The following is a 47,760-nucleotide window of genomic DNA, read 5'->3' as shown; positions in this document are numbered from 1 at the left end:
GATATCAATGGAAATTAAATAAGATGACCCCTGTACAATACAGAGATCATCTTAATCAAGCAGCCTAAGCGTCCTTTTTTATAAATGTCCTTTACAAAGGGTACATTTCATCTATTCGGACAGCCCCTTCTCACCAATAATTTCTGCCGTATCGTTTATTATGGCAGCTTTGGCACATCGTGAATTGATAATCCCATTTCAGCTCACGACCGCAATATTTGCATTCTTTCTTATACTTTTTAATTTCCTTTTTCAACAGGCCATGCACTTCTTCACTTATTTCATCACGCATCCGTTCCCAAATGAATGCTTCTGTTCTCCTATCCAACTTGTATAAAAACAGCAGGTGAAGACCAATCGATTTATAAGAAAGCTCCAAAGCATCGAGTGAACCTTTTAGGATAACCGGTTCATGCAGCTCTTCATTATTGATGATTGCCCGCATATTGTCCTTCCACTGATCTCTCAGCGTGCTTTCGTAAGATGAAAAAGGCAAATGCAAGAAGCTGTACAAATCAGCGACAGATAGCTTCATCTCAATGTCTGTTCCTCTAATTTCCTCATACAATTCCTTTTCTTCCGTCAGCGGCGCTTTCACCGTTCCAGGAGGGTTTTCATATTCATCCCAAAGGCGGAAAAACTCCTGCAAATCCTTGCCGAAATAACGGAATCGGTTAAAAATATTTTGCGTAGGCGATATCGCAAACGTCTCGATTTCAAAATCGTTTCTTTCAAGCAAACTTTTCATCTTTTGGACGTCATAAGAGAAAGCGACAAAACCTTCGTCATACTTGCCTTTCCGGCCCGCTCTTCCGGCAATTTGCTTAATTTCCTGAGACGTCAATGTCCGTACTCTTGTGCCGTCGAACTTTTGATTCTCCAAGAAAACAACCCGTCTGATCGGCAAATTCAGCCCCATTCCGATCGCATCTGTGGCAACTACCACTTCCGTTTCGCCTTTATGGAACTGTTCGATTTGCTTTTGCCTTGTTTCCGGCGGCATACCGCCATAGACGATACTCACCTTATGCCCGTCATTCTCAAGCTTAGCTGCGACCTGCAGCACTTTCTTTCTTGAAAAGACAATCAGCGCATCTCCTCTAGTCACTTTGGAAATTCGGAAATTTTTCTTCTGCACGATTAATGGCAGTTCACGCTTGTATTTGCGCACTTCGACATCATAACCGTCCAGCAAATTCATCAGCATACTGCCGACATTATTGCTTCCGATAATATGAACCGTATCTGCTTGAACTGAAGTAATCGCCTTATACCAGGAGAAACCTCGGTCTCTGTCAGCAATCATTTGCGCCTCATCGATGACCACACATTCGTAGCGCTCTTCTGAGGAAAACATCTCGACAGTCGCTGCAATATGAGTAGCACCCTGCAAATTTTTCTCTTCCTCACCCGTTTTCAATCCGCAAGCGACACCATGACTTGCCAGCGTTTCAAACACTTCAAGCGCCAATAAACGAAGCGGACCTAAATAAAGTCCGGTTGCCGCTTGTCTCATTTCCGTCAAAGCCGTGTGCGTTTTGCCGGTGTTTGTTTCGCCGATATGCAAAATATACTTTGTATGCGGCGACATATTCGCCTCATACTCTCTGCCAATCATTTGCAAAATCATTTCTTCTTCGCGTTTCGCTCTTTCACGCTGCTCAGCTTTTTCTTGTTCAAAACGAAGATACGCTTTCCGTTTAAACGCATTGATTTTCTTCTTTCGGTCCTCCAGTTGACGGACATACAGTTCTCTATGGGCAGCCTCCATGAAAGGCACTTCTGCCAGCTCCTGCAGATCAACAATCAACTCATCTGTTATGCGGTATAGGAAATCTTCAAGCAAATCAGCCAATTCATCAGACAACAGCTCAGATACTTTTTCGCTCAACGCATCTGTTTTCTGCATTTCAGCAGGCAATAATTCTATAATCATCGCCAATACGTCACGATACACATACTCCTGAATAAATGCTTCATAGCGGTCTTCGTATATCTCCCACGCGATTTCATGCCCATAAAAAATTTCTTCGCCTGTCAGCTCCGATAAGAAATCTTCCAGTTTCAAGTACGTATCCGCATCAAACTGACCGCATTCAAAAATTCCATCTTCGTCATCGAAATCATATCGCGTATTATGCAAGTCTTCCGCTAAGTCCCGAGCCGCTTTGTAACGGAGCGGCAAATAGAATCGGATATTATTCGAAGCAAAGATTGTTTTTACTTTCTCTTCCAAATCAGCTAAAATGACTTTTTCCCGCTGATTGATGATAGCCTGTTCTTTCCACTCTTCCCATTCCCCGGGATTCTCCAAGAAATAATGACGGAGCCAATGTTTGTAATCAAGATTTATGTTTTCAAGAAGCCGCTCTCTCACAAGCGTATTAATAACTTTAGTGCGCAAAGCATCAATTTCGACTCCTTCTGCTTTTAAAAATTGCTTCCGCTTGACTAAACTAATGCCGTTCAAAATATTGCCTTTCAATTCTGCTTCTAACAGCTGCTCAAGATGTTTTTCGTTTTCAGCGATAAAATCTTCAGCAGTTGCTTCACCGTGCAATTCGATATATTTCATAGCTTCAGCCTGCAAAACGAGCTGAAACCGTTGTTTAATCAATTCAATATTATTTTGTAGTATTTGCTCCATTAGTTTTACCTTTCTGTGCTTGCGGTTGTTTATGTTTATCTTTCAACCAATATCCGTTCATTATAATTGATTTTTCGTTGTCCTACACCTAGTTTTGAAAATTATATCATTTTTGTAGGTCTTTTTTTGAAGCACTTTAGCCGGCAGAATCACTCTTTGCCTTATCGTTTTTTTACAAAACGCTTCCTCGATTAAATCGATACCCTCATTTACATATAAAAAACGGATATGCGCAAGTAACTATAGTTGCTCTCGCATATCCGCTCATCTTAGAGACAAATACCATCATTCTCTGTTTCTTTAACGATATAAACAGGTCTTTTCTTCGTTTCTAAATATGTTTTTGATAAGTATATTCCCATTATCCCTATGCAAAACAATTGCATACCGCTGACGAAAAATAAAATGCAGGCAAGCGAAGGCCAGCCGCTTACCGGATCGTGCCATACTAATGTTTTGATAATAATAGCGAAAATCAACACAAATGCCATGAGGCAGAAAATTAGTCCGAAAACCGCTGAAATGATTAGAGGCGTTGTCGAAAAGGCGACAATACCTTCAACCGCATAGACAAACAGCTTCCACAGACTCCATGTCGTTGTACCTGCAACCCGCTCCTGGTTTTCATATTCAATCCATTTCGTATTATAACCGACAAAACTGAACAGTCCTTTCGAATAACGGTTATATTCTTCCATTTCCAAAATCGAATTAACCATTTGACGCGTCATCAGACGGAAATCTCTTGCTCCATCCACCATTTCAATTTCTGACAGCTTATTAATAATTTTATAAAACCATTTTGTTAAAGTTTTTTTTACGTAGCCGTAGCCATTTCGGCTCGTGCTCCGAGTAGCACAACAGTCGTATTCGCCTTGCTCAAGAACATCATACATCTCTTTCAATAAATAAGGAGGATCTTGCAAATCAACGTCCATTGTCGTGATATAATCGCCAGTTGCATTCTTCAAACCGGCGTACATTGCCGCTTCTTTACCGAAGTTTCTGGAAAAAGACAGATATCTGACACGATCATCTTTATACGATAACTCCTGTAGTATATTTAAGGTGCGGTCTTTTGATCCATCGTTAATAAATATGTATTCTACTTTAACATCCATTGAATTGATTACTTCGTTTACTTCATTATAAAAAATCGGTAAAGCTTGTTCCTCGTTATAACAAGGAACAATAATTGATATAATTTTCATACTGTATTTCCTTTCTTGGTGAACACAACCCATTTACTCAGTACATAATTAGAGGCAATGACAATAGCTTGCACTAGAAATTTCATCACTTTATCGTTCAATCCCAGACATGAAACAAAAATGAACATCAGCAGCATTTCTAGTAACAAGACAAATATTCTGCTACCGAAAAACTTGTACATCTCTTGCAAAATATTCGTTTTCTTGCTTCCAAACACATACTTTCGATTCGTTATATATGCAAATATTACGGCGCCAATCCAGGCAAGCACGTTTGCTATTTGAAGCTCAATACTTTTTTCCGGATTTAAAAACGTTAATACGCACGCAAAATAAATAATAAAATTTATAATAGTCGTCAATACGCCGAATACAACATATAAAACCAGCTCTTTATGCTTGTTATACATTGGTATCGTCATGCCCCCCTCTTGCGTTCAAATGCAATTATGAAAATAAAAAGCAGAAGACCGATGGCACTTGCTATCGCTCCCTCCTTCAGCAGTGGCGAATGATAGACAATCTTCACTTCATGCTCGCCTTCGCTCAACTTAAAACCTAAGAAGGCTGTATTGACTTTCTCTACTTCAATCTCTTTCCCGTCCGCATAGACTGTGAATCCTTTATCAAAAGGATAGCTGGTAGCGACATAACCGGCGCTAGACATGGTGATTGTGCCTTTAATAGTACTTTTCCCATGATTTAACTCCGTGATTTTAAACTCATCCAACTCATCTATACTCTTCTGCAAATCAATCTCCATTGTATATATTTTCAGATTTGTTATTCTATAGCGGCCTTTTGTCACAGTTATTTTCAGGTCTTCAATTGACTCCTCACCGGAAAGGACATATTCAAATGAATTATTTTGATTGTGATAGCGCCATTTTTGGGCTGTCAGCTTATTTTTCATGCCGTTAATTGTTATTGAAGTATCAATCCTGTTCACAGCTTCATTGTCAAATTGAATAAGCAATAATTGCCCATTAACCGGTTCATCCAATTCAATTTTATAAGTAGTCGTTTCTTCCGCTTCAAATTCATATACATCTTTCAGTTTGTCAGATTCATAAACTTTCAGATTTTTCGTGCTGACGTCAGCAGTTTGAACATCATCATCGACAATAATCGTATTCAGCAAATAATTGAGCGTATCCGGATAGCTCATCCTGTCAAAATCACTCTCGTTCGTCAGTTTGCTCGAACCGTAAATCATCGGAAAAGCATTCTCATTAACAAACAAATTGACATCGCCTTCACTTGCTATTTTTTCATATAAAAAACCTATGTCATCTTTCTTGCTGACGATATATTTCACACCCATATAAGAGTGAAACAATGTATTATCAGTTCCTGCATTCATTAAGATATTTCGATAGTTTAAATTATTGCCGAATGTATGTTTATAAAAATCACTATAATACGTATTGCCGACTGATGAATAAATGGAAGTTCCATAATACGAAGTTCCATACACCTGATTGGCGACAGCAAGCTTATTAATAGCATTCGAAAATCTGTAATAGCCGTTATCTTCTTCTATAGTTTCCGCAATCAAGCTTTCTGCCTGTTCATTACGGGCTTCTTTATAGTCATCAACAGAAACGTAGCTTTCTTCCTCGTTTACAGCAAACAATTGCATGCCTGCCAGCAGTAAAATCGGTACAAACAATACAGCTAAACGATTGATTCGTTTATAAACAAGCACTGCCGCAACGGCAATTAAGCTATCAATATAAAAGATCATTTCCGTATAGCCTGTAAGATAAATAAACCCATTCATGACGGCAAAGCTAATAGCTAAAGTTAAACTATTCAGCTCTTTCTTTTGCAGTTTATCGATAAAAATTCCGAGAATTAAACAAAAAATCGGTGCCAGCGGAATTAGTGCCTTTCCTCGAATATACATGCCCCCATTTAAAATCAGCATAATGAACGGACTTGTACTTCCAATCAGTATAACCGCCGCTAAAAATTTATTATAAAAATCCTTTTGCCTGTTAAAAAGAAGAGCTGTTATCGCCAATAAAAAAACAGCCGTTATCCCGACGCTAAACGGCTTATAAAGCAGCTCATCAAAGCGCGGAATGAGCAACTCTTCCCATGTGTAGCTGCTTTTGCTACCTGAGCGATTCAGCTTAATCGCATAATAAGTAGGCAATAATAACACCGCACTCATAAAAATGCTGATAATCATCGGCTGAATAATTTTCCAAATACCAAGGACACTTATTCGGCGATACTCTTTTATGTATTTGTACAAGTAATAAATGCCGATTGCGATAATAGCACAAACACTATAATAATAGCTTGTCATTATTATTAAGAACGTACTCAGCACCAATAACCAGCATTGATTATGTTTGATTAGCCAATCTACTCCTATAAATGCCAATATTAAAAAAGGGAGATAAGATACAAACATAATATGATGATGGCTATGATATAAAATCGGTGCTAGCATCATTAGCATCAATGATAAAAACAGCGAGAGCAATTCATGAAATGACTGCGCTCTGAACCACCAATAGCTCATTAAACCTGTCAACAAATAAAGAGTAATACTGATAAACCCTATGTAATAAGCCATTTCCACAAACGGAAAGCAATATGACAATAATATAAAAGGATTCAACAAGCCATAATAGGAAAAATTAAAAACATTTTGGCCGCCCCCGATATGAGAAGCAAAATTCGGTATAAAATTGCCTGTTTCATAAAATAGTTGGCGGAAGTAATCCGGAAACACAACATGCTGCGTCAGCCAATCAATCTGTGAACCAAATAAATGATTTTTTCCTAGTATTGTTGCAACAAACAATAGCCCGACAACTATAATGATAGATAGATTAACTTTATCCTTATCATTCATAAAGCACCTCCTATAATATAGTTTATATGAGTAAATTCACTTTCTGTCCCCCACCACTATACCTTTAACGAAAACGTCACCTTTATTTCTTTTTATTTTCAAAAAAAAAAAAACACTTCGTTGCCATAAAAGCATGACTCGAAGTGCTCCTTGATATTATTTTATTAATATACTTTGTAACTGTTTTACACTCTTTGCTATATAAGTCGGCTGAAATGACTGAAGTTCGTTGAGTGAACCATAGCCGTATGTCACACCGACTGAATCGATGCCGCACTGATTGGCGCCGATGATGTCATGCTTGCGGTCACCGATCATAATGAAATCCGATAGTCGCTGTCCGCTGTAATGATTGATTATGTATTGAATAATCTCTGCTTTTGCCGACCTCGTCCCATCAAGATTGCTTCCGACTATCTTTTCAAAGAAGCGGTCAATTTGGAAGTGCTTCAAAATCTCCTCCGCGTATACCGTTGGCTTTGAGGTTGCAACTACCAATATATAGCCCTGCTCTTTCAAGGAAGTTAAAAGCAAAGGAATCTCTTCATATAGCACATTTTCAAACATCCCCTTCTCCGTGAATCTCTCCCTGTAAAAGCCAATTGCCTTCTCCGCCTTTTCTTCATCGAAATGATAATAGTCCGAAAAAGATACTTTAAGCGGCGGTCCGATAAAACATTCCAATTTATCTAAATCTGGTTCATCCACACCGAACTTTCGCAAAGCATATTGCACCGATTTCGTAATACCCTCTTTCGGGTCGGAAAGCGTACCATCTAAATCAAATAAAATAATTTTATAATTTCCCATTGACTATTCCCTTTCTGCATTTCATTCATATACTTGACTTCGTATACTCAATCAGCCAACAATCACGATATTCCCCTTCATGCCATTCGTGTTTCGGAAGGATACGAACCTTCTTAAATCCGCATTTTTCATAGCATCTTAAAGCGCGAGTATTGGAAACATGCGGATCCATAATGATCCTTCCTGCTTGCTTTTGCTCCATCAAATAATCCACCATTGATGAAATAAGCATAGTGCCGATACCCTTATTCCAATAGTCAGTCTCCCCGATAAACTGGTCAATTCCATACACGTTTTCCTCTTCACTATAATCTGTTATTTCACTCGTTACCGAATTCACTTTGTAAAACTGTATGTACCCTATTTTCTTCCCTTCAAACTCTACTAAACATTTTACGACACCCTTTTCCTGATAGTAGAAACTCCTCTCCACCTTCTGCAAATTAAACGGATTATCTCTGCCTTCATAGTATTGCAGCACTTTCGGGTCGGATAGCCACTTAACAAGCAAGTGCTGATCTTCAGGCAACAAAGATCGCACCTTCATCCTGTCTGTTTCATAAAGCAAGTCAGTCACCCCTTAATTCTTTTCTATATTTTAACATCCTCTCCGCTTAGTTTATAGGCAAGTTGAATAGGGAAAATGCTACTAAATGCTTAACCATCAGGATAAAGGGAGGTCTTCAGAATGAATTGTGCTGTTATACTTCCTTTGAATCAAGTAACAGATTGGACACTTGAGTATATTAATAATTTGTTAAATAAAAAGTTTTATCTTTTTCTATTGTTGCAAAATGCATCTCAAATAGATGAAAGGCTCAAAGGTATCGCACTTAAAAACAAAAGGTGCACGCTTTGTTTCAATAAAAATCAAGAGAGTTACTTTAGTGCTACGAAAAATATAATGAATACTTTGCGGACTCAATATCCTGAAATTAATGGTGTTATTACATTAAGCCATCTGCTTGGCGATGAGGATATCGAACGGGCAGCAAATGCGTTATCAGCGCATAAGCATAGCATCATCCTTGGAGTGAGAACAGAAAAATCGAATAGTACTTTCAAGCGTAGCCTCAAAAGCAGATACGCCGCTTTATTATTCAATGTCCTATACGGAACGAGATTAAAAGATATACATTCGGGGCTGGTTGCGATTCCTTTGCAGGAATATCATGAAATCAGCGATAACAAAATAGCCTTTTGGGACTTTGAGGTGTACGCGTTAATCAAAGCTAAGCAACTGCAAAAGGAAATGGTGGAAGTCCCGATTTATGATTGGAATCAACCTGAACCGATGAAGCACCGTTCTTTTCAAGACAGTCTGCGTACATACTTAACGATCTTTTCCGGATTTATCGGCTATTCTTTTTCGACTATTGTTGCAGCCATTGTTGATATATCACTATTCACGATTTTTAGCAGCTTTGTATTTTTGCATTTTCCATTAAAAGCGCAAATATTCCTATCCAATGCGATTGCCCGGGTCGTCTCATCATTTTGTGACTTTTCACTTGATAGAAGGTACGTTTTCGGTAAAAAAAATAATACGATGGCAAAATCGATGTTCAAGTACTATATTCTTTGGCTCGCCTTACTCTCTGCATCTTCCATGCTAGTTTATTTAAGCAAGAGCTATTTGGGTTCCAATTTGGTACTCGCAAAAATAGCGGCGGATTTATTTTTAGGAGTCATCAGCTATCAAGTCCAGCTCAGATGGGTGTTTAATAACAAGAAAAACCGGCACCGGTCCTTTTGGTAAGGCACTTACTCAAAAATTGCAGTCATCTTTCGGATGATTACCATCTTAGTATATGTTGCGAATCAAAAGGAGCCATGCGGGAGGACTAGGACAAACCGCCCAAGATATCTGGTTTTGGTTTCTTGGGTGGGGTGGCTTAGGCCCGAGCATGGCAGGTGTAAGGTTAGACAACAAGAAAAACCGACACCGGTCCTTTTGGTAAGGCACATACTCAAAAATTGCAGTCATCTTTCGGATGATTACCATCTTAGTATATGTTGCGAATCAAAAGGAGCCATGCGGGAGGACTAGGACAAACCGCCCAAGATATCTGATTTTGGTTTCTTGGGTGGGGTGGCTTAGGCCCGAGCATGGCAGGTGTAAGGTTAGACAACAAGAAAAACCGGCACCGGTCCTTTTGGTAATTCAAAAATGTACTTTTCTAAGAAATGGCTATGTAAAATGATATTGTTGATTTCCGCTACGGACGGACGCTTTCGTGCTAAGGCAAGGCGCCAAGCCACCTCATCGCTTTTCGCTCTTGCGGTGTCTCGGCCTGCCTGCTTCATCTGAGCAGGAGTCGCCGCCCGCAGCGAGGATCAACGTAATCTGTCAAAATCGACAATGAACTATAACAGAGCCTAAGAAATAAATAAGCAGCGAGGTGTACAAATATGCCAGACAACTTTTACGGAAAATCATATCGTATATTTCGGACAATCACGCGACTTTTCTATCCGAGGTATCAGCCGGAAAATGCGGACCAAGAAGCCCATTCTATCGTCTATGTCTCACATCATGAACGCTTTCGCGGACCCCTGTCGATTATGCTATGGACTAAAAAACCGATTCATATTTGGGCGCTTTCCGTCTTCTGCGAACAGCAGACGTGCTGCCGACAAATCATTCAATATCCTTTTGTTCAACGTTTCGGCTGGAATAAAAAAGCGGCACTTATCATTTGCCTGCCGCTTTCTTATATTATTTCGGCACTCGTCCGGTCTGCGAATGCGATTCCGGTTTACCGGGGATCGCGCGAGATTGTAAAAACGTTCCGGCAAAGTGTCGATGCGCTAGTCAAGGGCGACAATGTTTTAATTTTCCCGGATGTTCATTATGACAATCGCTCAGCCTTAATTGGGGAAATTGATCCCGGTTTCTTGCATCTCGAAAAATATTACTATAAGAAAACAAAAAAGCATCTTGTTTTTGTGCCTGTATTTGCAAGCAAATCCCAACAAAAAATTGTGCATGGAAATCCGGTTACATTTCAAGATGGCGTCGATTTTAAAATCGAACAAGAACGAGTGAAAGAGGCATTGCGAAGCAGCTTAACACAATTAGCATATAAGTGCGGGGATGGATTAACTTCAAATTGCAGGAAGGATGTTGCCAAATGAGAATTTTAATTATGACTATTAAGCTCGGCGGCGGACATTATTCCGCTTCTTTATCGTTGAAAGAGCAAATTCAGTCGCAGTTTTCAGATGCCATCATTCAAATTAACGATATTTGTGAATACATGCTGCCTGACTACTATAAAAAAATTTACCGTGCCTATGACCTATTCGTAAATAAAGGCAGCAAAATATATAACTTCCTTTATAATTACAGCGAAAAAAAAGAGGTTAATTTCAAGCCGCTTGTTCCTGAACGCTTTTTAACAAAAATGGATGTGCTAGTATCTGATTTTAAGCCGGATGTGATTATTTCGACCTGTTCAATCAGCTCTCAAATCGTATCAACCTATAAAGCGGCATATAATCATTCGATTCCTTTCATTACATGCATAACTGACATAACCGACCATCCTTCATGGATCAATCCTTATACGGACTACTATTTAGTCGCTACACCTTCTGTCAAAAAGGAACTTGTTGAAAAAGGAATTGATTCAAAAAGTATTTATATTAACGGAATTCCGGTCCGGGAAGAATTTACAGCCGACCATCTGCATCCCGATTCTTCCTGCAAGCATTTGCTTATTATGGGCGGCGGGCTCGGAATGCTTCCGAAAAGACAATCTTTTTATAGACATTTGAATGAACTGCCTAACGTTGAAACAACCATTCTTGCCGGCCATAACGAAAAACTTGTTCAGAAGTTGCAAGGAAAGTTCGAGCATATTCAAGTTATCGGCTATACCGACAAAGTTTATGATTATATGAAAAAAGCCGACTTAATTATATCCAAGCCCGGCGGAATAACATTATTTGAATCGATTTATTCCGAAGTTCCGATTCTGACATTTGAACCTTCATTAGCTCAGGAGATAAAAAATCAGCATTTCATTGTTGATCATCACATTGGTGAAGTACTCGACCAAAATCATGAAGAAAATCTTAAGCATATTGATAAGCTGCTGAATGATGAAAAAACATTGAATGCATTCCGTTCCAATATGCGCCATCTAAAAAAAGAATGGAACAACCAACAGATCGAAGATATTTTATTCAGCATTCAGCAATCACAATTAAAAGAAGTAACGAAATAAAACAGCACCCAATAATTTAAGGTGCTGTCTATTAATATCTAAAGTAGAACGGAGCGATATGAGAAAAAATAATGATTCTGCAGGTTTGATTATAGGTTTCTTCAATTTCACCCTCTTCAGTCTCAGAGAATTATATACAACGATAATGAGCTGGACCTATTCCTTTAGCGTCTATCTGCATATTAATTATACCGGTATGGTCATTTGGCTTATACTTGGACTGTTTATGCTATACTGGTGCATATATTTTTTCCAGAGAGCTGTTTCAACTTATAAAAAGTTCATGATACTTGAAACTGTATATACTCCAGTACATTCCCGAAAGGATCCTTGAAACTGATAAACTTGCCTGGAGGGCAATCGGTCGGCTCTTCAACGATAAATTTAACCTCATGTTCTTTTAGCAGATTCACAGTTTGAAAGATATTATCTGTTTTCAGAGCTAAAACAACACCGGCAGGCTTGCTCTCCGGATTGCATTCCGATGCGTGCGACTCTTCGAGAATTAACGGCAAATCACCATTATTTAGCATGACAATTTTTTCTCCATATCGCTTTTCAACTGTAAATCCCAATACATTTTCATAAAAATCGATTGCCCGAGCTATATCCGGCACATAAATACTAATGACGCATACTTGTCCCATTACTTCGACCTCCCTTATATATTCAATAGTTTATTATTTCTCCACTTTCTTACACTTACCTTTAATAAAAAGCTATTTATGCAAACGCACTGACACTTTCTTTACCCATAAAGTTTTTACACCGACATATTTACCATTCATCTTCCAATCAAAAAAACAGAGCACAGCAGGCAAATGCTCCGCTGTGCTCTATTGGATATTCTAAATACTTATACTGCAGTTGATTGAAGTTCCGGCTTGTAGCGCAGCTCATATCTTTCTAAGACTTTACTAAACAAGGAAGCTAACACTTGCTGAAATAGCATACCGAATACCACCGGCATCGCGACCTTCGCCGGAAAATATGTTGTGGCAACAATAACCCCGACGGCAATGTTGCGCATGCCCCCGACAAATACCAGCGTTGTTACAAGCTTGAAATCTTTCCAAATAAAATGACCAAGCACAAAGGCAATTAAATAGCCTGATGCTGCCAAAATAAATACAACAACAATGACAGCCGCCAGCTCCCATGTTATGTTTTGCAAATAAGGGGCAATTGCGCTGCTGTTGATCATCACAACCCCGAAAAGACACAGTTTAGAAAAAGGCGAAAGTTTTTTCCCGAGAGTCTGTTGTATCGTTCCTTTCGTCAGCTCGTTCAATACAACGCCCAGTACCGACGGCAGTACAACCATCCATACTAAGTTCAAAATCAATGAGGCTGTATCAATTGCAATCTTCTCTCCTGCAACAATATGCAGTAGAGCGGGCATTATTATTGGAGAAAGCAGTGTGTCAATCAAGACAATCGATAACCCGAGCGGCAAGTTGCCTTTACATATGCTGACCCATATAATACTGGTAACGCCTGTCGGTACAGCTACAGAAATAATATAGCCAATAATCAGTAAATGGTCGTCAAAAATGACAGTCGATAAAAAATACGCCCAAATAGGCATAATGATATGTAAAAAGGCGATACAGAACAATATTGTCCTCGGATATTTCGAAAAACTTTTCGCATCACTGAAATTCATGCCAAGGCTACTTGCAAACGTCATAAATGCAAATAACCAAGGAACTAAAAATAGAAGCTGATGGCCTACATCTTCAAGCATTACACCAATAATCAAGCTGGTTGGCGTTAAAATAGGCATCCATCTCTGCATCCACCCATTTACTCTGTTCAACACTTTTTATTCCTTCTTTCTGTTTCACTTATCTCCTTAAAACTATACACTTATCACAAGACAATTTCTATTTGTTAACAAGCATTTGACAATGCACTTGCCGATGTGCAAGGTGTCGTTCAATATTCCAAAGCATTTTCTGAGTAAGAGATTTTCAGCTGGCACAATATTGTTGCCGGCTAATTTTTACCACATATTGACCATATATATAGCGCGCTATATTATTAATATTAATGACTATAAAGCGAGGGATGAACATGGCTAATTCCCATAAAAATCCGATTGTGCTAACGCACTTAAAGATGATTGACCATCTTGCCAAACGGATTGGAGACGAACATTTGAAGCAGATTGATCTGACACCCAGTCAAGCAGATGTAATTATGCTGCTTTTGCACGAACCGGAAAAACTGTTCCACCAGCGCGATATTGAACGGGCATTAAATTATACAAACCCTACAGTTACAGGATTATTGAACCGTTTGGAAAAGAAGAATTTTATCGTTCGAAGTATCGATCCTGAAGATTCGAGAGCTCGTATCATTCAGTTGACTGATACCGCGTTAGAAACAGTGGAAGGGATTTACTCCAGCATCCGGCAAATCGAGAAAATGTTATTAGATGGTTTTTCAGAAGAAGAAATCAATACACTAGCGCCACTTATGGAACGGATGGCAAAAAATGCTTTACGTCATGTGTAGTCCTTCTCATATAGCTGAAGTAGTATAAAAGGAGTTAATTTATGCAACAAAAATATTTAAAGAACACTGGCTTGATCGCATTGATTACTATTTTATCAATGATTCCTCCATTATCGACGGATTTATATATGCCAGCCCTTCCTGAAATGACAACATACTTTCAAACAAGCTCTACACTCATGAGCCTGACAATGACCATTTTCTTCGTCTTTATGGCCATCGGTATTTTATTTTTAGGGCCGATGAGCGATAAGTACGGTCGCAAGCCGATTTTAATTACCAGCATCTCAATATCGCTAATTTTCAGTGCTATTTGTGCGTTCGCTCCTACAATCAGTCTTTTAATCATTTTTCGGGCACTTTCGGCATTCGGTGCCGGTGGAATGATAGCGATTGCGACAGCACTAATTAAAGACAGCTTTGCAGGTAAAGAAATGTCGAAAGTTTTATCGGTAACCCAAGCATTCGGATTGCTTGCACCAATGATGGCACCGCTACTGGGAGCTCTGATACTGAAATATGCTGATTGGGAAATGACTTTCATTGCCTTGGCAGCTTTAACCGGCATCTCGCTAATTGGAGCATGCTTATTGCAAGAAACATTGCCTATCGAAAAACGTACACAAAACAGTACGCTGCAATCTATTTCAGGCTTAGGAAAAATCGCTGCAAACGCCAATTTCACCAGTCTATTAATGGTTGGAGCATTAATCGCAGCACCGTATATGGCGTACTTAGCCATCGCTTCCTATATCTATATAGATGGTTTCGGTGTCTCAGAAACGACATTCAGCATATATTTCGCTCTTAACTCGGCAGCGGCTATTTTAGGCCCTATTATGTATATGAGATTTGGTGCCGGTTCTGTGAAAAAGATCATTAATGTCGGGATTATTGTATCGGTTATTTCAGCTCTGCTGATCTTCACAGTCGGAAATGCCGGTCCTATCATTTTCTTTTTATCATACGTAATCTATTCAATTGTCGCGACTTACTTCCGTCCGATGATATCCGATTTATTACTATCCGCTACAAAAACCGATGTCGGCGCCGCCTCTTCTGTGATGAACTTTGGCTTTACCGTTGTCGGCAGCATCGGCATGATTGTAGGCTCACTCGGCTGGAGCAGCTACACAGGCGGACTGGCTACAACAATGTTTATCTTTATAGCCTTGACGGTTGTTGTCTGGTTCGTTCTTTTGAAAGCAAAATCAATCCGATTCGACTGGAAATAACCAACAAAAACCGTCACCGGTCCTTGTTGGTGAGGCTCTTACTCAAGATTTGCAGTAAACTTAAGATAAGCGCTTTCTTAAGATATATAAACAAAAAGGAGCCATGCGGGAACCGAAAAGCGGAAGCGACCTGTAAGTAAGGAACAGCGACTAAGAGCGCTACGTCCGCATGTCTTCGCCGATATGACCAACATCCTGTAGGCCTCCAAGCATGGCAGGTGTAAGGTTAGACAGCTATCCAAGTTCTATGTTTTATACTTTCTTAGAAAGTACCTCTCAATTTTCGGGAGGTACTTTTGATATTTATGAAGTTTAGTAACCTTCTCCCTCTTGTTCCGCAACTTCTGTTCCATTGGAATTCATGAAAACAATGCCTAAAATAATCAGACCGATTCCGATTGCGACCCCGAGGCTGAAAGGATCATCAAAAATCAGGATGCCGATCACAACGGTAACGGCTGTTCCAATGCCTGACCAAATCGCATAAGCTAAACTAAGCGGCATGTATTTCACTGCCTGACCAAGCATGTAAAACGCTATAGCGTATCCTAGAACAACAATAACGGATGGAAGCAAGACGGTAAATCCATCGGAAAGCTTCAAACAAATTGTACCAATTATTTCCGTCAAAATTGAAACACTTAAAAAAATATACCCTTTCATAGATCCCCCTAAATCCCGCTGTTCAACAGCACAATGCCGCCAATGACCATTAAAATACCAACCGTTTTTTTAAAATTGATGCCTTCTTTATAAAAAATAACGCCGACAAGCGCCGTTAATGCCGTCCCGACACCTGCCCAAATCGCATACACCGCTCCTAAAGGCAGCTCTTCTAATGAGAGCGACAATGCGTAAAATGCAATCGCATAACCGACCACCACACCAAGCGTAGGAAAAAATCGTTTAAAACCGTCTGTCAGTTTCAGCATAGAACTGCCGAAGACCTCAGACACGATTGCAATTGATAGCCATATATACCCCATGAAATCTTCCTCCATTTTCACCAATACTCTATTGTACCTAATAGTTCTCCTTCTCTTCAATTATTCTCTCTTATTAAGAAACACCATCAAAGGTCCTTTTTAAGAAGTAAAACAAACAGTATAAGAAAAAAAGCCGTCATGACGACAGCTTCCAATGATATATTCTTTCGCAAAAAATCAATGACCATCAAGTATTTAATGGTAGCTGCTTTGATTGTCACGATGATTATTGCTTTTTCCCGCAAGCCGGACACCTCAAACCTCTTCAGATTTGTTCTAGATGTTATGCCGCCAAGTTCTTGTCTTATTCGTAAATATTATTTTTCGCTATTTCTCTAAGCTTTTCGATATCTTTGATGAAGAGCTTGCCGCCTATCCTTTCAATGACACCATCATTGCACAGCTTCTTGATGACGCGGTTTAAATGGCGATAACTCGTCCCGACCATATCGGCAATATCATTCATGCTGGAATCCTTGGCCTCTTCATGATAAAGCAGCCGCTCATTATCTGCTTTTGTTGATAACAAGTAACTGGCAAGACGGACCTCGACCGGATAAAGCAAATTTAGTGAAGCTGCATCCGTCTTGGCGCGGAACTTGTTTGTTACAACTTTCAGCAAGAACGTCAGAAACTGAGGCTCTTGTGATGCTTTTTGTCTTAAAACTGCATAAGGAAGCCTGATAACAGTGCAATCTGTACTCGTCTCAATTGTATATAAAACAGGAGTAGCTTGAATAAACTCAATATCACCGATCATTCCCATTGCTTCTTGGAAGCGCAAAATCAGTCGCTTATCATCTAATGTCGTCGTGTAAATTTTCAGCTTTCCTTCAACAAGTAAATACATTTCATTTATTTCATCACCCTTTGCGCAAAGTACATGCCCCTTCGGCAATTGAAGCAACTCAAACTGCTCAATTCCAATCGGCTCAAAAATTTGCTCCAACTCATACTTTTGCAGGTATGATAAAATCATTTGTTTCTTTTTTAAATCCTGCATTGAAAAATTTCACCTAACTTGCGTATTGCTAATTTTATTTAATATGCTCTAGATTAAATCATTTCATCCGCATTAGTATAGTAGCAAGTTTTCGTTCGGTAAATATATAAAATTTACCTATACGTATCAGCAATTTCCACCCTTTTTAATAAAAATTTATATAATGACATAAAAGAAGAGACAGCTCCAAACTGTCTCTTCTTTTACATATCAGTTTTACTAATCTCAAAAAAGCGGGTCTTTGAAGGCTGCAATGTAAAAATAGCTAAGGCAAGTGCAAAAATAACACTGATTGCCGCAAAGACGATACAGACGAATTGCAATGTCAACCATTCAGCAAAGAAGCCCAGAATCAACGTCAAGACAATTTGAACAATTCCTTGTAACATTTCTGCGATACTGCCGACCCTTCCCATTAAATCGACAGGTACACTGCCTTGAAAAAATGTTGCATAACCCGTATTGGCAAATGACAAAAAGAAACCGAGGAAAACAAATGCCGACGTTGCCGTTATAAAATTAATCGATGCGTAAAACATCACATACCCGACCGATGTCATCAGCATGCCGATACCGATATACAGTTTCAAATGCAATTTATCTGCCAGCATTGCTGATGTTAAGGCGCCCAATAATGAGCCGACACCGGTGATGCTGACAATCAGACCATAATCTGTATCCGTTAGATTCAACGTCGTTTTTATGAATGTCACTTCTTGAGAATCCAAGGCAAATCCGATTAGCATTGCTGCTTGAAATAAGCAATAAACGGTCAGCAAAAGCGGTGCTCCCTTCATAAAATCTTTCACAAGCGCCCAATCATTCATAAGTGTTTTCCAGCCGATCGGCTCTGTTTTATGTTCAGTGACTTCATCGACATCAGGAAGGAAATAAATGAAAAGTGCACATATAATAAACGTAGCTGCGTTAATAAAAATACACATATCTGTACCTGCATACATTATTAAAACACCTGAAATCGCCGGCCCGACTAAAAATGCTCCTGAACTCATCATACTCATCCACGAATTGAATTTTTGCCGTTTTTCAGCCGGAATCAGCTTCGTTATATAGACAAATGAAGCAGGTCCGAAAAAAGCGCCGAGTATGTTAATCAATAACAGCAACCCATAAATAACCCATAAGGAATCAATGAATGGTATCAGAAACACCAATGCTCCGCGGGCGATATCGACGAACATCATAAGCTTTCGTTTATTCACCCGGTCAATGAGACTGCCAGCCCACGTATTTGTCATCAATACAGCAATCGGTCTGATTATGTACAAACCGGCAACAGCTGCCGCTGACCCGGTCATTTGCAAAACTGAAAGATTAATAGCTATTAAGTAAATCCAGCTCCCTAAATAGGAAACACCTATTCCTGCCAGTAAAAGAATAGGATTTTTCCATGTTCCCGTCATTTGCCTCACCCTATTAATTGGAATAATTTTCACATTAACATATCATTATATGGGAGTTTAGTAAACAAAAAACAGCTCTGCAGCTGCCGTTTATTCTTCATTTATTATAGGATATGGAGTGACTGTCACGGTTTCAGTAAATGTTATCCCTAAATATTTATAAGTTATTTTCATCTCATTAATCGCTGAACTGTGAAGAGCGCTAACTCCATAGGCCAAATCCTCTTTAGTGGCCGTGCCGTTATCAAGTTTCTCAAAATGTACAGAAGGGGAAGTCCCCGTCTTAATGATTACATCTTCCATATTAGTAAAATCGTATTCTTCTGCATCTTTACCGGAACAATCATCCGTTATGATGAAACCTTTTAGCGCATGGCTGACTTGAATTTTTTTATCCAAAGGCTTTTCATCATTATTAACTGTCACATCGACAATTTTTATATCTGCAAAACCTGTATTGCCAACCCCGACAATGGCTGATTTATAATCTCCGCTTGCATAAACATTGCTTATGTCCAAAGGTGGATTCACTTTCACAAAAATAAATAATCCTATAAAGACAGCTAATAATAGTAAAATTGGAAACCAAATGATTTTTTTCAATATTCCCCACCCCTTAACAACCATTTTATACCTTTTTAAATTCTACAGAAAGGAGAACTTTTTAAGCATAAATAATTGTGGGAAAAGCAAGAAAGCTTTATAATAGGTTAAGATTTAAATGAGAGTGATTATCATTAGCGGAGGGGACTTATGAATTTAACCGAAATTATTAAAGATAGAAGATCCGTACATAGATTTCAAGATCGAGAGGTATCACCGGAGCTGATCATCGAGTTGCTCGATACAGCTGTTTGGGCGCCGAACCATCATGTGACAGAGCCTTGGAGATTTATTCTCATTCACGGCGATTCCAGAGAGGAATTGGCTCAAACGGTAAAAAGCATCCGCGAAGCGAAGGAAACAGATCCTGATAAGAAGAAAGCAATCGGAGAAAAGATTTATAAAAAAATCAGTTCTAATCCGATGTATTTGATTGTTGTTGTGAAGGAAGACGAAAACCCAATTGTCCGGGAAGACGATTTCGCAGCCGCTTGCTGTCTATTGCAAAACTTCAGTTTGCTGGCTTGGGAGAAAGGCATCGGCATGACGTGGCATTCATACGGTTGGTTGAAAGACCCGGCATTCCGCGAAGCGTATGGCATTCAGCCGAACGAACGCGCGATTTGCAATATGCATATGGGCTATCCTGAAATCATCCCGATGGCGCAAAATCGCAAACCGGCTAGTGAGCTTGTGACAATATTGAAATAATAGACGAAAAGGCAGCCTTTATGACTGCCTTTTTCACTTTAATGACTATGACAAATTTTTGTTTCAGGATAACTACTTAGTACCCGAATAGTTATTAATCGTAAACCGGAAGCTTTATTATGTATAATTTTCTTTATGAAACTTTGATTTTGTTGTTTTACGCTAACTTGTACCTGAAGCACTGCCCTTAGATAGCTTCGATGGAATGGGGTGGATCAGTGTTGTGCCTTTTCAAATGTCGGGTGTTAGATTTCGCGGTTTGCCGGCGGTTCCCGGGACGGACCGGTTTCCGGAGCTTAACACATTCGCACTTATGTAATGCTTGACGGTAAACCAGGCGTTTATTTCTTTAATCTTGATGCAGCTAATCAGCTCGCCGTTTGGGCCGCTAAACGATTTTATCACTTGCCCTACCAACGTGCGGAAATGCAACTACAGCAAGACGGGCAAACCATTCATTTTGACAGTAAAAGAACGAACGCCAATGACGCTCGCTTAGTATGCAGCTATGAGCCTATTTCAGAACCGTATCTCGCTCAAAAAGGTTCCTTTGATGAATGGATTACCGAACGTTACTGCTTTTATACAGTAAACAAAAAAGGTATACCGCTTCGCTGCGACATTTTGCATAGGCCATGGCAGCTTCAGCAAGCAAAAGCTGAATTCGAGCAAAATACCATTCTATCAGAACAAGGTAAAGTAGAAAGCGATGTGCCGATTCTTCATTTTTCAAAAACAATCGAAATGCGAGCCTGGCCTTTAGTTCGAGGCTAAATAGAAGCCTTCGAACAACAAACCGCCATATGGCTTGAGGATACGCTCCGTTAATCGAATGACCTGACCTTTAGCACCTGTTTTATAAAAACTGTCGAAAGCAGCAACAAATTCAGAAGTAAATGCTTCATCAAACTCCTTCAATGAGCGAATCACCCATTTTGATGTTCCAATCCATTGGTTATTTACTCTCAAAATGAATTCGCTCAACTGTTCGGCAAGAGCATTCGCGATAAAAAGGTCTTCTGTGTGATTGGTACTGCCGATAAAATCATCTAAAGTATCGGTGATGAAATAACGTTTCATCTCAATTATGTCTTCAGTCCATTTTTCTGGTCCCGCTTTTAACAGATCCTTTGCTTCTGCTTGAATAGATTGTATGACGCCAGTATCTTTAATGATGATGCCTTCTGAAATCATTCTCGGCAAAGACGGACGCGCCCGTTTGCAGTCACCGTCCAAAAATGTTTTATAAGTTTGCATGCTATGAACAAACATCTCAATCGGCCAGTCAAAATCAACAACTGATTTCCGGAAAGACGAACTGACATCATCAAAAATGACAAGGTCAAGGTCGGATGTCTCCGTTGCTTGGTTTCGAATGACACTGCCGGCCAGAAGCGCACCATGACAGTCGGGAAAATGTTTCTCTACAAATAAATGCGCCGCTTGAAGGGGCTCCAGCCTATTTCCCATCATCTCCAGCCTCCAAATGCTTCGTACAATTGAACAATGTACATTCCCATTCTTCTTCTATTTGCCGAATGATGGTGATTGAAGTGTTATTAAGATTATCTTTCGGTATTGCGTTCGGCAAAAATTTACGCAATGTAAGCCCGATAATAGCACCGTGACTGACTATCAATATACGCTTCCCTTTATATCGTTCGCTTATATCCGTCAAAAAGTCGCTTCCTCTATCAGCAACATTTTCAAAAGACTCCATGCCAAGATCAAGATTACGCCAGTCACTTCCCCATTTATTCACTCTCATCTCTTCATTCGTACCTTCGAGTTGTCCGCAGTCGATTTCACGAATTCTTTCATCTAAAATTACATTGTTTAATCCAAGATTAGCGGAAATAATATTTGCCGTTTCTTCAGCGCGCATCATATCACTTGAGATGATGATATCCCAGTTCTCCTCTTGCGTAAGCCGTTCTCCTAGCGCTTGTGCCTGTTGCTTGCCCCGCTCATTCAAAGGAATATTTGATCTACCTTGTATGACACCGCGCTCATTCCACTCCGTTATTCCATGCCTCACAAATCTGATTGTTGTCATTTAAATCACTCCTCTATTATATTTCTGACAAAATGGCCTCTAGCTCCAGCAAATTATCAATTCTATAATGGGCTTCCACCTGTCCCCAGTAATTATCTATCTTCCAAACAGCTTTCATGCCGGCCCGTTCTGCTGCCTTCACATCGTTTTCAGGATGGTCGCCAACATAGATGCTTTCATCAGCACTCACTTGCAATCGTTGCAATGCTCGATGAAAAATTTCTGTATCCGGCTTTTTAATTCCTTCGGATTCGGAAACTAATATCGTATCAAAATATGAACCTATTCGGAGAGCTTTAATGTTGTCCATTTGAAATTTTTCATAACCATTTGTAATCATGCCTAAAGAGAAATGCCTGTTTTTCAATTGCCGCAACACGCTATGCAAATTTGGAAACGGAACGCAATGCTCACTGAACTCATCCAAGTAATCTAGCAGCAAATCCTCTGTGGTTATTTCTTTTATTGAAAATTCATCCGACAATTGTGCGTACACTTTGTCTTTCCAAACATAGCCTCGGCAATCGAGTTCTATAAATCTGGATATGTAGGTTTCTTTCGGAATATGAGCGAGCGATTGATACAGTCGGCTATGCTGATTTCCCAAAAATTTTTCTAAGGAAGCATCGCGGTTTAACAATGTTCCGTCTAAATCAAAGAGCACGGCTTTCATCATGTATATCCTCCTAAATCCGGTAATTCTGCAAAAAAGCCATAAATTCAAGCTTCTTCGGATGGCTATCTTTCATAATTACATATGTACAAGCCTCGGGAAGCTTGATGGACGGGCAAGGAACTTCCAATAACCAGCCTTCCAGCAGCTCCTTTCTCACTGTAGACTCCGGCAAAAATGACACGCCTAGTCCTTCGACAATAAAACGTTTTGTCACATGGATTTGTGACACTTTCATCGTTTTGATCTTCGGATATTTTTTCCTTACGTGTCTGTTTAACTCCTCCCAATAAGCGGGATGATTATCTGTCAGCAAATAATTAGATGTAAGCACCTCTTCTTCTTCCAGAACTGGTGCCGACTCCGAATCAATACCGTCATGCGGAGCAATCAACAAAACCTTGTCCTTCGATATCACTTCACAGACCAAATCAGGATTATTAGAACGGACACAAGACAACCCGATATCGACCTCATCAGCCAAAATTTCCCTTTCAATATCGAGCGCCTCGACCACTTTTACAGATACTTCGACATGAGGATGTTCCGTCATATACTTTTTCAGTACAAAAGGCAAAATCGTGTCGGCAATTAACGGGGAGATCGCAATTGAAAGCTGCGAGGAATATCCTTGGCTGTATGATTGCATATCGGCAATTCCGTTTTGATAGTTGGTCAGCAGAAGCTGGGCATGAGGAATGAACCTCTTTCCCGCCTTCGTCAGCTCGACCCGCTTCTTTTCTCGTAAAAATAATTGAACACCAAGTTCTTTCTCTAAGTTTTGAATATGCACTGTTACCGAAGGCTGAGACAAAAACAACACGTCCGCTGCCTTTCGAAAATTCCCATACTGAGCTGCAATTAGAAAAGTTTGAAGCCAGCTTAATTCCATAGGCACCTCTTTATTGATTAAAAATATTAATCAACTAAATTAATTTTATTTAATTTTCATAATAATTAATATTTTATACAATTATTACAAATAAAGGAAGGGGAGAAGGTTATGTTTCAAAAAGGATTAAAAGGTATAGTTGCTGCTGAAACAAGCGTTGGTCACGTTGACGGCGAGAAAGGCCAATTGATATACAGAGGCTATGACATCCGAGAAATTATGGAGAATTCAACCTTCGAACAAATTGCCTACCTGCTTTGGCACGGGGATTTTCCAAATGAGCAGCAGTTGAATGATTTGACGACTGCTTTAAAAGAAAATAGAAATTTGCCGGCCTATATGATTGATTTAATTAAAAGTTTACCGAAAGATATGGATATCATGAATGTGCTCAGAACAGTTATTTCCGCTGAAGGAAGGGCTACTTATCAATGGAAGCCGACAATTGAACAAGCTATTAGACTGACAGCAATTGCTCCTACCATCATCGCCTACCGTAAGCGATTTATTGAAGACAAACCGCTTGTTGACCCAGATGCATCGCTTAGCCATGTTGAAAATTATTTGTATATGCTAAATGGAACGGTGCCATCACGAGCTCATGTGAATGCTTTGGAAGCGTATATGATTTTGACGATGGAGCACGGCATGAATGCCTCAACGTTCGCAGCGCGTGTAACTGCTTCAACCGAGTCAGACCTTGTTTCCGCTGTCACATCAGCAATCGGCACAATGAAGGGACCTTTGCACGGAGGAGCACCAGCTGGCGTTATTACTTTATTAAATGAAGTACATGATTCTGGTGATATTGAAGGGACTTTAAGAAAAAAAGTACTAGCTAGGGAAAAATTAATGGGCTTCGGACATCGTGTTTACAAAGTTCACGACCCTCGCTCGATTGCCCTGAAGGCAAAATTGAAACAGTTTGCAGGAGATGATGAATGGCTTGATCTTTCGATGCAAGTAGAGGATATCGGCGTCAAGGTACTCCAAGAGCTGAAACCGGGACGGGCATTGTACACAAATGTCGAGTTTTATGCAGCCGGTATTATGAAAGCGCTCAACATGAGTGAAGAGCTATTCACACCGACATTCTCAGCAAGCCGCTTTGTCGGATGGACAGCACACGCAATCGAGCAATCCGAAGATAACGTCATCTTCCGTCCGGAATCCCGATTTGTCGGTACTGTAAGGGTAGGCAGTTAATTTCAATTAGATGACACAAGGTGGTCTTCCAGTTTTGGCCCACCCCACTTCTACTTAAATATATCATTATACATTTCAACAAATTAGCAGAAGAAAAATCATAACCACCCTTCCAAAGGGTGGTTTGAACAAAGGCTATAAGCCTCTACTACCGACCAGCGTCTCAAGGCGCTGGCTTTCATATCATTCAAGCCTCTATTGCCTTTGTCACTTTTGCCACCCCTGAAGGGATACTTGTATTACATGGCTACCCCTTGAATGGGTCGTTATATTCTTTCACACTTAACTTATCAAGGGCAATGTCATGCTTTTCTTGTTCTTGTATATATTTCTTAATCGTTGCCTCATTTAATCCTACTGTACTCACATAATAACCTTCTGCCCAAAAATGTCTGTTTCCAAATTTATATTTTAGATTTGCATGTTTATCAAACATCATAAGTGCACTTTTTCCTTTTAGATATCCCATGAAACTTGATACAGAAATCTTCGGCGGAATGCTCACCAGCATGTGCACATGATCTGGCATGAGATGTCCCTCTATAATTTCTACTCCTTTATACTTACAGAGCGTTCTCAGTATCTCACCTACGCTCTTTCTATATTGATAATAGATTACTTTTCGTCTATACTTTGGAGTGAAGACGATATGGTATTTACACATCCATTTGGTATGTGCAAGGCTATTCGCTTTATTGGCCAATATGCTCACTTTCCTTTCTGTTTTAGAGGCTTGAACACTCTCTATTATAGAACTGAAAGTGAGTTATTTTGTATAACGTTTTATTACCCACCCGCATAGCAGGTGGTTTTCTGTTTCGCCTTCTTCAGGCTCAACTGACTAAAGTCCATAATCAAAAACAGGTGTAGAAAAACGACTCGTTTTCTACACCTGTTTCATTTTAAAAACTTATTTATGGACAGCCCCTTCTGTTAGAAGCTACCTGCTCTTCACAATCAAGGGATGCTTTTACCTTTGCCTTCATTTCTTCGAAAATCTTATTCCAATTGACTTGCCGGTATCCCTTGTCATTCGCATACTGAATATTCAGGTGGTAGCTACGTAGTTACTTCTTATTCAGTTCCAGCCTCATCCACTATTTCAGGCAACGTGATATCTACTTCTTCAATTTCCTCATCACTCAACGGTTTGTGTTTTTCCGTCTGTACTTGATCGATGAATGCCTCTGTACCATAAGCATCATCGTTTGCTTTTTGAATTTCTCCGTTCGCTTTTTCCAGTTCTTGATTCAGTCGTTCATTTTCTGTAGTCAGTTCAGCAATCTGTTCATTTGCTTGTGCAAGTTGGGCTCTTATGAGTTCAAGGTCTACCAATGCAGAATCCAATTCCCCCCTCAGTTGCTCATTATCTCCAGTAAGCTCATCAATTTGAGCTTCAAGAATCCGAATTTCTTCCAAATAGCCATCAATCTCTTCCGCTAATCCTTCAATGGTTTGATTTTTATCCCGAATAACTGTATTTTTATCAGCAATCAAGTCATTTGCTTCACCGATTTTTGTTGATGCAGCAGTTTTCAGAGCATTGATTTTGTCTAACAATTTACCTTCAGCCTTATCAAAAGCCTGGACTTTTGAACTTTCATCCATCATCCATAGTCTTACCGTTTTCAAGGCATCCCCGCCATCATAGGTCAAACTTGCCAGACCACCTGTTACCACCGTTCCTGCTAAAATCATAGAAGCCACTTTACCACTAATTAGTCCCATTACCTATTCCTCCTAACTTATATTTATTAATTTGTTTACAGAGAACTTTGTAATAGAAATATATCGTAAAATGGATAATTGTGTAAATTCCAAAAAAAGCTTAAAAACCTATCATATCTATCATTTCCCTATATTTCCCTACGTTTATCTACTATTTTTAAATGATAGATAAAACAGTTCAAAAGTATGTGCAAATGGATAATCGGTCATCTTTTTCTAGTAAAATATATTTACATATTTAGGCTTCACTCCCTTTTTTTCATTTAGTTTACTTCACTATGATATTTTCAAGAAACTGAATATCATCAATTTAACATCGCTCATAGCGTGAAATTAAAAAAGCAAAAATGTTGTTAAATCAACATTTCTGCTCTCTGATATCTTTTTAATATATATACTAGATTTCTTTATTTCCTGTCCTCTAACAGCCTATATTTGCTCCTCTTTCCATAGTTGAGCCATATATCCTTCCTCCCTATTTCAAAACCACATCAAGCACTTCTTCCGAATACTTATCGACCAGTTTAATCTCCCCCTCTTTTTCCGCTAAGCGATCATTTTCTATATACCATAGATAAAGGCCGTTCAACTGATATTGTTCTACAACTTGAGCAGGGAGCATTTTTAAATTAAGTATGTGTGCAACATCATTATTCAACGTTACGATTTGGTCGTCGCCATTAGTCATTAATCCGTAAATCAAGTTATCTCCATTTCCTTGATAGCCGTTAAGGTGATTGTCGGTTATATTTGTGTCAAAAGGACTCAACGTCATATGCTCTAATCGCCATCCGAACATTCCTTTATGAATGTACGAAGCTCCAATTTGATTTTGATTTTTGATGAAAAAAAACAGAGATTTATCATTCATTTTATAAGCCTGAATTAAAATCAAGTCTTCATCAGCCGATAACAAAGCTTGAGTGGGACATTTGTACGAATTTGAATTTTCCGATACAAACCAGTAAACCAATAAGCCGGCAATAAAAAATAGCGAAATGAAAGCCCCTGCCCATTTAACTGTATTTCTCTTCACTTATATACCCCTCTTCAAAACACAATAACCATATTATATCATTTTTGGATTAAAGGTACTATTAATATAAAAAATGGCATACAAAAACCATTACGGTCCTTTTTCATCATGAAAATACTACTTGAATTTGCCTAGATGAAAAAGGAGCCATGCGGCAGGTAAAGTTAGTCAGCTATATAAGTTCAAAATTATATGCTTTTTTATCTTTTAGAAAAGCAGCCTCATACAGCTGCTTTATATGACAATATAATCAAATAATCAAACAAAGATATTGAAACCGACTCATATACCGCCAGTCTATTTCATAGAAAATATAGCACCACTATCCAGTTTAACTCTCAAAATTCCCTTGAAAGGAGCAGGATTATCCACTTTAATTGCTACTTTTTATAACGTCTTCTTAATCCCATCAACAAGATTGCTTCGACAGGAGACTTAAGCTTCAAAATAACAGTCGGATGTGTAACTTCAAATAACACTTTGACAATCGGATGCTCCCGTGCCTGTTCACGGACTGCGGCAGAAAACGAGAACACTACCGGCAACTCACTCTCTCTTACTGAACGGACAATGGTTGGCATATTTTTAAAAATCGTCAATAAAATAAAGACCGCTTCGACGGCAAAACCAACCCAAGTGATTTTTTCAAACGGGGTCAGATACTTCATTGGAATTAGAAAACGGACGAGAACCAAACCGGATGCCATTGATAAAATGATATTCTTCCAGCGCCACTTTCGCATCCAAGCCAAAAACATAAGCGGTGCAACAACAGCCAAATCAAGTATTGAGCCTATAACAACAAAATTTGGTTCGTCCGGCAAAATGCTGATTCCGAAGGATGTGTTGAAAAGCACATAATTGACAGCTAATACGAAAATCACCACTACCAGCCAACTATGGTAAAGAGCTTCTTTTTTCACTATCACGAATCCCCCTTGCCCCCAAAAAGGCACTATTCTCGTAATCCGATAGTTCTACCTGAAGATTTGTTTGATTTTCCCTTTTCCGCTTTCCACTTCAATTTCTGCATAGGCTCCATTAATAATCGTCAATTGTGGCGGCACATGCCCGCAGTCAATATCGTACACAAACGGAATATTTAGTTCGTTAGTCAAGTCTACATACACATCTTCAGCCGTATAACCTTCTACACTATGGTTCGCTGGACTGCGTCCGAATAAAATCCCTGAACAATTGTCAAACCAGCCTGCGTATTTCATTTGCACAAGCGTTCTTCTTAAATCCGTTGTCGACAGCTCACAGTTTTCGAAATACCAAACAATCGCTTCATCATTTATATACTCTTTTGAAAATTGCTTAATGTCTCCGTATGGCGTACCGATTAAATGCCTAATGACGTCAATGCAGCCGCCAAGTAATCGACCTTTTATAATCGCTTTTTCATGGTCAATTGTTTTCCACAATGTATTTTCAGTTAAGTGAAACACACATGGAGATGGATTGTCATGTTGCCATTCCTTCTGATACTGATTCGAAGAATATTGAATGACCTCACCGCCTGTTTCCGTGGTCAAAACCTTTTCCCACATCGCGGTTGTTTCATCCCAATGGTCGCCGCGCAAATCAACTAAATTCGTTCCGTGCGCTGTCGCAATCCCTGTATTTAAAGTGATGGCCACCAGCAATAAGCTTGTATCGGAATAGCCGAGCACCCATTTGCTTGGAATTTCCTTGAAATCCAGATACTCCAGCACTTCAACAAGTAACTCGCCTCCCCATGGAGGAATGATTAGCCCGATATTTTCATTATTCAACATGTCCGTTAATTCTTGTGCTCGCTTCGTTGCAGGTGCTGACTTAGCCTTATGCTGCGTCCAAACAGTATTGCCTGCTGCAACTCGGTAGCCTTTAGCCTCAAGGCGGCTAAACGCTTTTTTTACAATTTCATGCAGTTCTTGTTCCACTCCTGAAGAAGGTGCTGTTACGCCGATTGTTGCTTTTGGGTGTAATATTGGATAAATCATGATTTTCTCTCCCTATACGTAAATATGCAATCCTCAATTTATAATTTCTCAATGCCCTCTACTTCACCGGATTCATTGACCCTAATGCGATATTGTTCATCTTTAATCTTTACAACCAATGTGTAATATTGAAACCACTCACCCCAATCACTGATGCTGTTAATTGAAATGATTTCATCGATTTGCGGATTAACTCTAGTCACATTGGCCTCCACTCGAGATATGTTTATGTAGGTGAACAGATGAACAGCAATGAAAATGGCGATTACGATCATTGCGAGACGAAGAAAGGTTTTCCTCACGCGAGATCCCCCCTTTACAGCCTATGCACTCTATTTCAACACCCGCCGTGTATTTCCCTTCCTAATTTTATAAAGCTATTGAAAAGGGAACAGAGAGTTCTTGAAATATCCCAACGACCTAAAAGCCGTATCGAAAATTCGATACGGCTTCATCCTCTTATGATAATCTTCCTTTAAAATCTTCGTAGCCAAACTGTTTAATGATGTGACAGTCGCCTTTTCTATCTTGAAGTGCGATTGCCGGCAGCGCCATTCCGTTGAAGGTATTGTTTTTTACCATCGAATAAATGGCCATGTCCCCAAATATTAATCGGTCGCCGGATTTAAGTGGCTCGTCGAACGAGTAGTCGCCTATGACGTCGCCTGTTAAGCATGTCGGACCACCAAGGCGATAAGTATATGCCTTTTCCTGTGGCTGTCCTGATCCAATTAACGGCGGACGATACGGCACTTCTAGCACATCCGGCATATGGCAAGTTGCCGATGTATCAAGGATCGCAATGTCAATATCGTTATCGATGAAATCCAGCACAGTTGTGACAAGGTAACCGGCATTTAAAGCGATTGCTTCTCCCGGCTCCAGGTATACTTCGACATCGTATTTTTCTTGGATGCGTTTAATGCAGCTTTCCAGCAATTCGATGTCATAATCTTCTCTTGTGATATGATGTCCGCCTCCGAAATTGACCCATTCCATTTGCGGCAACCACTCACCAAACTTTTCTTCAAAGGCATCCAAAGTTTGAGCCAATGCATCGGCATTTTGTTCACAAAGTGTATGGAAGTGCAAACCTGAAACGCCTTTCAGCATTTCTGGACGGAAGTTTTTCAGCGTAATGCCAAAGCGTGAGCCTCTTGCGCACGGGTCATACATCGCATGGTCCGACTGTGTCGAGCATTCTGGATTGACGCGCAGTCCGACACTTTTGCCTGCTGCTCTAATTTTCTCGCCGAATTTTTCAAGCTGAGAAAAAGAGTTCAGGACGAAATGATCGCAAATCTCGATCATCTCGTCAATTTCATCTTCACGGAAGGCCGGGGAAAAGACGTGATTTTCTTTTCCCATTTCCTCATAGCCAAGACGCGCTTCGTATAAACCGCTCGCTGTAGCCCCGTCTAAATACTCGCTGATTAGCGGATAAGTCGCAAACATCGAGAACGCCTTTTGCGCAAGCAGTATTTTACAGCCGGTGCGCTCCTTGACACCTTGAAGGATTTTTAAGTTTTTCTCTAGCAGACTTTCATCTACTACATAACATGGTGTAGGCAGCCGCTCAAACTTCATATTAATCTACTAACTTCGGGTCGAAGCTTTCCTTCCATGGAAGTCCCCATTTGTTCAACTCTTCCATGAATGGATCTGGATCGAACTCTTCAATATTGTAAACGCCCGGTTTGTTCCATTTGCCTGTCATCACCATTGCAGCACCGATCATTGCCGGTACACCTGTTGTGTAAGAAATCGCTTGAGATCCTACTTCTTTAAAGCACTCTTCGTGGTCACAAACATTGTAAACATAATATGTTTTGTCTACGCCGTCTTTTTTACCGCGGAATATACAGCCGATATTTGTTTTACCTTTTGTACGTGGTCCTAATGATGCCGGATCAGGTAATACTGCCTTCAAGAATTGAAGCGGAATGATTTCTTTGCCTTCGAACATAATTGGTTCGATTGAAGTCATGCCGACATTTTCAAGACATTTCAAGTGAGTCAGGTAGCTTTGACCGAATGTCATGAAGAAACGGATTCTTTTTAGACCAGGAATGTTTACTGCAAGAGACTCAAGCTCTTCGTGGTACAGCAAGTACATATCTTTTTCGCCGACTTCCGGGAAGTCATATACACGTTTGATTTCCATCGGTTTTGTTTCAACCCACTCGCCATTTTCCCAATAGCGTCCGTTCGCTGTAACTTCGCGAATGTTGATTTCCGGGTTGAAGTTTGTAGCGAATGGATAGCCGTGGTCACCTGCATTACAGTCAAGGATATCAATATATTCAATTTCATCAAAATAATGTTTTAGTGCGTAAGCTGAGAAAACACCAGTAACACCTGGGTCAAATCCGCTTCCTAAAAGAGCTGTAATGCCCGCTTCTTCAAACTTCTCGCGGTATGCCCATTGCCAGCTGTATTCGAATTTTGCCGTATCTTCCGGCTCGTAGTTCGCTGTATCCATGTAGTGTGTTTTAGTCGCTAAGCAAGCATCCATAATTGTTAAATCTTGATATGGAAGCGCTAAGTTCATAACGATGTCCGGTTTTACTTCGTTAATTAGAGCGATTAGCTCATCTACATTGTCAGCATCCACTTGAGCTGTCGTAATTTTAGTTTTGCCGCCGTCTAGTTTTGCTTTTAATGCATCACATTTTGATTTTGTACGGCTTGCGATGCAAATTTCCTCGAAAACCCCGCTATTTTGAACACATTTGTGAATTGCTACAGACGCTACGCCACCGCAGCCGATAATAAGTGCTTTACCCATTTTTTATTACTCCTCTTCATCTATTATTTTTGACTAGGTTAACTGCTACTGTTGATATCCACTGCGGTCGGACGCTTCCGTTTATTATGCGCACCCTCCGCTACAATCAACAAAATAACAGTCTATTTTTTAAGCGCTAAAAGCAGTTCTCTGACAACCTTGCAGGCCATTGCTGTTGAGATGCCGCTTTGGTCATATGTTGGTGACAGCTCATTGACATCGCATGCTACTACGTTCACACCTTGGCAAACTGTAAAAATAGCATTCAATAATTGCATATATGAAACGCCGCCTGCTTCCGGTGTTCCTGTACCAGGAAACTCGGATGGATCCAGTACATCCAAATCGATTGTAAAGTAAACCGGCTTATCGCCAATTTCCTTGATCGCTTCTTCAAGGCCATTGAAGTTGAATTTGTTTGTTGTCACATGACCTTCTTCTGCCCAACGGAACTCGGAACGGTCGCCGGAGCGAATCCCGAATTGATAAATGCGTCCGTCGCCTAAAATATCATGGCAGCGACGAAGAACTGTTGCGTGCGATAATTTTTCACCCATATAGTCGTCACGCAAATCTGTATGTGCATCAAAGTGGATGATGTGCAAATCCGGATATTGCTTCGCTGTCGCACGAACCGGCCCTAACGTAACAAGATGCTCGCCGCCAATCATGAACGGCAACTTGCCGGCTTGTAAAATTGTCGCTGTGCGCTCTTCAATATCATTCAGGACACGCTCGGCATTGCCGAAGCACAAATCCAAATCGCCGCTGTCAAATACAGCCATGTCTGTTAAATCTTTATCTTGGTACGGGCTGTACGTTTCCAGACCGAATGATTCTGTACGGATCGCACGAGGAGCGAAACGCGTACCCGGACGATTGGACGTCGTTCCGTCAAATGGTGCACCAAACAGGACGATATCCGCCTCTTCGTATTCAGCGTCACATGCGATAAATGTTTCAATGTTTTTATTCAACACTCTTCAACAACTCCTCTACATAAGTTGGCAAGTAGAAAGCGCCGACATGAAGCTTCGGATTATAATATTTTGTTTTAATTCCGTTTTGCTTCCAAACAGCCTCTTTCAAATCAGCTACCGGATGATATTTCTTCGACGCAAAACCGAATAGCCAATGTCCGGATGGATATGTAGGAATGTGTGCCTGATAAACGCGGCTGATTGGGAAGCATTCGACAATTCGCTTATGCGCCCGTTGCATCGCCTGCACATCATCTTCATAAAAAGGACTTTCATGTTGATTGACCATGATGCCGTCTGCGCGAAGCGCTTTAAAGCAGCTGCCGTAAAACTCCTTCGTGAACAATCCTTCTCCCGGACCGAACGGATCAGTTGAATCAACAATAATTAAATCGTACTGATTTTCACAAGAGCGAATGTACTTAACACCGTCTTCAATATAAATGTTCACGCGAGGGTCATAGAAACAACATGCTGTCTGCGGCAAATATTGCTTGCACACATCAATAACCATCTCGTCAATTTCTACTAAATCGATGTTTTCGATATTTTCATAGCATGTCAGCTCGCGGATGACTCCGCCGTCCCCAGCCCCAATAACCAGAACATTTCGAATGTTCTGATTAACAGCCATCGGCACATGCGTAATCATTTCGTGATAAATGAATTCGTCCTTTTCCGTCAGCATCATGTAGCCGTCCAAAGTCAGAAAGCGACCAAACTCTTTGGACTCGAATATGTCAATGCGCTGAAACTCACTTTGACCGCTGTACAATTGGCGATCTACTTTAATCGACAGCTTTACATTCGGTGTATGGAGTTCGCTAAACCATAATTCCATCTTGTCACACCCCTTTTAATACATTCAGTCGTTCAATATCCGCATCCTCAGGTCCCGTCATCGTGCAGCCTTTTTCCTTGGCGTACTCGATGTAATCAATAATGCCGCTCGTAATTTGCTCACCTGGCGCCAAAATCGGGATACCTGGCGGGTAGCACATAACAAACTCGCTGCAAACCCTGCCTACTGTCTCTCGCAATGGTAATGATTCTTTCTCTGCATAAAAAGCCTTTTGCGGCGTTACGATAACCTTTGGATCGATGTATTCCTGCGTAAACAATCCTGATTTATCGCTTCTATAACGGCGGCGAATTTCTGAAAGTGCGCTGACAAGACGTTCGACATCCCGCTTGCGATCACCGACAGATACATATGCCAAAATATTGCCGATATCACCGAATTCGATTTGAATGTCATATTCATCTCGCAACATGTCGTACACTTCAATGCCGGCTAATCCGATATCGAGCGTATGGACAGACAGCTTCGTCACGTCAAAATCGTAAATGCTGTCACCGTTAATCAACTCTTTTGAAAAAGCATAATAGTCGCCGATTTTATTGATTTCGCCGCGCACATATTCGGCCAGCTCCATCACCTGTTTAAAGATTCCCTCACCGTTTAACGCAAGGTTGCGGCGTGAAATATCGAGACTCGACAGCAATAAATATGAACCGCTCGTCGTTTGTGTTAAGTTGACGATTTGTCGTGCATAACCGGCATTGACATTCGGCCCCATCAGTAAAAATGAACTTTGAGTCAAACTTCCGCCTGATTTATGCATACTGACACTCGCCATATCTGCTCCTGCTTCCATTGCCGAAACAGGCAGTTCCTCGCTGAAGGAGAAATGCGTGCCATGCGCTTCATCAGCAAGAACGAGCATATTATGCTGATGCGCCAGTTTGACGATACCGCGCAAGTCTGAACATATGCCGTAATAAGTCGGGTTATTCACAAAAATCGCTTTAGCATCCGGATTATTTTTTATCGCTCTTTCCACTTGATCAAGTGACATGCCAAGTGCAATCCCTAAACGCTCATCCATTTCCGGATTGACGTAAACCGGTTCTGCACCGCATAAAACCAATGCATTAATGACACTTCGATGGACATTTCTCGGCAAAATTATTTTGTCGCCATGCTTGCACGCTGTCAGCACCATTGCTTGTACAGCCGAGGTTGTCCCATTTACCATAAAAAAAGCATGTGCTGCTCCAAAAGCTTCGGCTGCCAACATTTCTGCTTCTTTTATGACCGATACTGGATGACAAAGATTATCAAGCGGTTTCATAGAGTTGACGTCGACGCCGACACATTTCTCACCTAAAAATTCGGTCAGCTCCTTGTTGCCTCTTCCTCTTTTATGCCCCGGTACATCGAAAGGAACGATACGTTGCTTCTTGAATTGCTCCAACGCTTCGTAGATTGGCGCTCTCTCTTGTGATAGCTTCTCTGTTGCCTTCATCAATAGATCTTCCTTCCGCTAAAAATTTCAATCATTTCACGGCGTAAGTTTGAGCTGATTTCTAATCTCGTTTGAGGTGGAATCTCATACACATCCGTGTTAAATAAATAGTTTTGCAGGTCAATTTCCTTAACCAGCATTTTCGTATGAAACAAATTTACATCGTAGACATTTACGTCAATCGCATCATATTTTCGCAATGTTGCGTCATTTATATATTCTTGAATGGACCTAATTTGGTGATCCATATATAGCTTCTCACCTTCTAAATTGCGTGTAAACCCGCGAACTCGATAATCCATTGTAATAATATCCGAATCAAAGCTTCCGATCAGATAGTCGAGAGTCGAAAGTGGCGTAATTTCACCGCAAGTCGCCACATCAATGTCTACTCGAAATGTCGCGATATTATTGGCCGGATGGTATTCGGGGTATGTATGGACGGTTACGTGACTTTTGTCCAAATGCCCAACTACTGTATCGGTACGCATGCCTGTGAGCGGATTTTCCGCGATTAAACAAGTAACACTTGCCCCTTGTGGATCATAGTCTTGCTTAGAGACATTCAGAACCGTCGCGCCGATCATCTCCGTTACGCGCGTCAAAATATCTGTCAAACGTTGTGAGTTGTATTGCTCGTCGATATATTCAATATAATTTTTTTGCTCCCGGGGAGTTTTCGCATAGCAAACGTCGTATATATTGAAGCTAAGCGATTTGGTCAAATTATTAAAGCCGTACAGTTTGAGCTTATCCTCCATGATTTTTCCCCCTCGAAAAAAATTCAACAAAAAAAGCAAGCGAAGACACACATGAATTGTGCACAACACTTGCTTGAGAATTCATTCTAATATTAAAAAAGCATACAAAATATACAGCAGACATAAAAATCCGCAGCAAAAAACAGCTTAGCTTCTTTAATATTCAAATAAAACTATAGGCGTTAGGAGTCTATATAGCAAATAATTTACTTTTACTACTCTTATTGACCGTTTCACAAGTTGATTGCGCATTCACGCAGCGGTTATAAAGTAACCAACTTATAAAATTTGAGCTTCTAACTCAATCAATAAGGCAACTAAAGTTGCCAGTCGGCATTTGACCCGGCTGTCCGTATGGCCTTAACTCCTCCAAACCGGAGAAGTGGTCAAAAAACTATCTGCTGGAAAGACTCATATTAACTAAATATTTACTTTCCAAAGTTAACAACTACGTTATAATAACACCTTGCTTTTAAAATAGCAACACTTTTCTAATAATTTACCCACAAAAAAAATGCTACTTCGGGACGTGCACATAACAGCCAATTTTACTGTGATGCTCTTGAATATATACTTCTTTCCGAAAGTTTCTTAACATCCATAAGATGATGAAATCTCCAAAAGAACCACCAAACATCAACAACCCGATCATAAAATAAAAACCGCTGCCATATGCATAGCCGTATGCCATAGGTCCAACCCCTAAGATGACAGGCAAAAACAATGCGATCCGATAATGATTAATTTTCAGCGGCACCTTGCAGAGAGCATACGGCATTAAATGTTTCCAAAACACGCCCAGCTTCACTTCATTCAGCTTCACCTTTCCGATACACACATAGCCAAAAAGATGCAATAACTCATGCAGCAAAATAAATACAAAATAAGCTAGGAATGTTTTCAGCAAGATACCCCCATCCAACTCAATTCCCCAAACGAAGGCGTATGGTATAGACAAGATGACTATAATTATCGTTCCCCAAATATTACCGATTTTATTGACAGACTTGGCTTCCATCGTTACCTCTACTACTTCGTATAAGTCTTGTTTATCTATTTCCATCTGCACCTCCATACTGGCTTTTCTCAATTACTTATAGTTTTCGACACATTCAATATGAAACCTCTAACAACCAAAAAGCGATTCCTCTAAAAAGAAGAATCGCCCTAATTTTTATTAAGCTACCGCTTGTTTTTTGCGGTCTTGTTTCAAATAGATTTGTTTCATCACAAATCTTGCAATCGGAGCAGTGGAGTCTCTATTAATGAGCAACTGTTAACCCGGTATAACCCGCTTTCGGTATGATTCATTCACTTTCTGAAATGGCAAAGCGGCTTTAGGAATTAATTCTTCCACTTTTGAAATTAATTCATCTGCTTTCGCATTTAATTCGTCCGCTTTTGAAATTAATTCGTCCGCTTTGAGGCTAATTCTTCCACTTTTGCATTTTATTCTTCCACTTTTAAAAATAATTAAGCCGTCACGTGATTTCTCACTTCAGAGTATGCACGATTCTAGTGCCGTCCCTACCTCCCGATAAATGCTCGACTTCTTTTAACAGTAAATGATCGAATGTTAGCTTATAGACATCAGGCATATCAAGCTTCTTCCAAAAATCAAAGTCATACGTCTCTTCGAAATAATTCATAATCAGCACCATGATATTGCCGTGAGTCCCTATCACGATGTTTTGACCTGCATACTTTTTCAGCACCCGTAAAGTCGCTGCTACGCCTCTTTTTTGAGCGACCTGATTAGATTCTCCACCTGGCCAGCAAAATGAAGGTTTTTTCCATACTTTTGTAATAGCAGATTTAAAATCATCAACAGGCCCTATAGACAACGTTCTTTCCTTAAAATCCGTTTCGATGATAATTTCTTTCCCAACCAAACGAGCGATGCCTTCAACTGTTTGGATTGCTCTCCTATAAGGACTTGAAATTACACAACCTATGTTTTCCGTTTTTAATATCCGAGTTACTTGTTCTGCGTCCTTTAGTCCTTGTTTTGACAAAGGTCTTACTAATTCATCGGGTGTATAAATCGAATGAGCATGCCGGACAAAATATAGATTGGTCAGCATACTATTTATGATCAATTCCGTGATTAATCTCGATGAGCGTCCCATTCGGGTCTCTGAAATGAGCGACACGTATGCCCCAATCTTGTCTATTATGAGGTTCTGTAATAAACGATACCTTTGCTTTCAAAGATTGATACACTTCATCTACATCATCCACAGCGAAAATTAACGCCACTTCATTTCGAGGCGCATCAACTTTCACATCCACTAGTTCATTCAAGTCCTCAAGCATTTGCTCCTTATCAAAGATCGCAAGCAGAGTGCTCCCTGCCTGAAACTCCGCATAATTTGAATGCTCATCTCCCCACATGCACTCAAAGTCAAGCGTCTCTTTATAAAATTTATAACATTCTTCGTAATGGTCCACTAAAAGTCTCGTATGCGTCAGTTTCATTCGGTTTCTCCTTTTCTCCACTTAACTGCTTTACGGTCAATATTTTTTATAAAGCTATCTTTACCTTTGATATACCCGTCCATATTTTCCGGGAATTTTTTTGCTAACTCTTGCTTTAACAAGCTATAGCTTTGCGCCTCTTGCGGATGGGCAATCATATAATCGCGAAAAGTGAGATGGCGTTCAATTTCAGCATCGCCCGTTTCAAAAATATGTACGTGATGCGTTCTGTTATCGCCACCTTTCGTGAAAAAACGGCGTTTCGGAATGCCGTATTCACCAAGCGCTTCATAGTTTAATTGCTTCATCTGCTCATTATAGCGGTCAATCCGTTCGATATCTGCAACCTCCACCATAATGTCTATCAATGGTTTCGCATAAATCGTCGGGATTGATGTGCTGCCGATATGATAAATATTAATAATTTCATCGCCAAATACTTCTTTTAATTTTTCGCTTTCTTCAAGAAACAATGCTTTCCACTCGGCTTTATGCGAAACAACCTCCACTTTTCTCGTGATGTTCACCCCTTCATTCTGACTGTGCTTAACGTGTTAGCAAATTGCCATTCTAGCACTTTCTCTTGTTCTTCCCCATTAATAATGATAAATTATTTTTAATTTTCTGTCTTTAAATTCTTCAACATTTTCAAAAAGGTTGTTTTAAACTGCCCCGCTTAGACCGTCAATGTCAACGACAACCGTCTCTGAAAGCTTCAGAATTTCAACAGCTATTTCCTTCGCCCTGCATGTAGCTTCCGGCATTAACTTCATCATTGCATCGAAATATTGAGAAGCCGTTGTAGGGTGAAACGGTGTATCTTTAAATTTTCCCCTTTTATTTTACAGAAAATTTCGTAAAATTATTTTAACATTATTTATTTCTGTTTTTCAAGATAACGAAGGATATTTCGAATTTGGAGAGAAATCTTAATCAACACCATTTAAGGAGAGGTCACATGATTAAATTTGTTGATGAAATCACTTACTAATGACCGCATAGAAATAGATTATGAAGAAGTCAGCCCTGAAACAGAGGAGATCCTTCATTACGTCCATAACAAAAGAAAACAAGCAATGGACGATTTCGAGCAACAGAGTGGCATTCACTTACTGATTGAAGGCAACATAACAGCCGCATCTTTTGACCCGATGAATATCGTTGCTTTTGAAGAAAAGCTACTGCATCAAACTTTTTTACAAGTCTCTATCAATAATACCGAGTATCTTATTGAGCAGCCAGTTCTCGCTTATGGTCACTTACATAAAATCAACAAATTACATGTAGTAATAAAGAATTATCCCACTGAAAATGTTAATGGGCTTGTAGTTGATGGCATCGGTGAAATTCAGGGTCGCTATTGGAAGCAAGGAAATGTTTTTTATCTGCATGCAAATTAAAAAACATAAAACGATGCCATTCACATGCATGACTTCACCACATGATAGTATAATTTTTATATCTACATAATAATTAAATATGAAGGTGTATAAGTTATGAAAATCATTTGTTTCGGGGACAGCGTTACTCGAGGTGTAACGTATGTAAATGGGCGATTACGAATTTTAAAGAAAAACTATCCGAATATTCTTTCCGCCCTACTTAAAGATGATGAGGTGGAAGTTGTCAACAAAGGTGTATTCAATGACAACTCCAATAATTTGCTAAGAAGATTGGAGAAAGATGTGCTGAAGGAGAACGGGGATATTGTGCTTATCGGCATTGGCGGTAACGATTGTAATTTCCTATGGCAGGAAGTAGCAGCCAACCCGGAAGAAGCCCATCCTGCAACGGTGCCGCTCGACCGATTCGTCGATAACTTAAAAACGATCATTGCACGGGTCGAAAATAGCGGTGCAACGCCTGTTGTGCTGACATTGCCGCCACTTGATCCGGTTCGCTACTATGCCTATATTTCTAGCTTGTTCAGTTCCCGCATTAGCGAGTGGATTTGCAAAGTGGGCGGAATTGAGCATTGGCATGGCTTGTACAATCGCGCGGTGAAAAAAGTTGTGCAAGAATCGCATGTTAAGATGATTGACATTCGTTCAGCAATGAAGAACGCCGGCGATTTATCCGATCTTATTAGCGACGACGGCATCCATCCGACCGAGCAAGGCTACAGTGCAATCAGCAAAGCTATTTACGAAAATATAACTGCCTTGCTGCCACAAAAGCTTGTGAAGTGATGGACATACAGCAGAAACAATAGTTTCTGCTGTATTCATGAACTAATGCAAATCAAATAAATGCCTGAATCCCTAAATAAAATTCATATAGAAAATAGCAGCCAAACCCAAATAAGAGAATCCCAGCAATAATTGATGTCCATTTGATCATGTCGCGGTTCATGATTTTCCTTGTGAGCGATACAATCGTCAGCAAACCAAGGTCGTGCAATAAAATCCCGGTTAAAATACCAGCAGCCACGATGATGAAGCTACTTGGCCCGTTTTCAGTATAAGATTCTGCCAATACAGCTCCAAATACCGAAACCCAAAATACAAGATTTCCCGGAGAAATGGCTACCAGCAAACCATTCCGGTACGTTTTGGCAAGTGATTTTTTCGATTTTTCACCTGCTAAAGCAATATCTTGATCCGCGTTTTTGATTGAATCATAGGCCAATACGAATAAAAATATTGCCCCGATCACCCATAATGGCATTTGAATGTATGGCAGAGCCAACACTTTAGCCAACCCGACATACAAAGCTGCAATTAGCAGCAAATCCACGGTCATTCCGCCTATCCCGACTGCCCATCCATGTATAAAACCATTTTTCAAACCTTGTTTCGTCATCTCCACTGAAATTGCCCCGATAGGAAGCGCAATTGCCAGCCCAATCATGACGTAAGCCAAATACAAACTCATACCCACACTACTTTCAGTCTATTATTCTATCCGTTTACCCGGACTATTTCACTACAAAATAACAGAAAATTAAATATTTTCCGTCTAATAAACAAAAAGCAGCTTGCCTATTGTAAAGTTTAGAAGTGAGATTACGCTATCAAAAATAAGTTTTTGCCATCAGGAATCACATCCAGCATCTATGTATAGACCCTAAATAAAATCCGGCATTTCATTCAATAAAGTGACGAAAAATGCATAAAAAAAGCAAAAATCTATTAAATCCCGAGCGTTCATGCAAGAAAACTGATAGATTTTTGCTAGTTTACTATTATTTTAAGATCAAATGTTATCGTTTAGGACGTAGATAGAGCGCGAAACCACAAAGAAAGAGCGCCACGCGAATTTATAGAGCGCGAAACGCCGATGATAGAGCGCCATACGAAATTATAGAGCGCGAGCCAACAAGGATTGAGCGCCAGACCATGTTATTGAGCGCGAGTACCCTTGATTGAGCTCCAATGCTCTTAATAGAGCGCCACGCCTCCACCTCTCACCCAAACAACAACTCATCATCTAAAATTCTCTTCTATATAAGCTGCTTCTTCCGCTTCATTGAGCAATCCGGTCGCTTCGCCAATCGTGCCATTTTGAAGCCTCCATATTGCATTGTGGTCGTGGTCTGCTCTGCTGAAATCACCTTTAAGCCAGCGATCGATAATATCTCGATAGGTTTTATAATGTTTAAGATTGCCTTTATTTTCATCGATTTCTGAACTTAAAAATTGCAAGCGGTCTTTCGTAATTTCAAGACTGCCCCACTTTTTATCAGCCTCTATCTTTTGGTGACTCATCTTGTGAATCACACTTTGAACTTTGCTGTCAGTTACTTCACCTGTTATAATTTCCACATCTGCCTTTTCGTTATTGAAACTATCTTCTATCACTTGTTTTCCTTCGTCTATTTGTTCCTCGGACGGATTATCAATTTTGACGCCAGAAGTATTGCCTCCATTTTGCCAAAAATACCATGCTGCTACGCTTCCAATTACAATCAATCCTATTAATGGAATAAACAGCTTTTTTTTCATTTGCCACCTCTTATTGCTTTCTCTTTTTCTTAATCTTACATAAAAAAGACGTTAGATGGAAGCATTTAAGAGGCTCTCTTAAGAAAGCCTCTTAACCTTTAATCAAATAGATGATCCTCAACATTTACTTGTTCACCGAGTCCTGTGTTGGTAATCCGCTTATGCTGTTCGAATTCTTTTGTTACCTCTTCAAGCTCTGACGGATCGAGCTCTGCTATCCCATCACCGCGTACAATTAAAGCAATTGGATAGCCGTTGAAAGCGACCGCATCAAAAACTCCTTCAGCTCCTTCTATTTTGATGATGTCATTAGTCGGCGGAAACATTTCCAATCTGTAAAAATCAAGCCACTCGAAAATATCCGGAATTGACATGTCATCGTTGAAAATGATGGACACTAGATAGTACTTGTCCCCTTCTTTTATGAGGTTAGCAAAGCAGCCACCCATATCAACCGCGTATAAACTAGTGCCGGAAAACTTGTTTTCATAGTTCGGTACAATGCAGTACTCATAGTAATCCGGAAATTGCCATAGCTGATCAAAATTAAGATCAGAGCGATCATCACTATATTTCTGCGTCTTAAATACACTTAAATCAACGAGTTTGCCAACTTGGTCATTTGTTTCCATATCGTTCACCTGATTCTTTTGATATTCTGGGCACTCATTGTTTCTTTACCCGTATTTAAGGAATCAGTATCACTTTTCCGGTTGTTTTTCTTGATTCAATTTTATCTTGAGCCACAGCAGCATCCTCAAGTTTAAACGTTTCGCCGATGATGACTTTCAGTTGACCATTTCCTATTAAATTCAACATTTCGCTGACGCTTTGGCGATATAAAGCCGGTCGCTGCATGATACGAACGAGCCAGAAGCCGATGACGCTCGTATTGCGCTGCATCAAAATTGCCGGATCGAAGCTGTTCTTCTCCATGCCAGCCCGGCCGTAAATGACTAAGCGGCCAAAGTTGCCGAGAAGCTGCAAGCTTTTTGTAAAAATATCGCCACCGACCATTTCCAGCACAACATCAATGCCCTTACCTTCCGTATGCGTCAGCACTTGGTCCTTCCAATCGGCATCTGTATAATTGACGCCTATGTCGGCGCCGATAGACTTGGCAAATTTCAGTTTCTCCTCACTGCTTGCAGTAGCGATCACTTTGCCGGCGCCAAATATTTTGGCGAGCTGAACAGCAAATGTTCCAACACCGCCTGCCGCTGCATGGATAAGCACTGTTTCCCCTTCAGCCATCTGACCGGATGTTTTCAGCGTATGATAAGCCGTTAAGCCTTGAAGTAGTATCGCTGCTGCTTGTTCAAAACTTACCGCATCAGGAATTTTAATTAACTGGCTTTCATGCAGCAACACATATTCCGCGTAGCCACCGTCCTCTGTCAGCGCGACAACACGGTCTCCTTCTTGGAACTTTGATTCTCCCTGTGAAACTTCCGCGATCACGCCAGCTACTTCCGCACCGGGCACACATGGCAGCAGCGTCGGAGATAAGTAATCGCCATAACGCTTCATGATATCTGCAAAATTTATTCCGGCCGCTTTAACCTGCACTAACACAAAACCCGGTTTCACCTCGGGTTTCGGCACATCCACATACTTCAAAACATCACTTTTTCCATATTCACTGAATTGAATTGCTTTCATACGCCACCTACTTATCCAATTTTATCCAACTATATTCATGCTATAATCACCCTCAACTATTGTCAAATATTTATGTGCTACAATTATAGAAGAGAGGGGATTGTCATGAGAAAGACGAATATACTGGCGATTTTGATTTCACAGCTTAGCTATTTGCTATTGTTGCCATTCATCATCGACTTATTTCATTACTTGCATTCGATTGTCTACGTGGTAGTTTGGCTATGCCTGACACTGCTTGTCTTTTTCTTCGTCTATTTATTTCGAAAACAACGAATTGTTATGTCAAAGCGATTCGTTTTTGCCGGCTTAATTGCTTATACCATTTGCCTGCTGATGCTTCTTTTTATGAGGCCAAGCAATCAAAGCTATCACTCTTACAATCTCGTGCCTTTTGAAACAATTTTTTATTACTTATCAGGCGAAGTGAAGCCGCTTGTCGCTATTTATAATTTAGCGGCCAATATTGGACTGTTCATCCCGTATGGTACAGCGCTACTTTTACTGCCGAAAAAAAGACCTTCAACTGCAGTTCTGCTAGCTATTCCAATTGCCGGCGTCACTATAATTGAACTCATGCAATGGCTAACAGAACGAGGCAGCCTTGATATTGATGATTTATTGCTTAATGTGCTCGGGGTCGCAATCGGTTATGCACTTACACCAATAGTGCGGCGTGTGGTGACTTTTTTCTAATATAATAAAAATCATTGACTCTCCCCTTGTGGCAGACTTTATAGTGGTTAATAGACGTTTTTCGAGGAGAAAGGAGAGGAGAGAAACTATGCAGAAACAGAATGTAACGTTAGCTCTATTATTAATGAACTTATTCATCGCCTTTCTTGGGATCGGCCTTGTTATACCGGTAATACCGACTATTATGAATGAATTGAATCTATCAGGTTCTGTCGTCGGCTACATGGTTGCGGCGTTTGCCATTATCCAGCTGCTTGTGTCTCCGATTGCCGGTCGCTGGGTCGACAAGTTCGGGCGAAAAAGAATGATTGTCATCGGTCTATTCATATTCAGCTTGTCCGAGCTGTTATTCGGACTCGGGCAGCATGTTGTCACACTTTTTGTGTCACGTATGCTTGGCGGCGTCAGTGCTGCATTCATCATGCCAGCCATCACGGCATTTATTGCGGATATCACGACATTAAAAACACGCCCGAAAGCGCTTGGCTATATGTCAGCGGCCATTTCTACAGGATTCATTATTGGACCTGGTATTGGCGGTTTCTTAGCAGAAATCGGCACACGCCTGCCATTTTTCTTTGCCGCAGGTTTTGCGTTGCTGGCAGCGATTTTATCAATCATTACGCTTCGCGAGCCGGAACGCAATCCGGAAAATATCGAGCCGGAAGGAAGCGAAGCTGGATTGAAGCGCATTTTTGTGCCAATGTACTTCATTGCCTTCATGATTATCTTGATTTGCGCATTCGGATTGGCAGCATTTGAATCGTTATTCTCATTATTCGCTGATCATAAATTCGGATTCACACCAAAGGATATCGCAATTATGATTACTGGCGGAGCGCTGATTGGAGCGATTGTACAGGTTTTGCTGTTCGACCGCTTAACAGAGTGGTTTGGGGAAATTCGTCTTATTCGCTACAGTTTAATTTTATCAACTGTGCTTGTTTTCTTAATGACAGTTGTGAATTCTTACTTTGGGATTTTACTTGTCACTTGGACAGTATTTATCGGCTTCGACCTTATGCGTCCAGCCGTAACAACTTACTTGTCTTCGATTGCCGGCAATGAGCAAGGATTCGTCGGCGGCATGAACTCAATGTTCACAAGCCTCGGCAATGTATTCGGGCCGATTGTTGGAGGGATTTTGTTCGATATTAACTTAAATTATCCGTTCTACTTCGCGATGGTCTTCCTGGCGATTGGAATCGGCTTGACACTTGCTTGGAAAAAGCCGGTTGTTAAGGCAAGCAATCAATAATAAAAACGCAAAAGCCCGGTTTCATAAAACTAGCTTTTGCGTTTTTTTAATAGTTCTTTTTCAGTTTATTTTTATATTCAGGTATAATGATATGTATGTGAGGTGACTAACTTGAAGGAAACGCTATACACAATAGGAGAAGTATCGAAGCTTTCAAATGTATCGATCAAAGCGCTTCGCTATTACGATAAAATCGGTTTATTCAAGCCGGTACATGTCGACCCAGAGACAAATTACCGCTATTACAAAGATTCGCAGCTGTATCACCTCGACCTAATCAAATCACTGAAATATATCGGCACGCCTTTAGAGGAAATGAAAAAAGCTCAGGCGCTAAAGCTGAATGATAAATTGTCGTTCATGACAGAACAAGAGCGCATCATTGAAGAACAGCTGCAAGACTTGCTCAAAGTGCAGCAAACAATTCAGAGCGTAAAAAAACGGATACAACGGCAAATCGAAACACCGGCACTTGGCATAGCGTTTCAATGGCAAGAAGAAGAAACGCGAATTATTCAAGCAAAAGTTGCTGATTTGAATCCAGAAAACATATTAAACGCTTCTTACAGCAAGCTGAAGCACATCGTCGAGTCAACGGACGGATTTTTGCCGATGGGTTACGGGACTTCCTTCACCTACCAATATTACAGCGAGATTGATGATATTACATATAATCACCTTTTCACTCCGGTTTTGACGGATAATACTGTATCCCCACTGCCTCCCGGGATGGAAATCACCTCGATTCCGGCCGGAACATACGCCTGCATCACCTACATATATTCGCACGAGCAATATTTAAGCCAGATTCAAAAGCTCGTAAATTATGTAGAACAACAGCAATTGACGGTCATCAGCGACATTTACGAAACATTCATTCCTCTCCGCTATTCTCCGGACCAGCATGAGGAATATATGATAGAGCTGAAGGTACAGGTGCAATAAGAAACATTCATGATTTTACACTCACACCCCGGGGATGAAAATATATTCCCGGGGTTTTGTTTTCCACCAAGATACCCATAATGGTAATGCTATGGTGTGTAACTTA

General features: G+C 40.3%; 51 protein-coding genes. 14 read left to right on the top strand and 37 right to left on the bottom strand.

Annotation, left to right across the window (positions count from 1 at the left end):
• Nucleotides 1–130 precede the first annotated feature (130 nt).
• From IEO70_RS12640 to IEO70_RS12615, 6 genes are all read right to left on the bottom strand, one after another.
• A complete protein-coding gene (locus tag IEO70_RS12640) occupies nucleotides 131–2,647 on the bottom strand; it encodes a DEAD/DEAH box helicase (RefSeq protein ID WP_190998732.1) in 2,517 nt (838 codons plus the stop codon).
• 269 nt (nucleotides 2,648–2,916) lie between these two features.
• A complete protein-coding gene (locus tag IEO70_RS12635) occupies nucleotides 2,917–3,858 on the bottom strand; it encodes a glycosyltransferase family 2 protein (protein WP_190998731.1) in 942 nt (313 codons plus the stop codon).
• Nucleotides 3,855–4,280: a GtrA family protein gene (locus tag IEO70_RS12630; protein WP_190998730.1), complete on the bottom strand. Its 426-nt coding sequence runs from the start codon at nucleotides 4,278–4,280 to the stop codon at nucleotides 3,855–3,857. Before IEO70_RS12630 ends, IEO70_RS12635 begins: the two co-directional genes overlap by 4 nt.
• Nucleotides 4,277–6,730: a YfhO family protein gene (locus tag IEO70_RS12625; protein ID WP_190998729.1), complete on the bottom strand. Its 2,454-nt coding sequence runs from the start codon at nucleotides 6,728–6,730 to the stop codon at nucleotides 4,277–4,279. Before IEO70_RS12625 ends, IEO70_RS12630 begins: the two co-directional genes overlap by 4 nt.
• Nucleotides 6,731–6,886: 156 nt before the next feature.
• Complete coding sequence (locus IEO70_RS12620; protein WP_190998728.1) at nucleotides 6,887–7,540, bottom strand: HAD family hydrolase; 654 nt, start codon at nucleotides 7,538–7,540, stop codon at nucleotides 6,887–6,889.
• Between the two features lie 25 nt (nucleotides 7,541–7,565).
• Entirely contained in the window at nucleotides 7,566–8,117 is a 552-nt protein-coding gene (locus IEO70_RS12615) for a GNAT family N-acetyltransferase (RefSeq protein WP_328820928.1), read from the bottom strand.
• Nucleotides 8,118–8,228: 111 nt separating this feature from the next.
• Here IEO70_RS12615 and IEO70_RS12610 point away from each other — a divergent pair, with 111 nt between their 5' ends.
• The 3 genes from IEO70_RS12610 (at nucleotide 8,229) to IEO70_RS12600 (ending at nucleotide 11,772) form a co-directional block, all read left to right on the top strand.
• Nucleotides 8,229–9,299, top strand: a complete 1,071-nt coding sequence (locus tag IEO70_RS12610) for a GtrA family protein (RefSeq protein ID WP_190998727.1) — start codon at nucleotides 8,229–8,231, stop codon at nucleotides 9,297–9,299.
• 653 nt (nucleotides 9,300–9,952) lie between these two features.
• Complete coding sequence (locus tag IEO70_RS12605) at nucleotides 9,953–10,678, top strand: lysophospholipid acyltransferase family protein (protein ID WP_190998726.1); 726 nt, start codon at nucleotides 9,953–9,955, stop codon at nucleotides 10,676–10,678.
• On the top strand, nucleotides 10,675–11,772 hold the full coding sequence (locus IEO70_RS12600) for an MGDG synthase family glycosyltransferase (RefSeq protein WP_190998725.1): 1,098 nt from the start codon (nucleotides 10,675–10,677) through the stop codon (nucleotides 11,770–11,772). The genes IEO70_RS12605 and IEO70_RS12600 overlap by 4 nt, the downstream gene beginning before the upstream one ends.
• A gap of 281 nt (nucleotides 11,773–12,053) precedes the next feature.
• Here IEO70_RS12600 and IEO70_RS12595 read toward each other — a convergent pair whose 3' ends face one another.
• A complete protein-coding gene (locus IEO70_RS12595; protein WP_190998724.1) occupies nucleotides 12,054–12,419 on the bottom strand; it encodes a VOC family protein in 366 nt (121 codons plus the stop codon).
• Between the two features lie 209 nt (nucleotides 12,420–12,628).
• Nucleotides 12,629–13,594, bottom strand: a complete 966-nt coding sequence (locus tag IEO70_RS12590; protein ID WP_190998723.1) for a bile acid:sodium symporter family protein — start codon at nucleotides 13,592–13,594, stop codon at nucleotides 12,629–12,631.
• Nucleotides 13,595–13,848: 254 nt separating this feature from the next.
• On the opposite strand from IEO70_RS12590, the gene IEO70_RS12585 reads away from it, so the two are divergent.
• Nucleotides 13,849–14,292 carry a MarR family winged helix-turn-helix transcriptional regulator gene (locus IEO70_RS12585; protein ID WP_190998722.1) on the top strand — a complete coding sequence of 148 codons (444 nt, stop codon included), beginning with the start codon at nucleotides 13,849–13,851 and terminating at the stop codon, nucleotides 14,290–14,292.
• Nucleotides 14,293–14,333: 41 nt separating this feature from the next.
• Nucleotides 14,334–15,527: an MFS transporter gene (locus IEO70_RS12580; RefSeq protein ID WP_190998721.1), complete on the top strand. Its 1,194-nt coding sequence runs from the start codon at nucleotides 14,334–14,336 to the stop codon at nucleotides 15,525–15,527.
• 312 nt (nucleotides 15,528–15,839) lie between these two features.
• Here the strand turns inward: IEO70_RS12580 and IEO70_RS12575 are convergent, their stop codons facing one another.
• The 5 genes from IEO70_RS12575 to IEO70_RS12555 all read right to left on the bottom strand — a co-directional run bounded on the left by IEO70_RS12575 (nucleotide 15,840) and on the right by IEO70_RS12555 (nucleotide 19,543).
• Nucleotides 15,840–16,190 (bottom strand): DMT family transporter, encoded by a 351-nt coding sequence (locus IEO70_RS12575; RefSeq protein ID WP_190998720.1) that lies wholly within the window; start codon nucleotides 16,188–16,190, stop codon nucleotides 15,840–15,842.
• Nucleotides 16,191–16,198: 8 nt separating this feature from the next.
• Nucleotides 16,199–16,513 carry a DMT family transporter gene (locus IEO70_RS12570; protein ID WP_190998719.1) on the bottom strand — a complete coding sequence of 105 codons (315 nt, stop codon included), beginning with the start codon at nucleotides 16,511–16,513 and terminating at the stop codon, nucleotides 16,199–16,201.
• 304 nt (nucleotides 16,514–16,817) lie between these two features.
• Nucleotides 16,818–17,516 (bottom strand): Crp/Fnr family transcriptional regulator, encoded by a 699-nt coding sequence (locus IEO70_RS12565; RefSeq protein WP_190998718.1) that lies wholly within the window; start codon nucleotides 17,514–17,516, stop codon nucleotides 16,818–16,820.
• 203 nt (nucleotides 17,517–17,719) lie between these two features.
• On the bottom strand, nucleotides 17,720–18,940 hold the full coding sequence (locus IEO70_RS12560) for an MFS transporter (RefSeq protein WP_190998717.1): 1,221 nt from the start codon (nucleotides 18,938–18,940) through the stop codon (nucleotides 17,720–17,722).
• A gap of 90 nt (nucleotides 18,941–19,030) precedes the next feature.
• A complete protein-coding gene (locus tag IEO70_RS12555) occupies nucleotides 19,031–19,543 on the bottom strand; it encodes a hypothetical protein (RefSeq protein ID WP_190998716.1) in 513 nt (170 codons plus the stop codon).
• Nucleotides 19,544–19,693: 150 nt separating this feature from the next.
• Between IEO70_RS12555 and IEO70_RS12550 the strand changes: the two genes are divergently transcribed.
• From IEO70_RS12550 to IEO70_RS12545, 3 genes are all read left to right on the top strand, one after another.
• Nucleotides 19,694–20,254 (top strand): nitroreductase family protein, encoded by a 561-nt coding sequence (locus tag IEO70_RS12550; protein ID WP_190998715.1) that lies wholly within the window; start codon nucleotides 19,694–19,696, stop codon nucleotides 20,252–20,254.
• 205 nt (nucleotides 20,255–20,459) lie between these two features.
• Nucleotides 20,460–20,573: a DUF2071 domain-containing protein gene (locus tag IEO70_RS20210; protein ID WP_268938750.1), complete on the top strand. Its 114-nt coding sequence runs from the start codon at nucleotides 20,460–20,462 to the stop codon at nucleotides 20,571–20,573.
• Complete coding sequence (locus IEO70_RS12545; protein ID WP_268938749.1) at nucleotides 20,573–21,028, top strand: YqjF family protein; 456 nt, start codon at nucleotides 20,573–20,575, stop codon at nucleotides 21,026–21,028. The genes IEO70_RS20210 and IEO70_RS12545 overlap by 1 nt, the downstream gene beginning before the upstream one ends.
• Here IEO70_RS12545 and IEO70_RS12540 read toward each other — a convergent pair.
• From IEO70_RS12540 to IEO70_RS12525, 4 genes are read right to left on the bottom strand one after another with little or no spacing between them, the layout of a single operon-like run.
• Entirely contained in the window at nucleotides 21,014–21,727 is a 714-nt protein-coding gene (locus IEO70_RS12540) for a nucleotidyltransferase domain-containing protein (protein WP_328820927.1), read from the bottom strand. The genes IEO70_RS12545 and IEO70_RS12540 overlap by 15 nt on opposite strands.
• Nucleotides 21,714–22,310 (bottom strand): histidine phosphatase family protein, encoded by a 597-nt coding sequence (locus IEO70_RS12535; RefSeq protein WP_190998714.1) that lies wholly within the window; start codon nucleotides 22,308–22,310, stop codon nucleotides 21,714–21,716. The genes IEO70_RS12540 and IEO70_RS12535 overlap by 14 nt, the downstream gene beginning before the upstream one ends.
• Nucleotides 22,311–22,326: 16 nt before the next feature.
• Complete coding sequence (locus IEO70_RS12530) at nucleotides 22,327–22,986, bottom strand: HAD family hydrolase (RefSeq protein ID WP_190998713.1); 660 nt, start codon at nucleotides 22,984–22,986, stop codon at nucleotides 22,327–22,329.
• A gap of 10 nt (nucleotides 22,987–22,996) precedes the next feature.
• Complete coding sequence (locus IEO70_RS12525; RefSeq protein ID WP_190998712.1) at nucleotides 22,997–23,875, bottom strand: LysR family transcriptional regulator; 879 nt, start codon at nucleotides 23,873–23,875, stop codon at nucleotides 22,997–22,999.
• Between the two features lie 111 nt (nucleotides 23,876–23,986).
• On the opposite strand from IEO70_RS12525, the gene IEO70_RS12520 reads away from it, so the two are divergent.
• Complete coding sequence (locus tag IEO70_RS12520) at nucleotides 23,987–25,081, top strand: citrate synthase/methylcitrate synthase (RefSeq protein ID WP_190998711.1); 1,095 nt, start codon at nucleotides 23,987–23,989, stop codon at nucleotides 25,079–25,081.
• A gap of 247 nt (nucleotides 25,082–25,328) precedes the next feature.
• On the opposite strand, the gene tnpA is transcribed toward IEO70_RS12520, so the two are convergent.
• The 16 genes from tnpA to IEO70_RS12440 all read right to left on the bottom strand — a co-directional run bounded on the left by tnpA (nucleotide 25,329) and on the right by IEO70_RS12440 (nucleotide 39,676).
• A complete protein-coding gene (tnpA, locus tag IEO70_RS12515; RefSeq protein WP_190998011.1) occupies nucleotides 25,329–25,784 on the bottom strand; it encodes an IS200/IS605 family transposase in 456 nt (151 codons plus the stop codon).
• A 371-nt stretch (nucleotides 25,785–26,155) separates the two neighbouring features.
• Entirely contained in the window at nucleotides 26,156–26,809 is a 654-nt protein-coding gene (locus IEO70_RS12510) for a hypothetical protein (protein WP_190998710.1), read from the bottom strand.
• A 475-nt stretch (nucleotides 26,810–27,284) separates the two neighbouring features.
• Nucleotides 27,285–27,845, bottom strand: coding sequence for an aspartyl-tRNA synthetase (locus IEO70_RS12505; RefSeq protein WP_190998709.1), 561 nt, complete (start codon nucleotides 27,843–27,845; stop codon nucleotides 27,285–27,287).
• A gap of 380 nt (nucleotides 27,846–28,225) precedes the next feature.
• Nucleotides 28,226–28,768, bottom strand: a complete 543-nt coding sequence (locus tag IEO70_RS12500; RefSeq protein WP_190998708.1) for a hypothetical protein — start codon at nucleotides 28,766–28,768, stop codon at nucleotides 28,226–28,228.
• A 54-nt stretch (nucleotides 28,769–28,822) separates the two neighbouring features.
• Complete coding sequence (locus IEO70_RS12495; RefSeq protein WP_190998734.1) at nucleotides 28,823–29,836, bottom strand: S66 family peptidase; 1,014 nt, start codon at nucleotides 29,834–29,836, stop codon at nucleotides 28,823–28,825.
• Nucleotides 29,837–29,871: 35 nt separating this feature from the next.
• Entirely contained in the window at nucleotides 29,872–30,135 is a 264-nt protein-coding gene (locus IEO70_RS12490) for a hypothetical protein (protein ID WP_190998707.1), read from the bottom strand.
• A gap of 157 nt (nucleotides 30,136–30,292) precedes the next feature.
• Complete coding sequence (gene nspC, locus IEO70_RS12485) at nucleotides 30,293–31,420, bottom strand: carboxynorspermidine decarboxylase (RefSeq protein ID WP_190998706.1); 1,128 nt, start codon at nucleotides 31,418–31,420, stop codon at nucleotides 30,293–30,295.
• Between the two features lies 1 nt (nucleotide 31,421).
• Nucleotides 31,422–32,621: a saccharopine dehydrogenase family protein gene (locus IEO70_RS12480; RefSeq protein WP_190998705.1), complete on the bottom strand. Its 1,200-nt coding sequence runs from the start codon at nucleotides 32,619–32,621 to the stop codon at nucleotides 31,422–31,424.
• A gap of 122 nt (nucleotides 32,622–32,743) precedes the next feature.
• Entirely contained in the window at nucleotides 32,744–33,601 is an 858-nt protein-coding gene (gene speB / locus IEO70_RS12475) for an agmatinase (protein WP_190998704.1), read from the bottom strand.
• Nucleotides 33,591–34,442, bottom strand: a complete 852-nt coding sequence (gene speE / locus IEO70_RS12470) for a polyamine aminopropyltransferase (protein WP_190998703.1) — start codon at nucleotides 34,440–34,442, stop codon at nucleotides 33,591–33,593. The genes speB and speE overlap by 11 nt, the downstream gene beginning before the upstream one ends.
• A gap of 4 nt (nucleotides 34,443–34,446) precedes the next feature.
• On the bottom strand, nucleotides 34,447–35,910 hold the full coding sequence (locus IEO70_RS12465; RefSeq protein ID WP_190998702.1) for an aminotransferase class I/II-fold pyridoxal phosphate-dependent enzyme: 1,464 nt from the start codon (nucleotides 35,908–35,910) through the stop codon (nucleotides 34,447–34,449).
• Nucleotides 35,910–36,671, bottom strand: a complete 762-nt coding sequence (speD, locus tag IEO70_RS12460; protein ID WP_190998701.1) for an adenosylmethionine decarboxylase — start codon at nucleotides 36,669–36,671, stop codon at nucleotides 35,910–35,912. Before speD ends, IEO70_RS12465 begins: the two co-directional genes overlap by 1 nt.
• Nucleotides 36,672–37,188: 517 nt before the next feature.
• Nucleotides 37,189–37,734, bottom strand: coding sequence for a DUF3267 domain-containing protein (locus IEO70_RS12455; protein WP_190998700.1), 546 nt, complete (start codon nucleotides 37,732–37,734; stop codon nucleotides 37,189–37,191).
• Nucleotides 37,735–38,164: 430 nt separating this feature from the next.
• Nucleotides 38,165–38,755 (bottom strand): histidine phosphatase family protein, encoded by a 591-nt coding sequence (locus IEO70_RS12450; RefSeq protein ID WP_190998733.1) that lies wholly within the window; start codon nucleotides 38,753–38,755, stop codon nucleotides 38,165–38,167.
• Between the two features lies 1 nt (nucleotide 38,756).
• Nucleotides 38,757–39,149: a VOC family protein gene (locus tag IEO70_RS12445; protein WP_190998699.1), complete on the bottom strand. Its 393-nt coding sequence runs from the start codon at nucleotides 39,147–39,149 to the stop codon at nucleotides 38,757–38,759.
• Nucleotides 39,146–39,676, bottom strand: coding sequence for a GrpB family protein (locus IEO70_RS12440; RefSeq protein ID WP_190998698.1), 531 nt, complete (start codon nucleotides 39,674–39,676; stop codon nucleotides 39,146–39,148). The genes IEO70_RS12445 and IEO70_RS12440 overlap by 4 nt, the downstream gene beginning before the upstream one ends.
• Before the next feature lie 444 nt (nucleotides 39,677–40,120).
• Here IEO70_RS12440 and IEO70_RS12435 point away from each other — a divergent pair, with 444 nt between their 5' ends.
• Both IEO70_RS12435 and IEO70_RS12430 read left to right on the top strand, forming a co-directional pair.
• Nucleotides 40,121–40,549, top strand: a complete 429-nt coding sequence (locus IEO70_RS12435) for a hypothetical protein (protein WP_190998697.1) — start codon at nucleotides 40,121–40,123, stop codon at nucleotides 40,547–40,549.
• Between the two features lie 96 nt (nucleotides 40,550–40,645).
• A complete protein-coding gene (locus IEO70_RS12430; RefSeq protein WP_190998696.1) occupies nucleotides 40,646–41,338 on the top strand; it encodes an SGNH/GDSL hydrolase family protein in 693 nt (230 codons plus the stop codon).
• Nucleotides 41,339–41,390: 52 nt separating this feature from the next.
• Here the strand turns inward: IEO70_RS12430 and IEO70_RS12425 are convergent, their stop codons facing one another.
• The 4 genes from IEO70_RS12425 to IEO70_RS12410 all read right to left on the bottom strand — a co-directional run bounded on the left by IEO70_RS12425 (nucleotide 41,391) and on the right by IEO70_RS12410 (nucleotide 44,755).
• On the bottom strand, nucleotides 41,391–42,023 hold the full coding sequence (locus IEO70_RS12425; protein WP_190998695.1) for a LysE family transporter: 633 nt from the start codon (nucleotides 42,021–42,023) through the stop codon (nucleotides 41,391–41,393).
• A 551-nt stretch (nucleotides 42,024–42,574) separates the two neighbouring features.
• Nucleotides 42,575–43,093 carry a DUF6241 domain-containing protein gene (locus IEO70_RS12420; protein ID WP_190998694.1) on the bottom strand — a complete coding sequence of 173 codons (519 nt, stop codon included), beginning with the start codon at nucleotides 43,091–43,093 and terminating at the stop codon, nucleotides 42,575–42,577.
• Between the two features lie 98 nt (nucleotides 43,094–43,191).
• On the bottom strand, nucleotides 43,192–43,725 hold the full coding sequence (locus IEO70_RS12415) for a hypothetical protein (RefSeq protein ID WP_190998693.1): 534 nt from the start codon (nucleotides 43,723–43,725) through the stop codon (nucleotides 43,192–43,194).
• Nucleotides 43,726–43,780: 55 nt separating this feature from the next.
• On the bottom strand, nucleotides 43,781–44,755 hold the full coding sequence (locus IEO70_RS12410) for a quinone oxidoreductase family protein (RefSeq protein WP_190998692.1): 975 nt from the start codon (nucleotides 44,753–44,755) through the stop codon (nucleotides 43,781–43,783).
• A 105-nt stretch (nucleotides 44,756–44,860) separates the two neighbouring features.
• On the opposite strand from IEO70_RS12410, the gene IEO70_RS12405 reads away from it, so the two are divergent.
• The 3 genes from IEO70_RS12405 to IEO70_RS12395 all read left to right on the top strand — a co-directional run bounded on the left by IEO70_RS12405 (nucleotide 44,861) and on the right by IEO70_RS12395 (nucleotide 47,654).
• Nucleotides 44,861–45,451, top strand: coding sequence for a VanZ family protein (locus IEO70_RS12405; protein ID WP_235973598.1), 591 nt, complete (start codon nucleotides 44,861–44,863; stop codon nucleotides 45,449–45,451).
• A gap of 88 nt (nucleotides 45,452–45,539) precedes the next feature.
• Nucleotides 45,540–46,709, top strand: a complete 1,170-nt coding sequence (locus tag IEO70_RS12400; protein WP_190998690.1) for an MFS transporter — start codon at nucleotides 45,540–45,542, stop codon at nucleotides 46,707–46,709.
• 111 nt (nucleotides 46,710–46,820) lie between these two features.
• Nucleotides 46,821–47,654 carry a MerR family transcriptional regulator gene (locus IEO70_RS12395; protein ID WP_190998689.1) on the top strand — a complete coding sequence of 278 codons (834 nt, stop codon included), beginning with the start codon at nucleotides 46,821–46,823 and terminating at the stop codon, nucleotides 47,652–47,654.
• Nucleotides 47,655–47,760: the final 106 nt, after the last annotated feature.

This window comes from Peribacillus faecalis (assembly GCF_014712675.1).
GTDB classification, from domain to species: Bacteria; Bacillota; Bacilli; order Bacillales; family DSM-1321; genus Bacillus_AD; species Bacillus_AD faecalis.
Note: the sequence above shows the minus strand (reverse complement) of the source record. Positions and strands in the feature narration are given on the sequence as shown.

Excerpts from the sequence above, each read along its gene's own strand:
- IEO70_RS12640 (WP_190998732.1), bottom strand. The coding sequence starts at position 2,647 with ATGGAGCAAATACTACAAAATAATATTGAATTGATTAAACAACGGTTT.
- IEO70_RS12635 (WP_190998731.1), bottom strand. The coding sequence starts at position 3,858 with ATGAAAATTATATCAATTATTGTTCCTTGTTATAACGAGGAACAAGCT.
- IEO70_RS12630 (WP_190998730.1), bottom strand. The coding sequence starts at position 4,280 with ATGACGATACCAATGTATAACAAGCATAAAGAGCTGGTTTTATATGTT.
- IEO70_RS12625 (WP_190998729.1), bottom strand. The coding sequence starts at position 6,730 with ATGAATGATAAGGATAAAGTTAATCTATCTATCATTATAGTTGTCGGG.
- IEO70_RS12620 (WP_190998728.1), bottom strand. The coding sequence starts at position 7,540 with ATGGGAAATTATAAAATTATTTTATTTGATTTAGATGGTACGCTTTCC.
- IEO70_RS12610 (WP_190998727.1), top strand. The coding sequence starts at position 8,229 with ATGAATTGTGCTGTTATACTTCCTTTGAATCAAGTAACAGATTGGACA.
- IEO70_RS12605 (WP_190998726.1), top strand. The coding sequence starts at position 9,953 with ATGCCAGACAACTTTTACGGAAAATCATATCGTATATTTCGGACAATC.
- IEO70_RS12600 (WP_190998725.1), top strand. The coding sequence starts at position 10,675 with ATGAGAATTTTAATTATGACTATTAAGCTCGGCGGCGGACATTATTCC.
- IEO70_RS12595 (WP_190998724.1), bottom strand. The coding sequence starts at position 12,419 with ATGGGACAAGTATGCGTCATTAGTATTTATGTGCCGGATATAGCTCGG.
- IEO70_RS12585 (WP_190998722.1), top strand. The coding sequence starts at position 13,849 with ATGGCTAATTCCCATAAAAATCCGATTGTGCTAACGCACTTAAAGATG.
- IEO70_RS12580 (WP_190998721.1), top strand. The coding sequence starts at position 14,334 with ATGCAACAAAAATATTTAAAGAACACTGGCTTGATCGCATTGATTACT.
- IEO70_RS12575 (WP_190998720.1), bottom strand. The coding sequence starts at position 16,190 with ATGAAAGGGTATATTTTTTTAAGTGTTTCAATTTTGACGGAAATAATT.
- IEO70_RS12570 (WP_190998719.1), bottom strand. The coding sequence starts at position 16,513 with ATGGGGTATATATGGCTATCAATTGCAATCGTGTCTGAGGTCTTCGGC.
- IEO70_RS12565 (WP_190998718.1), bottom strand. The coding sequence starts at position 17,516 with ATGCAGGATTTAAAAAAGAAACAAATGATTTTATCATACCTGCAAAAG.
- IEO70_RS12560 (WP_190998717.1), bottom strand. The coding sequence starts at position 18,940 with ATGACGGGAACATGGAAAAATCCTATTCTTTTACTGGCAGGAATAGGT.
- IEO70_RS12550 (WP_190998715.1), top strand. The coding sequence starts at position 19,694 with ATGAATTTAACCGAAATTATTAAAGATAGAAGATCCGTACATAGATTT.
- IEO70_RS20210 (WP_268938750.1), top strand. The coding sequence starts at position 20,460 with ATGGGGTGGATCAGTGTTGTGCCTTTTCAAATGTCGGGTGTTAGATTT.
- IEO70_RS12545 (WP_268938749.1), top strand. The coding sequence starts at position 20,573 with ATGCTTGACGGTAAACCAGGCGTTTATTTCTTTAATCTTGATGCAGCT.
- IEO70_RS12540 (WP_328820927.1), bottom strand. The coding sequence starts at position 21,727 with ATGATGGGAAATAGGCTGGAGCCCCTTCAAGCGGCGCATTTATTTGTA.
- IEO70_RS12535 (WP_190998714.1), bottom strand. The coding sequence starts at position 22,310 with ATGACAACAATCAGATTTGTGAGGCATGGAATAACGGAGTGGAATGAG.
- IEO70_RS12530 (WP_190998713.1), bottom strand. The coding sequence starts at position 22,986 with ATGATGAAAGCCGTGCTCTTTGATTTAGACGGAACATTGTTAAACCGC.
- IEO70_RS12525 (WP_190998712.1), bottom strand. The coding sequence starts at position 23,875 with ATGGAATTAAGCTGGCTTCAAACTTTTCTAATTGCAGCTCAGTATGGG.
- IEO70_RS12520 (WP_190998711.1), top strand. The coding sequence starts at position 23,987 with ATGTTTCAAAAAGGATTAAAAGGTATAGTTGCTGCTGAAACAAGCGTT.
- IEO70_RS12510 (WP_190998710.1), bottom strand. The coding sequence starts at position 26,809 with ATGGGACTAATTAGTGGTAAAGTGGCTTCTATGATTTTAGCAGGAACG.
- nspC (WP_190998706.1), bottom strand. The coding sequence starts at position 31,420 with ATGAAGTTTGAGCGGCTGCCTACACCATGTTATGTAGTAGATGAAAGT.
- IEO70_RS12480 (WP_190998705.1), bottom strand. The coding sequence starts at position 32,621 with ATGGGTAAAGCACTTATTATCGGCTGCGGTGGCGTAGCGTCTGTAGCA.
- speE (WP_190998703.1), bottom strand. The coding sequence starts at position 34,442 with ATGGAATTATGGTTTAGCGAACTCCATACACCGAATGTAAAGCTGTCG.
- IEO70_RS12465 (WP_190998702.1), bottom strand. The coding sequence starts at position 35,910 with ATGAAGGCAACAGAGAAGCTATCACAAGAGAGAGCGCCAATCTACGAA.
- speD (WP_190998701.1), bottom strand. The coding sequence starts at position 36,671 with ATGGAGGATAAGCTCAAACTGTACGGCTTTAATAATTTGACCAAATCG.
- IEO70_RS12455 (WP_190998700.1), bottom strand. The coding sequence starts at position 37,734 with ATGGAAATAGATAAACAAGACTTATACGAAGTAGTAGAGGTAACGATG.
- IEO70_RS12450 (WP_190998733.1), bottom strand. The coding sequence starts at position 38,755 with ATGCTGACCAATCTATATTTTGTCCGGCATGCTCATTCGATTTATACA.
- IEO70_RS12445 (WP_190998699.1), bottom strand. The coding sequence starts at position 39,149 with ATGAAACTGACGCATACGAGACTTTTAGTGGACCATTACGAAGAATGT.
- IEO70_RS12430 (WP_190998696.1), top strand. The coding sequence starts at position 40,646 with ATGAAAATCATTTGTTTCGGGGACAGCGTTACTCGAGGTGTAACGTAT.
- IEO70_RS12425 (WP_190998695.1), bottom strand. The coding sequence starts at position 42,023 with ATGAGTTTGTATTTGGCTTACGTCATGATTGGGCTGGCAATTGCGCTT.
- IEO70_RS12420 (WP_190998694.1), bottom strand. The coding sequence starts at position 43,093 with ATGAAAAAAAAGCTGTTTATTCCATTAATAGGATTGATTGTAATTGGA.
- IEO70_RS12415 (WP_190998693.1), bottom strand. The coding sequence starts at position 43,725 with ATGGAAACAAATGACCAAGTTGGCAAACTCGTTGATTTAAGTGTATTT.
- IEO70_RS12410 (WP_190998692.1), bottom strand. The coding sequence starts at position 44,755 with ATGAAAGCAATTCAATTCAGTGAATATGGAAAAAGTGATGTTTTGAAG.
- IEO70_RS12405 (WP_235973598.1), top strand. The coding sequence starts at position 44,861 with ATGAGAAAGACGAATATACTGGCGATTTTGATTTCACAGCTTAGCTAT.
- IEO70_RS12400 (WP_190998690.1), top strand. The coding sequence starts at position 45,540 with ATGCAGAAACAGAATGTAACGTTAGCTCTATTATTAATGAACTTATTC.